General features: G+C 69.4%; 43 protein-coding genes and 1 tRNA gene (2 of these 44 only partly in view). 16 read left to right on the top strand and 28 right to left on the bottom strand.

From position 1 onward, the window contains the following. The 3 genes from tadA to KEG38_RS26300 form a co-directional block, all read right to left on the bottom strand. On the bottom strand, positions 1-32 hold the 5' portion of the coding sequence (gene tadA / locus KEG38_RS26310; protein ID WP_272422661.1) for a tRNA adenosine(34) deaminase TadA. The gene continues 505 nt to the left of window position 1, outside the view; 32 of the gene's 537 nt are visible here — the first part of the coding sequence; its start codon is at positions 30-32; its stop codon lies off the left edge, out of view. Positions 33-97: 65 nt separating this feature from the next. Then, positions 98-174: transfer RNA gene (locus KEG38_RS26305), tRNA-Arg, on the bottom strand. Positions 175-822: 648 nt separating this feature from the next. Then, complete coding sequence (locus tag KEG38_RS26300; protein WP_272422660.1) at positions 823-1,356, bottom strand: hypothetical protein; 534 nt, start codon at positions 1,354-1,356, stop codon at positions 823-825. 82 nt (positions 1,357-1,438) lie between these two features. Here KEG38_RS26300 and KEG38_RS26295 point away from each other — a divergent pair, with 82 nt between their 5' ends. The 4 genes from KEG38_RS26295 to KEG38_RS26280 are packed head-to-tail and all read left to right on the top strand — an operon-like array spanning position 1,439 to position 7,754. Then, positions 1,439-2,260: a redoxin domain-containing protein gene (locus KEG38_RS26295; protein ID WP_272422659.1), complete on the top strand. Its 822-nt coding sequence runs from the start codon at positions 1,439-1,441 to the stop codon at positions 2,258-2,260. A gap of 10 nt (positions 2,261-2,270) precedes the next feature. Then, on the top strand, positions 2,271-3,671 hold the full coding sequence (locus KEG38_RS26290; protein WP_272422658.1) for a VWA domain-containing protein: 1,401 nt from the start codon (positions 2,271-2,273) through the stop codon (positions 3,669-3,671). Between the two features lie 18 nt (positions 3,672-3,689). Continuing rightward, the gene (locus KEG38_RS26285; protein ID WP_272422657.1) at positions 3,690-5,225 is read left to right on the top strand and encodes an acyl-CoA carboxylase subunit beta; all 1,536 of its coding nucleotides are present in this window, start codon (positions 3,690-3,692) and stop codon (positions 5,223-5,225) included. 21 nt (positions 5,226-5,246) lie between these two features. Beyond that, entirely contained in the window at positions 5,247-7,754 is a 2,508-nt protein-coding gene (locus KEG38_RS26280; RefSeq protein WP_272422656.1) for a S8 family serine peptidase, read from the top strand. On the opposite strand, the gene KEG38_RS26275 is transcribed toward KEG38_RS26280, so the two are convergent. Then, complete coding sequence (locus tag KEG38_RS26275) at positions 7,719-8,723, bottom strand: CAP domain-containing protein (RefSeq protein ID WP_272422655.1); 1,005 nt, start codon at positions 8,721-8,723, stop codon at positions 7,719-7,721. The genes KEG38_RS26280 and KEG38_RS26275 overlap by 36 nt on opposite strands. An 87-nt stretch (positions 8,724-8,810) precedes the next feature. Between KEG38_RS26275 and nagZ the strand changes: the two genes are divergently transcribed. Both nagZ and hutI read left to right on the top strand, forming a co-directional pair. Further along, entirely contained in the window at positions 8,811-9,920 is a 1,110-nt protein-coding gene (gene nagZ / locus KEG38_RS26270; protein WP_272422654.1) for a beta-N-acetylhexosaminidase, read from the top strand. Further along, positions 9,917-11,176, top strand: coding sequence for an imidazolonepropionase (hutI, locus tag KEG38_RS26265; protein WP_272422653.1), 1,260 nt, complete (start codon positions 9,917-9,919; stop codon positions 11,174-11,176). The genes nagZ and hutI overlap by 4 nt, the downstream gene beginning before the upstream one ends. 1 nt (position 11,177) lies before the next feature. Here hutI and KEG38_RS26260 read toward each other — a convergent pair whose 3' ends face one another. The 4 genes from KEG38_RS26260 to KEG38_RS26245 all read right to left on the bottom strand — a co-directional run bounded on the left by KEG38_RS26260 (position 11,178) and on the right by KEG38_RS26245 (position 16,804). Next, positions 11,178-12,533, bottom strand: coding sequence for an FHA and sigma-54 interaction domain-containing protein (locus KEG38_RS26260; RefSeq protein ID WP_272422652.1), 1,356 nt, complete (start codon positions 12,531-12,533; stop codon positions 11,178-11,180). 133 nt (positions 12,534-12,666) lie between these two features. Next, positions 12,667-14,526 (bottom strand): acyl-CoA dehydrogenase, encoded by a 1,860-nt coding sequence (locus KEG38_RS26255; protein ID WP_272422651.1) that lies wholly within the window; start codon positions 14,524-14,526, stop codon positions 12,667-12,669. A gap of 206 nt (positions 14,527-14,732) precedes the next feature. Continuing rightward, the gene (locus KEG38_RS26250) at positions 14,733-16,139 is read right to left on the bottom strand and encodes a sensor histidine kinase (protein ID WP_272422650.1); all 1,407 of its coding nucleotides are present in this window, start codon (positions 16,137-16,139) and stop codon (positions 14,733-14,735) included. Beyond that, the gene (locus tag KEG38_RS26245; protein WP_272422649.1) at positions 16,136-16,804 is read right to left on the bottom strand and encodes a response regulator transcription factor; all 669 of its coding nucleotides are present in this window, start codon (positions 16,802-16,804) and stop codon (positions 16,136-16,138) included. The genes KEG38_RS26250 and KEG38_RS26245 overlap by 4 nt, the downstream gene beginning before the upstream one ends. 220 nt (positions 16,805-17,024) lie before the next feature. Between KEG38_RS26245 and KEG38_RS26240 the strand changes: the two genes are divergently transcribed. From KEG38_RS26240 to KEG38_RS26230, 3 genes are read left to right on the top strand one after another with little or no spacing between them, the layout of a single operon-like run. Continuing rightward, positions 17,025-18,344 (top strand): TolC family protein, encoded by a 1,320-nt coding sequence (locus KEG38_RS26240; protein ID WP_272422648.1) that lies wholly within the window; start codon positions 17,025-17,027, stop codon positions 18,342-18,344. After that, positions 18,341-19,486 (top strand): efflux RND transporter periplasmic adaptor subunit, encoded by a 1,146-nt coding sequence (locus KEG38_RS26235; protein WP_272422647.1) that lies wholly within the window; start codon positions 18,341-18,343, stop codon positions 19,484-19,486. The genes KEG38_RS26240 and KEG38_RS26235 overlap by 4 nt, the downstream gene beginning before the upstream one ends. Positions 19,487-19,489: 3 nt before the next feature. Continuing rightward, on the top strand, positions 19,490-22,618 hold the full coding sequence (locus KEG38_RS26230; protein WP_272422646.1) for an efflux RND transporter permease subunit: 3,129 nt from the start codon (positions 19,490-19,492) through the stop codon (positions 22,616-22,618). 20 nt (positions 22,619-22,638) lie between these two features. Here KEG38_RS26230 and KEG38_RS26225 read toward each other — a convergent pair whose 3' ends face one another. Beyond that, positions 22,639-24,363, bottom strand: a complete 1,725-nt coding sequence (locus tag KEG38_RS26225) for a RecQ family ATP-dependent DNA helicase (RefSeq protein WP_272422645.1) — start codon at positions 24,361-24,363, stop codon at positions 22,639-22,641. 21 nt (positions 24,364-24,384) lie between these two features. Between KEG38_RS26225 and KEG38_RS26220 the strand changes: the two genes are divergently transcribed. From KEG38_RS26220 to KEG38_RS26200, 5 genes are all read left to right on the top strand, one after another. After that, positions 24,385-25,851, top strand: coding sequence for an amidase (locus tag KEG38_RS26220; RefSeq protein ID WP_272422643.1), 1,467 nt, complete (start codon positions 24,385-24,387; stop codon positions 25,849-25,851). Beyond that, on the top strand, positions 25,848-26,522 hold the full coding sequence (locus KEG38_RS26215) for a YqiA/YcfP family alpha/beta fold hydrolase (protein ID WP_272422642.1): 675 nt from the start codon (positions 25,848-25,850) through the stop codon (positions 26,520-26,522). Before KEG38_RS26220 ends, KEG38_RS26215 begins: the two co-directional genes overlap by 4 nt. Positions 26,523-26,696: 174 nt before the next feature. After that, positions 26,697-28,289 (top strand): PAS domain-containing protein, encoded by a 1,593-nt coding sequence (locus KEG38_RS26210; RefSeq protein ID WP_272422641.1) that lies wholly within the window; start codon positions 26,697-26,699, stop codon positions 28,287-28,289. Positions 28,290-28,352: 63 nt separating this feature from the next. Beyond that, positions 28,353-29,939 carry an Ig-like domain-containing protein gene (locus KEG38_RS26205; protein ID WP_272422640.1) on the top strand — a complete coding sequence of 529 codons (1,587 nt, stop codon included), beginning with the start codon at positions 28,353-28,355 and terminating at the stop codon, positions 29,937-29,939. Beyond that, positions 29,936-32,185 carry a c-type cytochrome gene (locus tag KEG38_RS26200; RefSeq protein ID WP_272422639.1) on the top strand — a complete coding sequence of 750 codons (2,250 nt, stop codon included), beginning with the start codon at positions 29,936-29,938 and terminating at the stop codon, positions 32,183-32,185. The genes KEG38_RS26205 and KEG38_RS26200 overlap by 4 nt, the downstream gene beginning before the upstream one ends. Before the next feature lie 82 nt (positions 32,186-32,267). Here KEG38_RS26200 and KEG38_RS26195 read toward each other — a convergent pair whose 3' ends face one another. The 16 genes from KEG38_RS26195 to rpmH form a co-directional block, all read right to left on the bottom strand. Next, the gene (locus KEG38_RS26195) at positions 32,268-32,483 is read right to left on the bottom strand and encodes a KGG domain-containing protein (protein WP_272422638.1); all 216 of its coding nucleotides are present in this window, start codon (positions 32,481-32,483) and stop codon (positions 32,268-32,270) included. A gap of 213 nt (positions 32,484-32,696) precedes the next feature. Then, the gene (locus tag KEG38_RS26190; protein ID WP_272422637.1) at positions 32,697-33,404 is read right to left on the bottom strand and encodes an STAS domain-containing protein; all 708 of its coding nucleotides are present in this window, start codon (positions 33,402-33,404) and stop codon (positions 32,697-32,699) included. Positions 33,405-33,414: 10 nt separating this feature from the next. Beyond that, positions 33,415-33,984, bottom strand: a complete 570-nt coding sequence (locus tag KEG38_RS26185) for a hypothetical protein (protein ID WP_272422636.1) — start codon at positions 33,982-33,984, stop codon at positions 33,415-33,417. Positions 33,985-34,044: 60 nt separating this feature from the next. Further along, the gene (locus KEG38_RS26180) at positions 34,045-34,275 is read right to left on the bottom strand and encodes a hypothetical protein (protein ID WP_272422635.1); all 231 of its coding nucleotides are present in this window, start codon (positions 34,273-34,275) and stop codon (positions 34,045-34,047) included. A 2-nt stretch (positions 34,276-34,277) separates the two neighbouring features. Then, positions 34,278-35,351, bottom strand: coding sequence for a hypothetical protein (locus KEG38_RS26175; RefSeq protein WP_272422634.1), 1,074 nt, complete (start codon positions 35,349-35,351; stop codon positions 34,278-34,280). A gap of 25 nt (positions 35,352-35,376) precedes the next feature. Next, positions 35,377-38,079, bottom strand: a complete 2,703-nt coding sequence (locus KEG38_RS26170) for a TonB-dependent receptor domain-containing protein (protein ID WP_272422633.1) — start codon at positions 38,077-38,079, stop codon at positions 35,377-35,379. A gap of 4 nt (positions 38,080-38,083) precedes the next feature. Further along, positions 38,084-41,149: an FHA domain-containing protein gene (locus KEG38_RS26165; RefSeq protein WP_272422632.1), complete on the bottom strand. Its 3,066-nt coding sequence runs from the start codon at positions 41,147-41,149 to the stop codon at positions 38,084-38,086. 220 nt (positions 41,150-41,369) lie between these two features. Then, complete coding sequence (locus KEG38_RS26160; RefSeq protein WP_272422631.1) at positions 41,370-42,743, bottom strand: PP2C family protein-serine/threonine phosphatase; 1,374 nt, start codon at positions 42,741-42,743, stop codon at positions 41,370-41,372. 51 nt (positions 42,744-42,794) lie between these two features. Beyond that, entirely contained in the window at positions 42,795-44,987 is a 2,193-nt protein-coding gene (locus KEG38_RS26155) for an FHA domain-containing protein (protein WP_272422629.1), read from the bottom strand. Between the two features lie 256 nt (positions 44,988-45,243). Continuing rightward, entirely contained in the window at positions 45,244-46,524 is a 1,281-nt protein-coding gene (locus KEG38_RS26150) for an FHA domain-containing protein (protein ID WP_272422628.1), read from the bottom strand. 360 nt (positions 46,525-46,884) lie between these two features. After that, positions 46,885-47,241, bottom strand: coding sequence for a 50S ribosomal protein L19 (gene rplS, locus KEG38_RS26145; RefSeq protein ID WP_272422627.1), 357 nt, complete (start codon positions 47,239-47,241; stop codon positions 46,885-46,887). Positions 47,242-47,424: 183 nt separating this feature from the next. Continuing rightward, positions 47,425-48,003: a Jag family protein gene (locus KEG38_RS26140; protein ID WP_272422626.1), complete on the bottom strand. Its 579-nt coding sequence runs from the start codon at positions 48,001-48,003 to the stop codon at positions 47,425-47,427. Further along, complete coding sequence (yidC, locus tag KEG38_RS26135) at positions 47,990-49,753, bottom strand: membrane protein insertase YidC (RefSeq protein WP_272422625.1); 1,764 nt, start codon at positions 49,751-49,753, stop codon at positions 47,990-47,992. The genes KEG38_RS26140 and yidC overlap by 14 nt, the downstream gene beginning before the upstream one ends. A 112-nt stretch (positions 49,754-49,865) precedes the next feature. Continuing rightward, entirely contained in the window at positions 49,866-50,225 is a 360-nt protein-coding gene (gene yidD / locus KEG38_RS56060) for a membrane protein insertion efficiency factor YidD (RefSeq protein ID WP_276073558.1), read from the bottom strand. A gap of 121 nt (positions 50,226-50,346) precedes the next feature. Next, on the bottom strand, positions 50,347-50,772 hold the full coding sequence (rnpA, locus tag KEG38_RS26125) for a ribonuclease P protein component (protein WP_272422624.1): 426 nt from the start codon (positions 50,770-50,772) through the stop codon (positions 50,347-50,349). Next, positions 50,773-50,922, bottom strand: coding sequence for a 50S ribosomal protein L34 (gene rpmH, locus KEG38_RS26120; protein ID WP_272422623.1), 150 nt, complete (start codon positions 50,920-50,922; stop codon positions 50,773-50,775). It lies immediately after the preceding gene. Between the two features lie 305 nt (positions 50,923-51,227). Here rpmH and KEG38_RS26115 point away from each other — a divergent pair, with 305 nt between their 5' ends. Both KEG38_RS26115 and KEG38_RS26110 read left to right on the top strand, forming a co-directional pair. Then, positions 51,228-53,048, top strand: coding sequence for an OmpA family protein (locus KEG38_RS26115; RefSeq protein ID WP_272422622.1), 1,821 nt, complete (start codon positions 51,228-51,230; stop codon positions 53,046-53,048). Between the two features lie 248 nt (positions 53,049-53,296). Next, positions 53,297-54,046 carry a PEGA domain-containing protein gene (locus KEG38_RS26110; protein ID WP_272422621.1) on the top strand — a complete coding sequence of 250 codons (750 nt, stop codon included), beginning with the start codon at positions 53,297-53,299 and terminating at the stop codon, positions 54,044-54,046. Positions 54,047-54,049: 3 nt separating this feature from the next. On the opposite strand, the gene KEG38_RS26105 is transcribed toward KEG38_RS26110, so the two are convergent. The 3 genes in view from KEG38_RS26105 to KEG38_RS26095 are tightly spaced (at most 53 nt apart) and all read right to left on the bottom strand, a layout consistent with a single transcriptional unit that may run on beyond the window. Continuing rightward, complete coding sequence (locus KEG38_RS26105; RefSeq protein ID WP_272422620.1) at positions 54,050-56,134, bottom strand: thioredoxin domain-containing protein; 2,085 nt, start codon at positions 56,132-56,134, stop codon at positions 54,050-54,052. A gap of 53 nt (positions 56,135-56,187) precedes the next feature. Then, a complete protein-coding gene (gene fabF / locus KEG38_RS26100; protein ID WP_272422619.1) occupies positions 56,188-57,429 on the bottom strand; it encodes a beta-ketoacyl-ACP synthase II in 1,242 nt (413 codons plus the stop codon). A gap of 10 nt (positions 57,430-57,439) precedes the next feature. Beyond that, positions 57,440-57,671: the 3' portion of an acyl carrier protein gene (locus tag KEG38_RS26095; RefSeq protein WP_272422618.1), read on the bottom strand. 20 nt of this gene lie beyond the right edge of the window; only the last 232 of its 252 coding nucleotides appear in the window; its start codon lies off the right edge, out of view — the gene reads right to left on this strand; its stop codon occupies positions 57,440-57,442.

The raw sequence follows: 57,671 nt of genomic DNA, 5'->3' as shown, positions 1-57,671 counted from the left end.
GCGAGCGCTGTGGGATTCTCGGAGCTCGTCATCGAACGTCCCATCCGTCAGGCGAGCCGCTCACAAGCGGCGCGAAAGGATGGGGATGGGAGAGGTTTGGCGCGCCCAGGAAGATTCGAACTTCCGACCCCCGGCTTCGTAGGCCGATGCTCTATCCAGCTGAGCTATGGGCGCAATCGTTGAACTGTACCGCGGGATACACGAGTTCCCCCGCGGGTGCGTCGCGTATTGCTGCGCGACAACGAGGTGGGGCGTTTAAAGGGCTCGCGCGGTTCTGTCAAGAAGAAATCGTCCGGCCCTTCGGTAACCCCTGTTTTTCGCGGCGTTTCGCGTGGAGATTTTTGGGCCATCGCTCGGACGTCGGGGCACAAAAAGCAACGCGCGGCGGTCCAGGGGAGCCGCCGCGCGCTTTGTACGCTCGTTCAAGGCCGTTCAAGCGATGTCGAGAGGGAGGCAAAGCCAAGAAGACAGACGATCAAGCCAAGCGTCAGCAAGCCAAGTTTGGTAAGCCAAGCGATCCGCCGGGCGTAGCCCAACACCCGGGGGATAAGCGAAAGCAGCGGCCGAAGCCGGGGCTCTCGAGGACAAGCAGTCGTACGGAGGAAGGTAAGCGGTCATCGCCGGAGCCCGACGATGCAGCGACCTCGACTAGAGCAGCAGCCGTGCCATCGGATCCGGTTTCCCCCGTCCCGCACGCGCTCTCCAAGGAATGCGGGCGTTTCTTCGCGGGTTTCGTGCTGGAACGGGTGACGACGTTCCCGCCGGTCCGGGCATCCGTGTCGTGGTCCCTCGTCAGGGCCGCAAAGTTTGCATACCCGGGTCTCAGCGCGCCCGACCGAAGACGTGGTCCTCGGGCGCCTCGACGTGGCAACGCTCACACAAGGCGAGCCGTCCCCGTTGCTCGACCTGGCCGTCGGCACGTACGACGAGGTACTCCCATTCCCCACCCTGGGCCGGCGCCTGTTTGGCCATGGCGAAGTAGAGGGCGACGTCCGAGCTGCCCGCCGTGTAGAGCGCCTCGACGAGGACCGCGCCGGCGCCGAGCGGGCGCTGCGGGCCGAGCGCCGGATAGGCGGCGGCCTCGTCGTTGGTGAGGACCTCGGCGTCGTGCTCGCCTGACAGGTGCTGCGAGCGCGCGCGCGGCGTGGCCTTGCGGAGCGAGCTCAGCCGGTCGGCGAGCTCCCAGCGCTGTGGCGTCTTGGGGACGCTCGGGGCGGAGGAGGGCAGGCGCGGGGCGGGGCCTTCGGTCGACCAGGCGGACGGGTCGGCGGCAGACGAGCTGCTCGTGTCGGCGGAAGGCGTGCAAGCGGCCGTGAGCGTGGCGAAGAGGGCGAGCGCTCGGCAGGAGCAGCGCATGGCCGCATGCTACACTCGAACGATGCAAAGCGCTGATTCCCGGGCGAAATCCCGCGCTGGACGGTCTCGCGCGCAGGCAGCCGTGCTCCGCGGGTTCCTCGGGATCGGGGTCGTCCTGGCGATGACGATGGCGCCGGCGGAGCAGGCTTCGGCGGAGCATCGAGCCGCGCGGCGCGCCTGGATCGGGGTCGAGCTCGCGCCGGGGCCAGCAGGCAAAGGGGTGCTCGCGAAGCACGTCGTGACGAGCTCGCCCGCGCGCTCGGGCGGCCTCGTCGATGGGGACGTGATCCTCGCGGCGGACGGGGTCGCGCTCGAAAAACCCGAGCAGCTCATCGCGCGTGTGGCGATTGCGGGGCCGGGCGCGACGCTGAAGTTGCAGATCCGACGGGGGACGGCCGAGCGCGAGCATGTGGTGGTGCCGGTCGAGCATCCCGGCGCGGAGGAGGTCCTGCGGCTCGACAAGGTCGGGACGTTCGCGCCGACATGGAAGGCGCTCGAGCAGGTGACGGGCAGCGTACCGGACAACATCGGCAAGCTGCGCGGCCGCGTGGTCGTGCTCGATTTCTGGGCCTCGTGGTGCCAGCCCTGTCGCGCGATCTCCAAGGATCTGACGCGGCTCCACGCGGCGTATGGGGACAAGGGGCTCTCCATCGTGGGGCTCACGGGCGAGTCGAAGTCGATCGCGGAGAAGGCGGCGACGGAGCTCGGGATGCGTTACTCGGTGGCCTCGGATCCCGGCGATGGGACGGCCGTTCTGTACGGGATCCGCTCGCTGCCCACGATGTTCGTGGTCGACAAGAAGGGGATCATCCGCGAGGTCTTCGTGGGATACGGGCCCGGCCAGGGCGCGACGCTGGAGAAGGTCGTCGCGAGCTTGCTCGCCGAGCCCTCACCATCGGGCTGAGCGAACGAGCGTGTTACGCGTCCTCGACGAGCTTCTGTGGGTGCTGCGCCGCGAGGGCCTGCCGGTCTCGACGGCGCAGGCCATCGACGCGGCGCGCGTGGCCGCGCTCGTGGGGTTTTCCGATCGGCAGACGCTGCGCGACGGGCTCGCCGCGGTGATCGCGACGAAGAAGGACGAGCTCGCGCTGTTCCGGGCGTGCTTCGACAGATTTTTCGCGGAGGAACGCGCGCATCTCGGGGATCTGTGGAGCCGGCTCCGGGTGCGAGGGTTTTCCGAGGCCGAGCTCGCCGCGCTGCGGGAGCTTCTTTCGGCCGCGGCGCAGCGGTCGTCGGGGGACGCGGCGGGGATGCTGGCGTTCACCGGGGAGGCGCTCGAGCTCGATCAGCTGCTTGCATCGGCGGGGATCGCGCGCGCGCTCGCGCCGATGACGAGCGCGCTGCAGACCGGGTTTTTCACGCAGGAAGTGAACAAGCGGCTAGGGATCCCGGCGCTCGGGAGTGCGCTCGCGCGGATGCGGGACGCGCTGCGCGAGGCGCTCGGGGAAGAGCGGGGCGCGGAGCTCGCGGCGGCGCTGCGCGAGGAGCTCGACGCGATGAAGCGGCGCGTGCGGACGCACGTGGAAGCATCGCTCGCGCGCAAGCTCGGCGAGGCGGACGAGCAAGCGGCGCGGGCCGTGGATCGGCCGTTTTCGTCGCTGTCGCCCGAGGAGATGGCCGAGGTGCGGAGCGCGCTGCGGAGGCTCGCCGAGCGTCTGCGAGGCGCCGAGCGGGTGCGGATGAAGCGCAGCCGGCGAGGTCGGATCGATCCGCATCGCACGCTCCGCCGCAGCCTGCGCACGGGCGGGATCCCGTTCCGGCCGGCGCGGCGCGTGCGTCGCCGGGACAAGCCGCGGCTCGTGCTGCTTTGCGACGTGTCGGACTCGGTGCGGCTCGCGTCGCGCTTCATGCTGGAGCTCGTCGCGGCGTCGCAGGAGCTCTTCGCGGAGACGCGCTCGTTCGTGTTCGTGAGCGACGTCGGCGAGACGACGGACCTCTTCCGGCGCAAGTCACCCGAAGCGGCGCTCGCGGCGATCGAGAGCGGGCGCGTGGTCGATCGGACGCGTAACTCCAACTACGGCCGGGCGCTCGTCTCCTTCGAGGAGCGGCTTGGGCGTGGCGTGGACCGGCGCACGACCATCGTGGTCTTGGGGGACGGGCGTACGAATTTCCTGCCGGAGGAGGTTTCCGTCGTGGAGCGGCTCGTCCGGTGCGCGGGCTCCGTGATCTGGATCTGCCCCGAGCCGCCTGCGACCTGGGGCACCGGGGACAGCGCGATGCCGCGATATGCGGCCGCCGTGAGCCGTGTCCTCGTGGCCCGGACCGCGCGTGAGCTCGAGGGCGCGGCGAGGGAGCTTTTGGCGCGGCGAAAGTAGCGCTATGCCGCGCGGGACATGTCGCTCGACGATCAAAAGCTCCGTGACCTCGCCGCGCGTGTGGAGCGCGGAGGGGCACCCAAGTACCACGAGAAAAACCTCGAGCAGGGCAAGCTCTTCGCGCGGAAGCGTATCGAGCTCCTGTTCGACGACAGCAGCTTCGTGGAGGACGCCGCGCTGGCGAACGCCGTCGATCCCGAGCTGCCCGCCGACGGCGTGATCACCGGGACGGGGACGATCGGCGGTCGCCTGGTCGCGGTGATGGCGAACGACTCGACGGTGAAGGCCGGGTCGTGGGGTCGCCGCACGGTGGAGAAGATCCTGCGCATCCAGGAGACGGCCGCGCGCCAGCGTTGCCCGCTGTTTTACCTCGTCGACTCGGCGGGCGCGCGCATCACCGACCAGATCGAGATGTTCCCGGGTCGCCGCGGCGCGGGGCGCATCTTCTACAACGAGGTGCAGATGAGCGGGCAGATCCCGCAGATCTGCTTGCTCTTCGGGCCCTCGGCGGCCGGCGGCGCGTACATCCCCGCGTTCTGCGACGTCGTGGTGATGGTCGACAAGAACGCGAGCATGTATCTCGGCTCGCCGCGCATGGCCGAGATGGTCATCGGCGAGAAGGTGACGCTCGAAGAGCTCGGCGGCGCGCGCATGCACTGCTCGGAGTCGGGCTGCGGCGATGTGCTCGTGAAGACCGAGGAGGAGGCGATCGCATGGGCGAAGCGCTACCTCGCGATGATGCCGCAGAACTGCACGGAGACGCCGGCGCTCGTCGCGGCGAAGCCGCCGAAGCCGGGGCAGAAGCCGCTCGAAGAGGTGATCCCCGTCGACGAAAACAAGCCGTTCGACATGATGGCGGTGATCGACGCCGTCATCGACGAGGGCAGCTTCGTCGAGATCAAGAAGCTCTGGGCCAAGGAGATCTTGACGGGCTTCGCGCGCATCGACGGGCGTGTGGTGGGCATCGTCGCGAACCAGCCGAAACACAAGGGCGGCGTGCTCTTCGTCGACTCGGCCGACAAGGCGGCGCGGTTCATCTGGCTCTGCGACGCGTTCAACGTGCCGCTGCTTTACCTCGCCGACGTGCCGGGCTTCATGATCGGCACCGTGGTCGAGAAGCAGGGCATCATCCGCGCGGGCGCGAAGATGATCGCCGCCGTGAGCGAAGCGACGGTGCCGAAGCTCTCGGTCATCGTGCGCAAGGCCTACGGCGCGGGGCTCTACGCGATGTGCGGGCCCGCGTTCGAGCCCGACGCGTGTATCGCGTTGCCGCGCGCGTCGATCGCCGTCATGGGCCCGAGCGCGGCGGTGAACGCTGTTTACTACAACAAGATCCAGGCGGTTCCCGAAGGGCCCGAGCGCGACGCGATGGTGAAGCGGCTGCGCGACGAGTACCGCGAGGACGTGGATCTCGTGAAGCTCGCGAGCGAGATGGTGATCGACGGGATCGTGCCCACGACGGCGCTACGCGACGAGATCGCGCGGCGGTTCTCCCGCTATGCCGGGAAAGTCGAGGAGCGGCCGCGCAAAAAGCACATCGTGCCGCCCGTCTGAGCCATGCGGTAGGATGGGCACGTGCGTGCCCGTCCGCTCCTCGCATTCGCCGCGGCCCTGCCGCTGGTCCTCCTCTCCGCCACGTTCGCCCGCGCCGAGGGCGCGCCTGCACGATCTCTCGTGCGGCTCCTGCACAAGCCCACGAAGGTCCATCCCCTCGCGGATGACTCCGGTCGCGTGGCCGTGAGCGTGGCGCTGCCGCAGGGCAAGGACGCGCGCTCGCTCGGACTTCTGGAAGTCGCGCCGGGCGTGGGCGCGATCCGGCTCGCGCCCGACGAGCTCGACACGTTCGCCGCGGCGAACCCGGATCTCGCGCTCACGGTCTCGCCGCCGCTCATGCCCCTGCTCGACGTGTCGGGGAAGTGGACACGCGTCGACGTGTTCCGCACGGCGACGGGCCTGGGCAAGGGCAACGGCGTGGTCGTCGGGATCATCGACACGGGGCTCGACGTCGCGCATCCGGACTTCCGGACGGCGACCGGCAAGAGCCGCGTCGCGTGGATCCTACAGTCGGGGAGGATGCCGGCAGGCTTGCACCCGGAGATCGAGGAGCGGTTCGGCTGCACCGACCCGAAGCAAACGAAGTGCGCCGTGTTCTCGGGAGCGGATCTCGACGCGATGATGAGCGGGCAATCCAAGCTCGGCCTGCCGCGTGATCCGGAGGGCCACGGGACGCACGTGACGAGCATCGCGGCGGGCAACGGCGGGCTCATGAACGGGAGCACGCCGAAGTACGTGGGGATCGCGCCCGAGGCGACGCTCGTCATCGCGAGCCCTCCGTCGACCAGTGGTTTCGACGAGACGGACCTCCTCAACGCCGCGCGGTTCATCTTCGAGGTGGGCGACGAGCTTGGTCTTCCAACGGTCGTGAACCTCAGCGTCGGCGGGGATTTCGGGCCGCACGACGGCACGAGCCCGATCGAGAAGGGCCTCGCCGAGCTCGTCGGCGACGACAAGCCTGGCCGAGCGATCGTGGTCGCCGCAGGCAACAGCGGAGCCCTGTACGGGCGCGGGGATCGCGGGCCGTTTGGCATCCACACGGAGGTGCGCGTGACACCGGGCGCCGAGGTGCGCGTGCCCATCGCGACGCCCGCGTCGAAGAAAGGAGACGGCTTCGTGTGGATCACGTTCCGGCCCGGCGACGAGGTGAGCGTCGGGCTCGAAGGGCCGGGCGGATCGAGCTGGATTAGGCTCGTCGATCCGGGCGACGAGCTCGGCTATTCGGGCGACGACGAGACGACGGCGGCCGTGATCAACCGCCTCGCGAACAGCAAGAGCCCGATCACGGCGGAGACGAACAGCGCGGTCGTGGCGTTCCACGGCGCGTGGGACGAGGGCGCGTTCACGATCCGGCTCTCGGGCCACGGCGACGCGCAGCTCTGGGTGACGGGGAAAGGCGACGTGTCGTCGGCGGGCGGGGCGGGGCTCGCGTTCGAAAAGGCCGTGCGACAAGGGACGATCGCGATCCCCGCGAGCCACCCGAACCTGCTCGCCGTGGGCTGCACGTTGAACCGGATCGGCTGGGATCCGCTCACCATCGAGCCGATCGAGCTCGTGGCGGCGAACGGGATCGACTGGCAGCCCGACGATGTCTGTTATTTCAGCGCGGCCGGGCCGACGCCGTTCGGCGTGGCGAAGCCCGAGATCAGCGCACCGGGCGGGTTCATCGCGGCCGCGATGAGCCGAGACGCGGACCCGCGTGTCGAAGCGGGGGGCCTCTTCGATGGGGCCGGTTGTCCGAAGGGGGAGCCTTGTTACATCGTCGACCAGACACACGCGATCACCGCGGGCACGTCGATGTCCGCGCCGCACGTGACGGGCGCGGTGGCGCTCCTGTTCGAGCTCGATCGACATCGCAACGGAGGCGTTTCCACGCTGACGCAGGCGCGCGTGACGGAGCTGCTCCAGGTCGGCGCGCGGTGGCCGACGGGGACCGTGCGGCACGAGACGCAGCTCGGCGTGGGCGCGCTCGATCTCGAGGGCGCGCGTCGCGCGTTCGAGGAAGAGCCGGCGTCGTCGGGCCCGCCGAGCATCGAGAAGAGCTGGTGGGTGCTGTCGAGCGCGTACGCGCGGCCAGATGAGACGTGGCCCGTGTGGGGGACGATCGAGCTCCGGCGCGAGGACGGCGAGATCGCGAGCGGGATCGCGGGCACCGAGCTCGAGCTCTCGGTGACGGGTGGGGTCATCGTGCAGCCGATCATGAAGGTGCGGCACGGGCTCTTCCGCTTCGCCGTGGCGGGCGAGCGCGGCAGGGCCGGCTCGAAGATGGTCGTCGACGTGCGTTACGCGGGCCGCTCGATCGAGTCGCCGCGGGAGCTCGCGATCGGGGAGGATGTTTGGAGGTCCAACGGAACGCTCGACGCGACCTCGGGCGGCTGCGCCTGGGCGGAGGAGGCGCGGACGTCGAGCCGGAGCCCGCTCGGGCCTTCGATCGGCGTGGCGCTGGCGGGGATCGGGCTGTGGCGCAGGCGCTCGCGGAAGAGCGAGGGCGCGTCAGCGCGCGCGCAGAGCGACCTCGATCGTACGTAGCGAGACGAGCCGCTCCTCGTTCACGCCGGGAAACGTCGCCCAGATGCTGATCTCGTAGAGCCCGGGTTTTCCCTCGTCGTCGAGGTAGGTCCCGAGGGAGAACGTGCTGCCGAGGAGCGAGAGCACGCCCCGGGGCCGCGGGAACGGCGTCTTGAGGCGGCGCGGCAAGTAGGCCTCGTAGGCCTCGGGAACGAGGTAATCGTTCGTCTGGTTGAGGTTTTCCGCCGCGCGCGGCGCCGGTGTATCGATCCGCGCGATGCCGACGACGGCGAGCTCGGCGGGCTCTCGAAGCTCGCCGCGGATGTCGATGAAGTCGCCCACCGAGACCTTCCGGGGCAGATCTTCGTATGTACCCCAATCATCCACGAACTCCTGCGCCACGCAGGGGATGCGGCTGCCTTCGACCTGCGCCACGCCCACGCCCACCGCCGTGTGCCACCGCGAGAGGATGTTCCGGCGATGGCCGTCGTGCGGGGGCACTTCGTCCATGAACGCGCGCTGGAAGCGAACGAGCCCTTCCGCCATGTAAGGCGCGTCGACCGCGAGCGGCGAGGCGTTCGCATCCACGAAACATCCGACGTTCTCGAAGGCGACATCCTCGCCGCCCGCCTCGGTGTACCGCTGCTCCGGTACCGAGCCGTCCGAGCCCCAGTGCGCCGTGAACCCGCGCGCTGCCATGTCCTCGGCCTGCCGTCGCGCTGCGCGTGCCGCCGTCTCGTCCCAGGGCAGCGCAGCGAGCCCGTGCGCGGCGCGATCCCGGTTGATGAGCTCGAGCATGTAGTGCTCGGCGTCCGCGCGGCTCATCGGTCTGCCGGCGATGGCGCTGCGGATCCCGATCGAGCGCTCGCCCGCCGCACCGTTCGGGTCGTTCGCGGGAGGGCTCCCGCATCCAGCGACGAGGGCCACGAGCGCGAATGCCGATCGGCGGCCGTTCGCCCCTCTGCCCGTTCGTTCGCCTCGGATCGCCACGCGCCTCGTGCCTCAGCATAAGCAATCGCGCGCCGCGTGGTAGCGGCGGGCGCCTCGCTCAGCTAACCCTCGCGCCGAGAGCCCCCGATGCGACCCTCCGACCTTTCCCTCCCGAAGCTCTGCGGCCAGCTCATCGTCGGCGGATTTTCCGGCACGAGCTTGCCCGACGCCTACGCGGTGGCCCTCCGCGCAGGCTTGCGTGGCGGCGCGATCCTGTTCCGGCGCAACGTCCCGGATCTCGCCACGACACACGCGCTCTGCTGCGCGATCCGCGACGCCGCCGGGCCGGACCTTCCGCCGTTCATCGGCGTCGATCAAGAAGGTGGGCGCGTCGCGCGCATGCCGAGCCCGTTCCCGAAGCTGCCGCCGATGCGCTTGCTCGGCGCCGTGGGGGATGCGTCGCTCGCGCGGCGCGCGGGACGGCTGATCGGCGAGGAGCTGCGGGCGACGGGGTTCAACCTCGACTTCGCGCCGGTGCTCGACGTCGATTCGAATCCGGACAATCCGATCATCGGGGATCGCTCGTTCGGGCGCGCCCCGGCCGAGGTCGCGGAGCTCGCGGTGGCCTTCGGGCTCGGCCTGGAGGACGCCTCCGTGCTCTCGTGCGGCAAGCATTTCCCCGGGCACGGCGATACGTCCGTGGACAGCCACGTCGGCTTGCCCATCGTTCATCACGGCAGAGCGCGCCTCGACGCGATCGAGCTCGCGCCGTTCCGCGCCGCTGCCGCCGCGGGGCTCGGCACGTTGATGACGGCGCACGTCGTGGTGACGTCGATCGACGCGAAGGTGCCGGCGACGCTCTCGCGCGCCGTGTGCACGGATCTGCTCCGCGGCGATGTGGGCTTCCGCGGCGTGCTTTTCTCGGACGATCTGGAGATGGCCGCGGTCGCCGCGCAGTACCAGGTCGAGGCGTCGGCCGTCGCGGCCGTGCGGGCGGGCTGCGACGTGCTGCTCATCTGCTCGAACATGGAGTGGCAAGAGCGCGCGCTCGCGGCGCTCGTCGCCGAGGCGGAGCGTGATCACGCGTTCCGCGAGCGTTGCCTGGAGGCCGCGGAGCGCGGGATCGCGGCGCGTTTGAAGATGCCGCCGACGCCCGCGCTCGACGCGGAGGCGCTCGCCTCGCTCGTGGGTCGGCCCGAGTCGGTCGTGCTGTACGACGAGATCACGCGGCGCGCGGCCGAGGCGGGCGTCGCGTGAGCACGCGATCGTTCGTCCTCTTCGCGCGCCGGATCGTGACGTGTGATCCCGCGCGTGCCACCGAGACAGATCCACTCGGCGTGATCGAAGATGGTGGCATCGCCGTCGAGGGCGGCGTGATCGTCGACGTCGGCCCGCGCGAGGACGTGCGCGCGCGCCGCGGCACGCTCCCGGTCGTGTCGGGCGAACCTGCGTCGCTCGTCACGCCGGGCCTCGTCGATGCGCATACGCATGCCCCGTGGGTCGGCTCGCGCGACGCGGAATACGCGCTCCGTCTCGCGGGCGCGGGGTACGAGGCGATCGCCGCGGCGGGCGGCGGGATCGTGGCGAGCATGCGCGCCGTGCGAGCAGCGAGCCCGGATGAGATCGACAGGACGCTCTCCGCGCGGCTTCGGCGCATGGCCTCGCTCGGCGTCACGACCGTCGAGGCGAAGAGCGGTTACGGCCTCGACGAGGCGGGCGAGACGAAGCAGCTCGAAGCCCTCGAACGCGCTGCCGGGCGGCTCGATCTCCCGCGTGTCGTGCCCACCTTCCTCGCGCTCCACGCGATCCCGCCCGAGGCGCGCGCCGATCGCGCGGCGTACATCGAGGCCGTCCGCGAACGCACCTTGCCGGCCATCGCGGCGCGGCGCCTCGCGCGGTTCGTCGACGTGTACGTCGATCGCTCCGCGTTCTCCGTCGACGAAGCCCGCCCTGTTCTTTCGCGCGCGAAGATGCTCGGACTCGGCGTGCGCGTGCACGCGGGGCAGTTCGCCGATGTCGGCGGCGCGGAGCTCGCGGCCGAGCTTGGCGCCGCGTCCGCCGATCACCTCGAGCAGGTGAGCCCCGAGGGCGCGCGGGCCCTCGCCGCGGCCGGCGTGCGCGCCGTGCTCCTGCCCGTTGCGAGCTTCACGCTCCGGCAAGATCCGCCGCCCATCGCGGTCCTCCGGGCCGCGGGCGTCCGGCTCGTCGTGGCGAGCGACGCGAACCCCGGCACGGCGCCCACCGAGAGCCTCCCGCTCGCGCTCGCCCTCGCGGCGCGGATGTATGGCCTCACGGTGCCCGAGGTCATCCTCGGCGCGACCCGCGAAGCCGCGGCCTCGCTCGGGCTCGCCGATGTCGTGGGCGTGGTACGTCCGGACGCACGCGCTGATCTCGTCGCCTGGGATCTCCCGCACGAGAACGCGCTCGTGCAGCCCTGGGGCGTCTCTCGCGCCCTCTTCGTCCTTCGCGACGGCGCGCCGATCGCCGGCGAAACGCCCTTCTCGCCCGGCTGATTCACTCCGTATCGATCGCCACGTGCCCGTCGGCGTCGTCTGTCGCGACCGCCTGCGGATAACCACCTCGGCGCGCGAGCCACCGCCGGAGCTGCGTCCGGTGCATCCCGAGCACGCGCGCCGAGGCCGAGACATTTCCGTTCTCGCGGCGCAGGACCTCCGCGATCCGCTCGTCGGTCGGCTTCGACGAGTTCTGCGGCCCTGTCTCGCCCTCCTCGGCCAGCGCGAGCCCGGCCGAGGCATCGAGATCCCCGGCCTCGACGACCGTCCTGCCCGCCGCGAGCGCGTTCTCCGCGGCCTGCCGCAGCTCGTGCGAGAGCTCGCGGACGTTGCCGGGCCAGACCCGCAGGGCGCAGGCCTCGACGAGCATTGGATGCGGCTCCAGCGCCGCGCCCGCTTTCTGGAGCGTCGCGCGGATCAGCCACGGCATCTCTTCGAGCCGCTCGCGCAGCGGCGGCAGGCGCACCTCGGGGTTGCCGATGCGGTAGTAGAGGTCTTCGCGGAAGCGGCCCTTCGCGGCCTCGGCGCGCAGGTTCTTCAGCGTCGCACCCACCACGTGGATGTCGACCTTCACGGGCCGACTCGCGCCGAGCGGCAGAATCTCGCCCACTTCGAGCAGGCGCAAGAGCTTCGGCTGCACGCCGGGCTCGAGCTCCGCGATCTCGTCGAGGAAGAGCGTGCCTCCGTGCGCGGCCTGCGCGTAGCCCTCGGCGTCGGCCGTCGCGCCCGAGTACGCGCCTTTGCGCGCGCCGAAGAGCAAGCGCTCGGCGACGCCCGCGGGGATGGTCGCGCAGTTGACGGCGACGAACGGGCTGCTCGTGCGGGGCGAGGCCGCGTGGAAATGGCGCGCCGCGAGCTCCTTGCCCGACCCGCTCTCGCCCGTGACGAGCAGCGTGCTGCCCAGCGTGGCCGATCGGGCCACCCGCGCGAGCGCGTCGGCGAGGCGCGGGCCCACGATCATCTCCCCGCGCGTCGTGACCGTGCCTTGCTGGTACGGCCGCACATCGGCCACGAACGTGAAGAGCGTCCGGCCGATGCGGAGCAGGCGGGGCGTGTCGAACGTCGCCGTCTCCTGCACGCGTGTGCCGTCCACGTAGGTGCCGTTGCGGCTCTTGAGGTCTGTCACGACGAACCGCCCGTTCTCGTGCGCGACGCGCACGTGGCGCCGCGAGAGGCGGTCGTCGTCGAGCAGGGCGTCATGCGTGGGCCGGCCGAGCTCGATCCCGCGCGTCAGGGCGAGCGGCACGAACTGCGGGGCCTTGCACGAGAAGATCCCGACGAGGCCGGGGATAGGCTCGCCCGTGGGCACGAGCGGCTCCCCCTGCTCCTCGATGGTCTCGTGAACCAACTGCCTCATGACAGCCGGAAGCATACGGCTGCGAAGGGGGCTTTTATAGGGCGGAGAAGGGGTTTACCCCCGAGCGTCGACGGGGGTTTGGGGGCGTAGCTCGGCTTGTCCGAGCGAGAGCCCCCAAGCATCGGAATGCCGATCAGAGCGAGGCGAACGCGTCGGTGGGGATGTCGAGCGGCGAGCGATCCTCGCGGCCGAGGATCTCGGCGTGGGAGCGCACCTCGGGCAGGACGTGGCGCGCGTAGTAGGCGGCCGCGTGGCGCTTGCCCTCGTAGAAGGCGCGGGCCTGCGCGGACGACTCGTCGTTCGGCAGCGACGCGGCCTTCTCCGCGGCGAGCACCGCGCCTTCGAGCAAGAGCCAACCCACGGCGACGGCGCTCATCATCTCGAGGAAGCGGTTCGCGGCGAGCGGCACCATTGCCATGCGGCCCGTCTGGAACCACGTGAGCATCCGCATCGCCGTTCCCGCGAGCGCTTCCTGCGCGGCGCCGAGCTCCGCGAGGTAGGGCCCGACCGTCGGATGGCCCTGGTTCTTTTGGACGAACGCGGCCACGTCGCCGAGGAACTCCTGCAGGTTTTGCCCGCCGCGCTGGGCGAGTTTGCGGCCCACGAGATCCATCGCCTGGATGTGGTTCGTCCCCTCGTAAATCGAGAAGATCTTCGCGTCGCGGCAGTACTGCTCGACCGGGTAGTCCTTGATGTACCCGGCGCCGCCGTACGTCTGGATCGCCATCTCGCAGACGCGGAAGGCCTGGTCCGAGCCGTACGCCTTCACGAGCGGCACGAGCAGATCGACCTGGCCCTGGTGGTACTGGGCTTTCTGATCGTCCGAGCCCTGGTGCACGTGCACCTGGTCCTGGTGCAGCGCGAGCTTCACGATGAGCGCGCGGATGCCCTCCACCTTCGCCTTCATCTCGAGCAGCATCCGCCGCACGTCCGCGTGCTCGACGATCGCCACGCGCGGCGCCGTCGGATCCTTCCAGTGGTCGATCGACGGGCCCTGCTTGCGATCACGCGCGTAGTCGAGCGCGTTCAGGAAGGCGCTCGACGCGACGGCCACGCCCTGCACGCCGACGGCGATGCGCGCGCCGTTCATCATCTTGAACATCTGCGCCATGCCGTGGTTCTCGACCTCGCCCACGAGCTCGCCGATACACCCGTCGTTCTCGCCGAAGTTGAGCACGCACGTCGCCGAGCCGTTGATGCCCATCTTGTGCTCGATGCTGCCGACGGCGACGTCGTTCGAGCCCTCGATCGTGCCGTCGTCCTTCACGCGGAGGCGCGGCACGATGAAGAGCGACAGGCCCTTCGTGCCGGGCGGCGCGCCTTCCACGCGCGCGAGCACGAGGTGCACGATGTTGTCGGCCATGTCGTGATCGCCGCCGGAGATGAAGATCTTCGTGCCGCGGATCTGGTAGCGGCCATCGGCGAGCTTCTTCGCGGTCGTACGTGACGAACCCACGTCCGAGCCCGCGTGCGGCTCCGTGAGGCACATCGTCCCGCCCCACTGGCCTCCGTAGAGGCGCGGCAAAAACAGCGACTTCTGCTGCGCCGTCCCGAAGAGCTGGATCACCTCGGCCGCGCCGTGCGCGAGGCCGGGGTACATGTTGAACGCCGTGTTCGCGCCCGAGAGCAGCTCCTCGACGAGCGCGAAGAGCGCGTGCGGCGCGCCCTGGCCGCCCCAGTCGGGGTTCACCGAGACGTTCTTCCAGCCCGCCTCGTAGAGCTTCGTCCACGCCTCCTTGAAGCCCTCCGGCGTATAGACACGCCCGCCTTCGAGGCGACACCCGGACTTGTCACCCACCGCGTTCAGCGGCCCGAGCACCTCGCACGCGAACTTGTACGTCTCGTCCAGCACCATCGAGGCCTCGTCGACCCCCCAGTTCTCGAACGGTGCCTGTCCGAGGATGTCCCCCAGACGGAATTGCTCGAAGAGCAAAAACTTCATTTCGCGGAGGTCGGCTCGATAGCGATTCTGGCTTGCTTGAGGGTTCGACACGGGGGCCTCCTCGGGGGCGCGTTTTCTTCGCCGATGAACTCGGCAGTCGCGCGCAGCGAACGGTCGATCGGCTCGTGTCCGCGTAGCATGTCAATGCGTTGCGTCAATCTTCTTCGTGCACGAAACATCATGCTGCGAAAAGATTTCCGGAAAGGCACGCTTTGCGATCGTCCCGACATACCATTGCAGCGGTCGAGCTCGTTCGGTCAAGCACCGGCGTCGGCCTGCGCGGGGAGCGAAAGGACGAAGCGCGCGCCGCCCTGGTGGCTCCGATCGAGCCATACGTCGCCGCCGAGGTTTCGCGCGATGCCACGCGCGATGGCGAGGCCAAGCCCGGCGCCGGGGCGGTCGTCGCTGCGGTCCCTCGTGCCGCGGTAAAACGGCTCGAAGATGTGGGGCTCGTCCTCCTTTGCGACGCCGGGGCCGCGGTCGATCACGGCGATTTCCACGGAGGCGTCGCGGCGCATGATCGTGGTGAGGACAGGCGCCTCCGCGGGGCCATGAGCGACCGCATTGTCGACGAGGTTCCGGAGCGCGCGGATGATCTCGCTTCGATCCCCGCGGACGAGCAGCGGCGCGGTGGTCGGGTTCTCCGGGGCCTGTTCGAGCGATACGCGCCGCGCTTCCGCCGGTCCGCGCGCGAGGCGGAGCGCTTCGGAGACGACCTCGGCGACGGTCACGACCTCGGAAGCGAGCGAGCGCGGAGCCTGTACGCGCGCGAGCGTGAGGAGATCCTCGGAGAGGCGCGAGAGGGCTTCGACGTCGACGAGGGCTTCCTCGATGGTGTGCTGGTAGCCGGCGGCGTCGCGGGGCCTGCGCAGCGCGAGCTGGAGCTCGCCGCGCAGCGTGGAGAGCGGGGAGCGTAGCTCGTGCGCGGCGTGCGAGACGAAGAGGCGCTGCGCGGCGACGAGCGCGCCGAGGTACTCGATCATGTGGTCGAGATCGGCCGCGAGCGCGCGCGTCTCGGCGCTGCCGTGGGCGCCGTCGGCGACGCGCGCTTCGAGGTTGCCGCGCTCGACCTCGCGCGCCACGCGGGCGATCGCGTGCACGTCACCCGCGAGGCGGCCGCCGAGCCAGCGGGAGAAGAGCGCGGTCGCGACGGTCGCCGAGAGGAACAGCACGCCGAGGGTGCGGTGCAGAAAGCTCGCGTCCTCGTCGACGGTCCGGCGCGAGGCGGCGTAGAGCAGCGCGGCGCCCCCGTTTCCGACGGGCACGGTGACGCCGCGGAGGGCCTTGCCGTTCACGCCGAGATCGACCGGCACGCCTTCCGTGGGCAACGCCGCCGAAGCCCCGAGGCTTTCGAAGCTCGGCACCTCGCTACCGAAGTTCATCGTCGCCGAGAGGAGCGCGCCGCGCTCGTCGTAGACCGCGATGTAGCGCTGGGTCGGGCGCAGGCTCTCGGGCACCTCGGCGACGCCGTCGAGCACCGTGGGCCTCCCCGGGTTTTTCGCGTCCGTGATCTGCGCGAGCGCGTGCGCCTGCGCGACGAGGGCGAGGTCGAGATCGCGCGTCTCGTCGCGGCGCACGAGGACGTAGACCGTGAGGAACGAGGTGAGCAGCGTCGCGGCGCTGACGACCGTGACGGCGAGGCTCAAGCGGTTCTTGAGCTTCATGAACCGCTCAGCGCGAGGCGGTAGCCGATCCCGCGCACCGTCTCGATGAGGGAGGCGTTCGGGCCGAGCTTCTCGCGGATGTTCTTCACGTGCACCTCGACCACGTTCGAGCCGGGATCGAAGCTCGTCTCCCACACCTTCGCGAGCAGCTCCGTTCGCGGCACGACGCGGCCCGCCTCGCGCGCGAGGTAGGCGACGAGCGCGAACTCGCGCGGCGTGAGATCGATCCTGCGCCCGTCCACCGTGGCGCGGCGATCGGCGCGATCGACGACGAGCGGGCCCACGCGGAGGACCGCGTCGACGAGGGAGGCGCGGCGCCCACGCGCGCGGACGCGAGCGAGCAATTCGCCGAGATCGAAGGGTTTGGCCAGGTAATCGTCAGCGCCAGCGTCGAGGCCGGCGATTCGCTCGGGGACCTCGGCGCGCGCCGTGAGCATGAGGATCGGGACCTGGCAGCCCCTCTGCCGCACGGTGCGACAAACCGAGAGCCCGTCCATCTCGGGCAGCATCCAGTCGAGGATCACGAGATCGTACGAGAGCGCCTGGATCTGCTGGATCGCCGTGGCGCCGTCGGCGACCACGTCGACGGCGTAGCCCTCTTCGCTGAGCGCCCGCGACAGGAAGCTCGCGAGCTTCTTGTTGTCCTCCACGACGAGGATTTTCATCGAAGTACGAGCTTAGCCTGGAGCCACGCGAGCGCCGTTCGTGGGCGCGCCGGGTTTCGCCTCGATCCCGCGGTTTTCCAGCGGCGACGCGTGCAGGCGCATGAAGACTTCTTCATCTGCGCTTCATCTTCCGCCTCGAGCGCGCGATCCGGCTGAAGGAATCTTCATCGGCCGTTCATGCTCGGCCGAGCCGAGGGCCTTAGACGGTACGCCGATGAGCATGGCCCATCGGAAACCCTGGCTCTGCGCGGCGCTTGCGCTCGCCGCGTGTTTGCCTTTCGCCTCCGCCGCGGAGGCTGCGAGCGCGCCGGAGAAGGGCGCGCTTCGTCCCAGCGCCGAGCTCGATCTCGGATCGCTGGAGGCGCTCGTGCGCGCTCGTGCGCGAGGCGTGGAGAGCGCGGCGCTCGAGGTGGATCTCGCCGCGGCCGAGGTGAAGAAGGCGCAGACCTTGCCGAACCCCACGCTCGAGGCGAGCTGGGGGACGATCCCGATTGGCCCGACGAACCCCGCGGGGCTTTCGTCGCCGATGACGCAGGTGCCGAATTACGGCGTCTCCCTCGCGTACACATTTCCGATCGGAAAGCGCGGGCCGCTGCAGGATCGGGCGCAGGCGCTCGAACGTGCGGCGCGGGCCGGGCTCTCCGCGGACGTGCGCGCGCGGGCACTCTCGCTCGCGCGGACGCTCGGCTTCCTCGCGGCCACGACGATGCGGCTCGAAGGCTTGCGGCGCATGGCCGACGAGGGGCGCAAGCAGGCCGAGCTCGGCGCGGCGCGCCTCGCGGCGGATTTCGCGTCGGGGCTCGAGGTCGAGCGGCTGAAGGTGGAAGCGAGTCGCCTGGAGCAGGACGTTCGATCGGCCGAGGCCGAGGTGAGCGCGGCGGTTGCCGACTGCACGGCGACGCTCGGCGCGCCCTGCGAGCCTTTTGCAGATGCGGACGAGGCGCGCCGCTTCCTCGCGCGCTGGATCGAGCGTGCGGGGTCTGTCGGTCGTGTCGAGGACCGGCCCGACGTGCGGGCGCTCGCGGCGTATGGCGAGGCCGCGTCCGCGGAGGCGCGGTGGGCACGGGCGCAGGCGATCCCCGATCCCACGGTGCGTGTCGGCTACCTGCGTGATCAGTTCGTGATCTCGGGCAACCAGGTGAACAGCCTGAACCTGAGCGTGAGCATCCCGCTGCCGATCTTCGATCGCGGGCAGGCCGAGCTCGCGGCCGCGGAGGCGAAGCGCGCGCGTATGTCGGCCGAGCGGCAGAAGACCCTGGACACGAGCTGCTCGCGCCTGCCCGTGCTCGAGCAGCGGCTCTCCGCGCAGAAGAAGCGCCAGCGCTCGCTGTCGGAGGAAATTCTGCCGCGCGCGGAGGGGACGCTGAAGGAACTCGCGCGCGCCGCGGAAGGACGGCTCTTGCCGCTCACGGACGTGATCCAGGCCCGGCGCACGGTGAGCGAGCTCGTCGTCGCCGAGGCCCAGAGCTTTGCGGAAGCCTTCGATGCGGCGCTCGAGATCGCCGCCGAGCTTGGAAGGACAAACGAGGACCCACGATGAACCGATCCGCACGAAGCCCCCGACGAACCCTCTCTGCCTTCGCGCTCGTGCTGCTTTGGGCGGCGGGCGTCTCATGCCACGGGAGTCCGCAGGAGAAGGCACGACCGCCGTTCTCGGCCGCCGAGGACGTCGTGAAGCTCGATCCGGCCGCGCCGGGGCCGATGAAGTTCGCGACCACGGAGGCCGCCGCGGGTGAGCCGTTGCCGCTGCCGCCGGTGACGGCGCGCGTCTCCACGGTGGAGAGCCTGACGGCGCCGAGTTTCGCGCCGCTCGCCGGGCGCGTGGTGACGGTCAACGTGCGGCTCGGCGATCGCGTGGCGGAGGGCGATCGGCTGATCGAGGTGCGGACCGCGGATCTGCCGACGCTCCAGCACGAGCGGCGCGCCGCGGAGCTCGCGATCAAGACGCGCAAGGCCGTCGTCGAGCGGATCGAGAAGCTCGTCGAGGTGCGCGCCGCGTCGCAGAACGAGCTGACGGTCGCGCAGAGCGAGCTCGACGAGGCGAAGCTCGCGGCGCAGGCGGCAGCCGAGAAGATCCGCAGCCTGTCGATCAAGACGGCCGGCGCCACGTCGTACTGGGTGCTCGCGAATCGGGCCGGGACCGTGGTGCAGCTCGACGCGACGCCGGGCAAGCAGGTCGGGCCGGACGGGGACAAACCCATCGCCACGGTTGCCGATCTCGGCGACGTGCTGGTGCTCGCTGACGTCGCGCAGCGGGACGCGTCCGCGCTCACGCCGGGGCGCACGGCCGAGATCCGCTTCCCGGACGGCGCGGAGACCGGGATCTCCGGGACCATCGAGTCCGTGTCGGACGTGGTCGATCCAGAACGACAAACCGTGCCCGTGCGCGTGCGCGTGAAGAACGATCGAAAGCTGCTGCGGCCGAACGCCTTCGTGAGCGTGCTCTTCAAGCCGCCCGGCGAGGCGCAGGTCGTGGGGGTCCCGGCCTCGGCGATCGTGAGCGACGGGGCGCGGTCGATCGTGTTCGTGGAGACCACGCCGGGCACGTTTCAGCGGCGCGCGGTGGAGGTCGGGCGCCAATCGAAGGAGCGCGCGGAGGTCCTCTCCGGCGTTCGTCCCGGCGAGCGCGTGGTGAGCAGCGGCGCGCTCCTCTTGCTCAACGCGCTCGATGTCGAGGGATAAGCCATGTTCGAGAACATCGTGGCCGCGGCGCTCCGTCATCGCGGCGCCGTCCTGCTCGTCACCTTGATCGTGGCCGCGTTCGGGAGCTGGGCGTTCTCGGGGGTCACCATCGAGGCGTTCCCCGATCCGACCGACACCCAGGTCAACGTCATCACGCTCTACGCCGGGCAACCCGCGGAGGAGATGGAGCGCCAAGTCTCCGTTCCGATCGAGCGCGCCGTCAACGGCACGCCGGGGCTCGTGCGGGTCCGCGCGATCAACCTCTTCGGTTTGTCCTTCGTGACCCTCACGTTCGGCGACGGCATCGATCCGATCTTCGCCCGCGCGCAGACGACGGAGCGGCTCCGCAACGCCGAGCTGCCCGAGGGCGTGCGGCCTGAGCTCGGCTCGCTCTCCACGCCGATCGGCGAGATCTATCGGTACACGCTGTCGTCGGACAAACGCGACCCGCTCGAACTGCGCACACTGCAGGACTGGGTGGTGCGCCCGCGCCTGCTCCGCGTGCAGGGCGTGGCCGACGTCGTGAGTTACGGCGGCCTCGTGCGCGAGATCCAGGTCCACCCGGATCCCGGGGCGATGGCGGCCAAGGGCATCGGGATGAGCGAGCTCGTGGGTGCGCTCGAGGCCTCGTCGGAGAACGCGTCCGGCGGCATCGTGGAGCGGGGCGCCGAGGCGCTGGTCATCCGTAGCGAGGGCCTGTTCTCCGGCGCCGCGGACATCGGCCGGATCGCGGTGGCGACCCGTGGCGGCACGCCGATCTACCTCTCGGATCTCGCCAGCGTGCAGGAGGGATGGACGCCGCGGCAGGGCATCGTGGGGCGCGCGGACGATCCGGACGTGGTCGAGGGCATCATCCTCATGCGGCGCGGGGAGAACCCGAGCGAGGTGCTCTCCGCGGTACGAGCGAAGATCGACGAGCTGAACGGCAAGGTCCTGCCGCGCGGCGTGAAGATCTGGACCTTCTACGACCGCACGGAGCTCGTGTCGAAGACCCTCGAGACCGTGGCGAGAAACCTCGCCGAGGGCGCCGTGCTCGTCGTGCTCGTGCTCTTCGTGGTGCTGCTCGACCTGCGCGCGGCGCTGATCGTGGCGAGCGTGATCCCGATGTCCCTGCTCTCGGCCTTCATCTACCTGAAGGCGCGGGGCATGAGCGCGAACCTCATCTCCATGGGCGCGGTGGACTTCGGGATCATCGTCGACGGCGCGGTGGTGATCGTCGAGTCGATCGTGCACCGCATGTCGCACCACGCGCCCTCCGAGCCGCCCTCGGGCGCGCGCGAGCGCATCGAGCGGGCCGTCGGCGACGTGGTTCGTCCGACCGTGTTCTCGCTCCTGATCATCATCGCGGCGTACCTGCCGATCTTCCTCCTGCAACGTGTCGAGGGCCGGATCTTCGCGCCGCTCGCGCACACGGTGGTCGCGGCGCTCGTGGGCAGCTTGATCTTCTCGATCACGCTCGTGCCCGTGCTGGCGACGTTTGCGTACCGCAAACCGAGGCCACACCGCGAGTCGCCCGTGCTGCGCTGGGCGGCGCGGGTGTACGTGCCCACGCTGCGCGCGTCCTTGCGGCGACCGCTCGCGGTCCTGCTCCTCGCGACGGCCTCGCTCGGCGCGAGCGGGGTCCTGCTCGCCCGGCGTGGGAGCGAGTTCTTGCCCGAGCTCAACGAGGGCGCGCTTTACCTGACGTTCACTTTGCCCTCCAACGTTTCGCTCAGCGAGGGTCGCAGGCTCGCGCCGATCATCGCCCGGATCGTCGACGCGTTCCCGGAGGTCGAGGCGCGCGTGAGCCAGCTCGGCCGGCCCGAGGACGGCACCGATCCGACGATGTCGAACAACCTCGAGATGTTCGTGAAGCTCAAGCCCGCGGTGGAGTGGGGGCCGGACGCGCCCACGCTCGGCGCCCTCATCGCCAAGATGCAGGCCTCGCTCTCGGTCGTCCCCGGGCTCGAGGTGAACTTCTCGCAGCCCATCCGCGACAACGTGAACGAGAACATCTCGGGGCAGTTCGGGCAGGTGGCGCTGAAGATCTACGGCGACGATATGCCCAGGCTCCAGGAGGCCGCGGAAAACGCGAAACGCGCGCTCGCCGACGTGCCGGGCATCGCCGATCTCGGCATCGTCAAGAGCGGCGAGGTCCCGCAGGTCCGCATCCGGCCGAGCCGTGAGGCGCTCGGGCGATACGGTTTGTCGATGGAGGACGTGCAGGGCTTCGTGTCGACGGCGCTCGGGGGGCGCGCGGTCGGCAAGCTCTGGGAGGGCGATCGATCCTTCGACGTCGTGATCCGCTTCCCCGAGGCCTCGCGGGATTCGCTCGAGCAGATCGAGAACCTGCGCGTGCCGACGTCCTCGGGCGCGCTCGTGCCCCTCTCCTCGCTCGGCGAGATCGGCGTGGATTACGGGCGCGCCTCGATCAACCGCGAGAACGGGCAGCGCTACATCGGCGTGCGCATGAACGTGCGCGGGCGGGATCTCGGGTCGTTCGTGGACGACGCGCGCAAGGTAGTGGAGACGAAGGTGCCGCTCGAGAGCGGGATGAGCGTCGAGTGGGGAGGGGAGTTCGAATCGAAGGAGCGCGCGATGCGCAGGCTCGCGCTCGTCCTGCCCGTGGCGCTCCTGATCACGCTGGGGCTCCTGTTCAACGCCTTCCGATCGATGCCACTCGCGGTCCTCGTGCTGCTCAACGTGCCGTTCGCGCTCGTGGGCGGGGCCGTCGCGCTCTGGGCCTGCGACATGCCGCTCTCGATCGCGGCGGCCGTCGGGTTCATCGCGCTCGTGGGGCAGGCCTCGCTGAACGGCGTGCTCGTGCTCTCGGCGATCGTCGAGCGCAGGGCGCAGGGCCTCGGCCTCGACGAGGCGGTGATGGAGGGGGCGAAGGATCGCCTGCGGGCGGTGCTGATGACGGCGGCGCTCGCGGCGCTCGGGCTCTTGCCGGCGGCCGTGTCGAAGGCGATGGGCGCGGAGACGCAACGGCCGATCGCGGTCGTCATCGTGGGCGGCACCGTGTCGGCCGCGCTGCTCTCGCTCGTGGTCCTGCCCGTGATGTACAGGCTCGCCGTCGAGCTCTCCGACCGGGCGCGTCGCGCGTTTGCCTTGCGCCCGGCGCCCGTGGAGGCCTCCGGCGACGCCGAGTAGCCGAAGCCCGACGCGCGAGCTCACGCCTCGACGGCCTCCCCGCCGATCACCCGCAAAAACCCCTGTCCATGCGCCGCGACCCGGCCCTTTCCCATGCCCCGGATGCCGAGCAGCTCGTCGGCCGAGGCCGGCCGCAGCATCGCCATCTCCACGAGGGCGCGGTTCGGCGCGACCACGTACGCGGGGACGCCGAGCGCGAGCGCGCGTGCCCGCCGGTAGCGGCGCAGGGCCTCGAAGAGCTCCGGAGGCACGCCCGTGGGCGCCGCGGGGGGCGGCGGCTTCGTGGGCGTGTCGGGGTTTGTCGGCGGAGGCTCGGGTTCGTCCTCGAAGCGCGGCGGATCCCGCACCGTGTCGGGAGGCTCGGCCTCGACGCAGACGTCGCAGCGCCCGCAACCACCGTCGATCACGCGTGGATCGTCGCCGAAATGCCGGAGCAGGATCCGGTGGCGACAACTCTTGCCGTCGATGTACCGCACGAGCTCCGCGAGGCGCCCGAGCGCGCGAGATGCTTCCGCGCGCGGCGCGGGCGCGCCGTCGGGGCCGAGGCGGCAGAGTCTTCGCCGGAGCGCGAGATCTTTCGGCGTGACGATCAGCACCCCGCGCGCATCGTGCCCGTCGCGCCCCGCGCGCCCGACTTCCTGGTAATACGCCTCCAGCGATCCAGGCGTCTCCGCGTGCACGACGATCCGTACGTCGGGACGATCCACACCCATGCCAAACGCGTTCGTCGCGACGAGCACGCGTGTCTCGTGGGCCGCGAACGCCGCGGAAATCCGTGCACGCTCCGGCGCGGCCGTCCCTCCATGGTAGACGGGTGCGTCCCATCCATCCGCGCGCAGCGCCGCCGCGAGCGCCTCGGCCGACTTGCGCGTCGCCGTGTACACGATGCCCGCGCCCGGCCCGGAGAGCGCCTCGGCGAGCGCGCGCCGCACCTCCGCGAGGACCTCGCGCGGCGTCCGCACCCGCACCACGCGGAGCGCGAGGTTCGGTCGGAAAAACCCCCGCAGCACGGTGACGACCTTGCGCGGATCCCAGCCGAGCCGCCGCATGATCTCCCCGCGCGCGGCCCGCGTCGCCGTCGCCGTGCACGCGATCATGCGGGCCTTCCCGCGCTGGGCGAGCGCCTCGCCGATGCGCAGGTAATCGGGCCGGAAGTCGTGGCCCCACTGCACGATGCAATGCGCCTCGTCGATGGCCACGAGCGACGTCCCCGCTGCGGCGAGCGCCGCCGCGAGCCCCGCGTGCCCGAGCCGCTCAGGCGCGGCGTACACGAGCTTGAAGGCCCCTCTGCGGAGCGCGGCGAGGCGACGACCGTTCTCCTCGGCCGCGAGGGTCGACGCGAAAAACGTCGCTGGGATCCCGCGCGCTTCGAGGCCGCGGACCTGATCCTCCATGAGCGCTACGAGCGGCGAGACCACGAGCGCGGTGCCGCGGAGCGCGAGCGCGGGGAGCTGATAACAGAGCGATTTGCCGCCTCCGGTCGGCGCGACGAGCAGCACGCGGCCGCCCGCGTTTTCGGCGAGGAGCGCGTCGATCGCCTCGCGCTGGAAGGGCCGGAGCTCCGCGAAGCCGAAGTGGGCCGCGAGCAGGGCATCGAGATCGGGCAGGGGTGCTTTGGCGTTCACGAGCGCCGTCCCGAAGCGAGCGCCGTGCCGCGCGAAATCACCCTGGATCCGTCGGGGTTCGTCCCGAAGATCGCGCGCCGAAGAGGCGACGCCGCCATGGCGGACCCTGGCGGCCACCATGTGCTCTAGAATCTCGCCTCCATGTCGTTCGCCGGTTCCGACGAGCTGCTCTCCGCCTCCGCCCAGAAGCTCGCGTCCCTCATTCGCGAAGGGAAGCTTTCACCGGTCGATCTCGTCGACCTCTACATCACGCGCATCGAAGCGGAGAATCCCGCCCTCAACGCCGTCGTCGCCGATCGGTTCGAGCACGCGCGGCGGGAGGCGAGGGGAGCCGCGGACAAACTCGCGCGAAACCGCGCGGGCGAGCCATTGCCGCCGCTCTTCGGCGTGCCTTGCACCGTGAAGGAAGGCATCGCCGTCCTTGGCATGCCGCACACCGCAGGCGTTTTCGCCCGCAAGCACCTGCGCGCCGAGCAGGATGCGCGCGTCGTGCGCCGCGTGCGCGAGGCCGGCGCCGTCGTCCTCGGCGTGACGAACATGCCCGAAGGCGGACTCTGGCTCGAGACCGACAACCGCGTCTACGGCCGCACGAACAACCCCTGGGATCTCGCGCGCATCCCCGGCGGATCGAGCGGCGGCGAGGCCGCGATCCTCGCGGCCGGCGCGTCTCCGTTCGGCATCGGCTCCGACATCGCCGGCTCGATCCGCATCCCCGCCGCGATGTGCGGCGTGTTCGGCCACAAGCCCACGGGTGGCCTCGTCTCGAACCAGGGCTACTGGCCTGACGTGCCCGGCGCGCTCGACACGTTCCTCTGCACGGGCCCCATGACCCGCCGTGCCGAGGACCTCTGGCCGCTGCTCGGGCTCATGGCCGAGCGAACCCTCGAAGAGCAACCCGACACGATCGATCTCCGCGACGTCACCGTGTACCCGCTCGAAACGACGGGCGCGGCGCGCATCCGCCCGAGCAAGCGGCAGGCCGTGCGGCGCGCGGCCGCGGCGCTCGAAGCCCGCGGCGCGCGTATCGCAGAGCTCCGCACGCGCGGGCTCGAAAAAGCGCTCTTCATCTGGACCGCGATGATGGAGGAAGAGGCCGGCGCGCTGACGTACGGCGAGGTCCTCGGCAACGGTCGTCCGATCCGCATCGCGCGCGAGCTCCTCCGCGCGCCGTTCCCCTCCGCGCCGCACACGGTGCAGGCCCTCCTCGTCGCGGGCATCGAGGCGCTCCTGAAAAGCGTGCCCGCGCCGATCGCGACGTGGTCCACCGCGGGCAAACGCCTGCGCGAGGAGCTCGAAGCCGAGCTCGGCCCGCGCGGCGTGATCCTGCACCCGACGTACACACGCTCGGCACCGCGCCACTGGGAGCCGTTGCTCACGCCGCTCGACTTCGTCTGCACGGCCGTCTTCAACGTGCTCGCGTTCCCGGTCACGCAGGTGCCCGCGGGCTTCGACGAGATCGGCTTGCCCCTCGGCGTGCAGGTCGCAGGGAGGCGCAATGCGGATGCGCTCACCATCGCCGTCGCGCGTGCGCTCGAAGAAGACCTCGGCGGCTGGACGAAGGCGCGTCGAAAGACGCGAGGCCAGAGCCGCGCTACGATCGCACCGTGACGAGTCCACGTTTTCTCTATCTCCACGGCTTCGCCTCCGGTCCCCGCTCCAAGAAGGGCGTCGCCGTCGCCGAACACTACGGCCGCCGCGGCGTCGAGATCGACTGCCTCGATCTGCGTTTGCCCTCGTTCGAGCACTTGCGCGTCTCCGCGATGGTCGCCGAGGTTCGTCGCCGCATCGGCGGCGAACGGGATCGCGCCGTCCTCTTCGGTTCGAGCCTCGGCGGCCTCGTCGCGAGTCGCGTGGCCGAGATGGACGCGCGTGTCGCGGCCCTCGTGCTCCTCGCGCCCGCCTTCGACCTCTCGCGACGCTGGCGTGCGCGCCTCGGCGAAGAGGGCATGGCGCGCTGGGCCGAGACGGGATTCCTTTCGGTCGACGATCTCACGACGGGCGGCAAAGCCCGCGTCGACTACGGGTTTTTCCAGGACCTCGAAGCGGTGGACGGCAACGACGGCGTGCTCCCCGACGTGCGCGTCCCGACGCTGGTTCTTCACGGCACACGCGACGACGTCGTCTCGATCGATCGCTCGCGCGATTTCGCTGAAGGACGCCGTCACGTCACGCTGCACGAGCTCGACGATGGGCACGAGCTCATTGCATCGCTCCCTCACATCCTCTCCGCGTCGGAATCCTTCCTCGCGCCGTTCTTGGGCTCGGTTGCTCGCTCCTGAGTTGCCGCGTCTTCAATCCTCCATCATGCTTGACCTTCCTTGCCCGCGAGGGCGATCATCAACGCGCGCGGCGCACGCTGTGTCGCGGGGACCCCTTCCTCCAACCATCGCGTGCGGCCAGCGGGGGACACGCAGCGAGCTCGTCGACGTCATGCACGTTCGCGCCATGGAGCCATGAACGACGGTCGCCTCTCCGATGCCGCGCTCGGCGTCTTCCCCGAGCCGATCGCCATCGTCGACCGAGCCCTCTTGGTCCAGAAGGCCAACGCGGCCTGGACCACGACGTTCCCCGATTCCCCGCTCACCGAGCCCTCCCTCGCCGCCGCCCTCGCGAAGGTTCTCTCGGGTGAAACCCCGCGCGCCGAGGTCACGCTCGAAACTCGCCCCACGCCGCACGTCGTGACGATCGTGCCCGTGCCCGACGGCGATTCCCGCGCCGCGCTCGTGCACGCGCGCGCCGTCGTCCTACCCGCACGCGAATCCGCGCCGCGTTCGCGCGACGACCGGATCCCCGCGACGCTCCTGCGCCGCATCCTCGATCGCCTGCCCGTGACGGTCTCGCTCGTCGACGCCGAGGGCCGGAGCATCTTCTCCAACGAGACACGCGCTCGCTTGCTCGGCGCCGCCGCCAAGGAGGAACGCGAGAGCGGCACGCGCGCGCTTTTGATCGACCCGGCCGACGCTGACTTCGTGCGCGAGGTCGAAGCGCGGGTCCTCGCCACCGGCACCGAGGAGATCATCACGAGCGACGTGCCCACCGCGCTCGGCACGCGCTCGATGTTCTTCCACCTCATCCCCGTCGAGGGCGAGGGGCCCGAGGAGCGCCTGGTCCTCTGCGTGGGCCAGGACGTCACCGAGCAGCTCCGCGCCGAGCGGGATCTGCGCGAGCAGCAGGACTTCATCCGTCAGGTCATCGACAGCGATCCGAACCTGATCTTCGTGAAGGACGACTGCGGCACCTTCCTGCTCGCGAACAAGGCCTTCGCCGACATCTTCGGCAAGACGGTCGACGAGGTCGTCGGCCAGCACGAGCGCGACCTCAACGAGCGCAGGCGGGCGGATACCTTCCTGGGCATCGACCATCAGGTCCTCGGCACGCTCGAAGAGCGCATGGTCGAGGAGCTCGTACACTGGCACACGGGCGAAGAGCGCTGGTACCAGACGACGAGGCGCCCGCTCGTCCGGCCGAACGGCGAGGTGAACGTGCTCGGCTGCAGCGTCGACATCACCACGCGCCTCGAGACCCAGCGCAAGCTCGAAGAGGCCGCGACGGAGGTCGAGCGGCGCGCCGTCGAGGCCTTCCGCCAGGCCGAGGCCAAGGCCGCGCTCGTCGACGAGCTCGACCAGAAGCTCGCCATCATCGAGGCCCAGCACCAGGAGATCCTCACGCTCTCCGCGCCGCTGCTTGAGGTGGCCGCGGGCGTGCTCGCCGTCCCCATCGTCGGCGGGATGACGCAGACCCGCGCCGAGGAGATCATGCACCGCCTGCTCGCGGCCATCGTCGAGCGGCAGGTCGCGAGCGTCGTTCTCGACCTCACGGGCCTCGAGACGATCGAGACCCACACCGCCGATCACCTGATGAGCATCGTGCGCGCCATTCGGTTGCTCGGCGCCGACGCGGTCATCAGCGGCATCCGGCCCGCCGTCGCCCAGACCATCGTCGAGCTCGGCATCGACCTCTCCGGCTTCGTCACGAAACGCACCCTGCGCGCGGCGATCTTCTCGCGCGAAGTGGCGCGGAGTGCGGCCCCGCCACGTAGGCGCTGATCCCTCATTGACGCCTCCTGCCCATTCCGATGTTCTCCGCGGGGGAGCTTCGGAGGCAGAGGCATGCAAAAATACGATGTCATCGAATGGTCCCGCCGCGTCCTGCCCGTGCTCGGCGTGATCGCGCTCGCCGGATGTGGCGGGTCCGAGCCGGTCGAGCCCGACGGGCTCGTCTGCGCGGCGCCTGCCACGACCCCGCTCCCCGCGAGCCCGGCGAGCCCGCTTTCCTGGAAAGGGCCGGGCGGCCCGGCGCAGACGTATTCGACGGACGTCCTCGGGGTGAATTGCGCATTCCTCGACGGCGGCCCCGAGGACGATACGGATCACCACAACACCGTCACCATGCTCGACGGTCACCTCGTCATGCCGTGGGCGCCCGAGTGGGGCGGCGGCGGCCTGTCCACGTATCGCTTCGACGACCCCTGCACGCCCACGCAAGTCGGCACGAGTTTCTCGCCGCTCATGCGCGAAACCCACGCGGCCGGGTTTGCCCGGATGAACGGCTGGAAGGCCGTCGTCAATGGCGTGAACGGCATTCAATTCTGGGATCTCGCGAATCCCGAGGCGCCCACGGTCACGAGTGATCTCACGTTCCGCGGCGTCTTCTGGCCCGACGCGTACGCGCGCGTCGTCCTCTCGGTCTTCTGGCAAGCCCCATACGTCTACGTCGCCGCGGCCGACAATGGCATCTTCGTCGTCGACGCGACCGACCCGGCCAAACCGATTCCCATTACAAAATTGAAGTTCGACCCGCCGCTGCGTGCCGGCGCCATCTTCGCCGTGGGCAACCTGCTCGCGGTCATGGCTGCCGAAGGATCACGCACCGCGCTGCTCGACATCGGCGATCCCGCGCGGCCCACGCCCATCCCCGGCGGCACGTTCGAGATAGAGGACGGCGCGGGCATCCGGCAGGAGGCCTATCACGCCCATTTGAACGGCGACAAGACCTGGTACGCCCGCAAATCCGGCGGCGGCGGCGTCATCATCTACGACATCGGAAACCCCGAGGCGCCGAAATACCTCGGCGATTACCACGCGCCCGACGGAAACGGCGGGTACGTCTTCCTCAAGGAAAACGTGGCGTTCGTCGGCGAGAGCCATTTCGCCGAGGCGGTCGACGTCTCCGATCCGACGAAGCCCACGCTGCTCCGCCGCTTCAACCTCACGGGTGACCTCGACACGATCATCCCCATCGGCAACGTCGTCGTCTTGAGCGTCGACGACAAGGCCGAGGAGGACCACGGCAGCGCCGTCGCGCCGTTCCTCGAAACCCCCGATTCGCGCGGGCCCGAGGTGACCATGGTGAACCCGCGCGACGGCGCCACGGCGCAGCCGCTCACGACGCGCATCGGCCTCACGTTTGGTGAGTTCGTCGATCTCGGCTCGCTCTGGGAGGGCTCGTTCATCGTCCGCAAGGTCGGCACGAACGAGCCCATCAAGGGCCAGTATTCGGGGCAGGAGGGCATCGTGAATTTCTGGCCCGCCTCGCCGCTCGAACCCGACACCGAATACGAGGTCGTCGTGCCCGCCGGCGGCGTCGTCGATTTCAACGGCAATCCCACGGCGACCGAGTTCCGCTCGACGTTCAAGACCGGCCCCTGCTTCCTCCCGCCGCCGCCCCCGCCCTACTCGGAGGAGGAGGAAGAATGAGAACGACACGCGCGCGCGCCGCCGTTCCCCTCGGGATCGCGCTCGTCGGGGCCGCCCTCGCGTCCTGCGGTGACGAGGGCTCGCAAAAACCGCCGTCGCCCGAGCCGTTCGCGCTGAGCCCGATCGAGGGTCCTGCGGTCGCCTACGTCGGCGACAACACCTGTTTTTCGCTCACGGTCACGGGCGGCCCGACGGCCGAGGTCGCTTGGAACCTCGGCGACGGGACGGCCATTCCCCCGGCCACCCTGTTTACCAAGGTTTGTCACGTCTATACGCAGCCCGGCCGTCGCCTCCTCGGCGCGACCGCGATCTACGCGGGGCAGAAGCTCGTCGTCACCCGTGGCGTGGCCGTGGTGCCGAAGCCCATGGCGATCCGGCCGAACACGTCGAGCACGATCGTCCACGACACCAAGCACAGCCACCTCTGGGTCGCGAATACAGATCACGATCACGTGGCGCGGCTCGACAAGGAGCTGCCGGCCTCCGCCCCTCAGCCGCTCGTGCATTGCGACGCGCCACGCACGCTCGCGATCTCGGGCGCGACCCTCGCGGCGGCTTGCCAGGGCGACGGCACGGTCGTGTTTTTCGACCTCGACAAGCAAGAAACGAGCGGAAAGGTCGAATTCGGTCCGGGCAGCGCGCCGTTCGGCGTCGTCGCCGATCCGCGCAGCGAGGGCACGTTTTTCGTGACGCTCTCGGGCACGGGCGAGCTCGCCGCCGTCCGCGCCGAGGGGAACCAGATCCTGTCGAGGGTTTCCGTTTTTCCGGACGTACGCGGCGTCGCGGCCATCGCGGACGGGACGGTGCTCGTCACGCGCTGGCGCGCGACAGCCGACGGCGCGAACGTGGCCGTGATCGACGCGACGAACCCGGCGGCGCTCGCGGTGGGCGAGCCGCTCCTTCTCCCGCCCGACGTCGGGCTCGACAGCGACACGAACAACAGCGGCGTACCGAGCTTCTTGAACCAGGTCGTCCCCTCGCCCGACGGTGGCCGCGCCATCGTCCCCTCGCTCCGCGCGAACACCGTGACGGGATTGTACCGGACGGGCAAACCGCTGAGCTTCGAGACGACCGCGCGCGCGATCCTCACCGAGATCGAGCTCGGCGGGCCCACGGAAAAACCGTTCGAGCGCAAAGCCGGGCGGTATGCGTTCGACGATCTCGATTTCGCCTCGGCGGCCGTCTTTTCCCCCGAGGGCGACGTGATCTACGTGGCGATCCAGGGCGCCGAGCGCGTCGAGGTGCGCGACGCCGTGAGCTTCGACGTCGCCGGCTCGATCGACGACGTGGGCCACGCGCCCGACGGTCTCGCCCTGAGCGAAGACGGAAAGACGCTCTGGGTGCACGCGTCACTCTCGCGCGAGGTGCGCGTCTACGACGTCAGCGATCTGTCGAGCCCGCCCGTTCCGCTCGGCCAGGTCGCCACCGCGACCGTCGAGCCGCTGTCCGACGAGGTTTTACGGGGCAAACGTATTTTCTACAGCAGTCGCGATCCCCGCATGAGCCGCACGAGCTACATGTCCTGCGCCTCGTGCCACCTCGACGGGGAAGGGGACCATCTCGTCTGGGATTTCACGCAGCGAGGCGAGGGCCTGCGCAATACGATTCCGCTCGCAGGGCGGGCGGGCACGGCGCACGGGCCGCTGCACTGGAGCGCCAATTTCGACGAGGTGCAGGACTTCGAGCACGACATCCGCGGCCCCATGGGCGGAGCGGGATTCTTGCCGGACGACGTCTTCCATTCGGGGATGATCGATCAGACGCTCGGCGCACCGAAAGAAGGTTTGTCCTCGGAGCTCGACGCGCTCGCCACCTACGTCGCCTCACTTGGCTCGTTCGGCAAGAGCCCGTACCGCTCGAACGATCCCGCCGCTCTGGCCTCGCGCCAGAAGGGCAAGGACATCTTCTTCTCGGCCGAGGCAGGCTGCTCGACGTGCCACGCGCCGCCCCATTTCACGGACAGCGCGCTCAAGGCCGACAAGAACTACGTGCTCCACGACGTCGGGACGCTCGGGCCAGGCTCCGGATCGAGGCTCGGGAGCCCGCTCCCCGGGCTCGATACACCGACGCTGCGCGGGCTCTGGAAGAGCGCGCCTTATCTGCACGACGGCTCTGCCCCCACGCTCCGCGCCGTGCTCCGGGATCGCAATGCCACGGATCAGCACGGCAAAACGAGCCACCTCGACGACGCGGGTCTCGACGACCTCGAGCGATATTTGCTCACCATCGACGACGACGAACCCTGAACACGAAAAAGGCCGCGGCCGGACACGGTTTCATGTCCTCGCCGCGGCCCTGCTTCAACGGCCCGTGTCAGCTCGGCCGAACTCAGCTTTTGTTCGAGCTGCCGCTGCTGCCGCTGCTGCCGCCGCCGCCCGACTCCTCGGCCTGCTTGCCTTCCTCGATGAGCTCGCGCACGCGCTGGCCACCCTTGTGACCGATCTCGGAGTAGAACTCGGAGCCACGCTCGTCACGGACAGTCTCGCCGCCCTTGCGTCCCGCCTCCTCGACCGTCATTTGGCCCTTCTTCTGCTCCTGTGCCATGACGCACTCCCTTTCGAGTCGAAGGTCGTTTGTCACGGTGATCCACGACGGGCGGCCCATCCGCACCGTCGCGTCCCCCGCGTCACCTTCCACACGCGGTTCTCTGGGGTGCGGTCCCTCGAACGTCGAGCGGTCGCCTTACCAATTCGTAAGGCCCTCGAAGGGTCGTCCCGGTCCGGTCGGTTTGTCCGCGGACACCCGGGCCCGCTTGCCCTAGGTTCTGCGCGTCCGACGGAGCTCGGCGCCAATCGCCGCTTCGAGCGCGCTGCCGAGATCGGCGCGCACGATCGCCGGCGCAAAATCGAGGCCCTGCTGCACAGCCGTACGTGCCGCAGCCGCCGACACGCCGCATAGCACGACCCGTGCCCCGAGGAGCGACAGGGCCCTCGCAATGCGAACGAGGCCCTCCGCCACGACGGGATCGATCGCCAAGGCCCCCGTGATGTCGAGGATCACCGTGCGCGCGCCCGCCGCGGCCACCCGCGCGAGCACGCGCTCCTCGGCCTGCGCGAGCATCGTGGCGTCGAGCGCGCCCGCAATCGGGACGAGCAGGACGCCACGATACACCTCGAGGACGGGCGCGGAGAGCTCCTGCACCGCCGCGAGCAGCCGCTCCTGCTCCGCGCGCGCCTCCTCCAGCTCCTTCACGCGCGCCTCGAGCTCGCGCCCGCGCAGCACGAGCTCCTCTCGCCGCGCCTCGTCCCGCTCGCGGCTCCGGCGCAGCTCCCGCGCCACGCGCGCCACCATGTTCGCCACGATGCCGAGCTCGTCCGTGCGATCGATGAAAGGCAGCTCGTCGTACTGACCGCGCAGAACGCGGCTCATCCGCGAGCCGATCCAGCGGAGGAGGTCCATCTCCTCGTCGACGAGCCGCGCGGCGAGCGGCGGCTTCTGGTGTACGTCCCCTGCCTCGTGGCTCATCGGACGGCGCTCATTCCTGCCAGCGCGTGTCGAACGTGCAGAAAGGATCCCCTCGCCTCACGCACGTCGAATGCGCGATCTCCACGTCGTACGCGTCGAGCGCCTCGATGAACCCGCGCAGCCCGCCGATCTCGAAATGGCAATTGAAGGGTTGATGCGACTCGACGATCGCATGCCGCTCGCCCTTCATGGCGGCGCGCCACGTGCCGCTGTCGCCCCGCGTCGCGAATTTCCACATGGTCGGGAGCTGGACCATGAAATCGGCCGGCGTCTTGATCCCGAGGCCGTGGAGCTGGGTGCGGAACATGAAATAGATGTTCCGGCCGATGAGCTCGGGGAGCGCGGGATCCCGGTCTTCGAGCTTGTTGAGAATCGTTTCGAGGTCCTGGCCGAGATACCAGGCCTCCGGATCGATGTTTCGACACGCCGCGACATATTCCGGCGGGACGTCGTCCCCGCCGACGGTCACGAGCATGGTAAAGAGGCTTCCCAGCGTCAGCGTCGGCCCAGAGCGATCGTCCATTCCGGGATCGGCGTGGGGGCGTAGCTCCAGGGGCGCATAACGCGAAAAGCGATCCATGCGTGCAATCCTTTGACGCGTGGGATCGGGCGTCAAGGAAAATGCGCGATCGACCGGGAATCAGTAATGTTGGTCGAGGATGGCAGGATCCGTCGTCACGGAGAATACTTCATTGCAGCGACGGCAGCGGTATTTCACCTTGGTAGGCCGCGCCGAGATGCCAAAGAAGAGGCGGAGATACCCGGACATCGTGTAGACGCCCTCGGGGCTTACGAGATGGTGCTCGCGGCCGTGGCCGCACGAGCAGGTCCGGGCCTTCGACGTGGTGTCGATCGTGGGTTCCTGGGTCATGGTCACTCCACTCGGATATAGCGCTGCACGAAGGTCGAGCCACCGCGCGTATCACGCACGACGCCCCAGATCTGGTAAAGGCCGGGCTCGGCAGGCGGCATCCATTTCGTGCTGTGCTCGTCTTTGTAACCCTCGGTGACGCCGCTGATGAGCGAGATCCCGCCACCCGTGAGGTCGCCCGCTTCGACCAGCCAGTCGACCCAGACCGCCTCGTAAATCTGCTTGCCGTCGACCATTTCGCCCGGATCGATCTCGGCGATGCTGGGCTCGACGATGAGGTCGATCTCGTATTCGGTGCAATTTTCGTAAGGGTCGCCCGCGAAGCAGCCGACGTCCCGGCGCTCGTCGACCGTGGAGGGGCACGCCTTGACCGTCGGGGCCTGGCTGAGATCCTCGGGAATGGGCTCGCCGTTGAGCGTCATTCCGCTGACGGGCGGGTTCTGGTTCGTGCGGCCGTCCTCGAACGTGTAGATCTGAGCAAACCCGGGGACGAAGCTGTCGGCGGCGAGGCGATTGCCCTCGGGATCGAAGCAGCCGAACGGGAAGAAGCCCGCTTTGCCCGAGGGGTCGAGCTCGATCGGCTTGATTTCGCCAGCGCACGCGAAGAAAAACACGAATTGCAGGCCGTATTTCGAGCCGCCGTCCGGCGCCGGGCGCTGGGAGAGGATGTCCTCGGGAATCGTGGTCGTGAACGTCGGGCCGAAGCCGATGAGTCCGGGCGGGGGCATGCCGCCGCTCTGGCCGAGGCTCTGGAACGTCTGCAAGAGCTGCGGGAAGCAGCCGTAATAGAGGTCGCCCGGCGGGTTGTAACAGCCGCCGATCCAGAGGATCTGGACGGGGCGCGGGCCGTCGCCCTCGGGGTCGGGGTAGCCGTCGTAGAAGCTCATGTCGAAGCGGACTTCCTCGCCCGGCTGCGCGTAGGGTTTGTCCGCAGTGACGGCAAAGATGCGCAGGCCATTGACGAGGTTCGACGACACCCAGCCAGGCGAGCAGCCCGCGGATACGATCGGAGCGGCGAGCGTCGCGGCGGCGAGCGCCCCGAGCACGTGACGTCGGAAACCGCGTGTCTGCTTCATCCCATTCCCTCCTCGTGAGGCTGGCCTAGAAGTCACCACGAAGGCCGAAGCTCGGCAGGATCGGCACGCCCGTCACGTATTGCCGCGCGGTGTAGTTGAAGTTGTAATCGATGCCCTCGACGTTCTGGCTGTTGTAGACGTTCTGTACGTCGAGGTAGATCGAGAGCTGCCAGCTCTTGAAGCGGAACCGCCGATCGACGCGGATGTCGAGCTGGTGGAACATGGGGAATCGCTCGCTGAAGGGGCCGCTGTACGGGATCGGCACGTAGGTGCCGACGGACGCGTTGTAAATGGCATTCGCGCGATTTGGGATGCAGCCCTCTTCCTCGAAGTTGCAGACGTTCGGCGTCGTGAGGTTGCCCGAGACGAGGCGGAAGCGCGCGCCGATCTCCCAGCCGCCGCCGAGGCGGTAGCTGCCGAGGGCGGTGAGGATGTGCGTCTGGTCGAACGAGACGGGTTGCTCCTCGGCGCCGGGGAGCGGCGTGCGGAGGCTGCGCGAGAGGGTGTAGGCGACCCAGCCGAAGAAGTTCGCGTCGGCCTTGTATTTGAGCAGGAACTCTGCGCCGAAAATGCGCCCCTTGCCGAGGTTCGCGCGGTCGGTGCCGCCGCCAACGGCCGAGGCCTGCTGCGAGACGAGGCGATCGAGCTGCTTGTAAAAACCCTCGACGCTGAGCTCGATGTTGCGCGTGAACTCCTGCTCGGCGCCGATCGCATAATGAATGGCGCGGTTCGAGCGGAGCCCGGACGAGCCGAACGGAGGGATCGTCTCCTGCGGCTGCGGCGGTTGGGTGTACGCGCCCACGCCGCCCTTGAGCGTCGAGCGCGGGAACTTGGAGGTGAGGTCGATGCGCCCATTGACGCGTGGAGAAATGTCGATGCCGTCCACGCGGTTGTAGCCGTCGACGCGAACGCCCGGGACGAGCTTGGCCCGGCCCGTCGGCGCGATCTCGAGCTCGACGTAGCCGGCCGGGCTGACGATCCAGCCGCTGAACTCGGACTCGATGAGCGGGCGCGTGGAGAAGGGGCCGCCCGAGGGCTCGCCCGCGCGCGGCGGCGCAGGGCCGCGGTACTTCGCATCGGCGTAGTTCGTGAACACGTCGAGGCCGCTGTTCAGCGTGATGCCCTTGCTGATGCGGCGCGTGTACTCGGCGCGCCCGCTGATGCTGTAGTTCGTGAGGTTGAAGAAGAAGGGGCCGACGCCGAAATCGAGCTTGTCGATGCCGACCGCCGCGACCGCAGAGAAGCGGTTCTTGTCGTCGATGTCGTTGTCGTAGCGGAGCTGGATGCGGTGAAAGCCCGTGTGAAACCCGGCGTTGCCGCTGATCGCGGGCTCGCCGGGCGGGGGCTGATCCGCGACGAGCGCGATCGAGTCGTCCGCGCCGAAGAAGGTGAGGCGCACGCTCGAGCTCGGCGTGGGGTTCGCCTCGAGGCCGAGCTGATAATCCCAGTAGACGGGGAGCTGCGTGATGCCCGCGCCCGCGGCGTCGAGGGCGAGGCCAAGCGTGGCGTCGAGGTAGCTGCGTCGCGCGCCCGCGATGAAGCGGACCTTGTTCTTCGTGCCAGGCACGGGGCCCTCGGCGATGAAGCGCGCGTCGACGAGGTCGGCCTGCGCCATGCCGTGGTACTTGCCGTCGTTCTTGGGCGCGCGGACCGCGACGTCGACGATGCCGCCCATGACGCGGCCATACTGCGCGCTGAAGTTGCCCGGGAAGAAGTCGATGCGCTCGATCATCTCGGTCGGGACGACCGAGGACAAACCACCGAAGTGGTAGATGAGCGGGATCTGCGTGCCGTCGAGGAACGTCTGCGTGTCCCCCGGGGCCGAGCCGCGTACGAGCAAGATGCCCGCGATGGCAGGCGGTCGCGCAACGCCGGGCAGGTTCTGGAGCGCGCGGAGGGCGTCGCCGTTCGTGCCAGGGATGCGGAGCATCTCGCGTTGTTCGAGCGTCCGCTTCGTGACCTCGCGCGGCGAGCGCGCGCCACGCACGACGACCTCGAGGCCGTCGCTCGCGGCGACGAGGCGGTACTTGACCTCGATGGCCTCGCCCGCGGCGATCTCCTCGGTGACGTCGAGCGTGTCGTAGCCGGGCGCCGTGATGATGACGCGGTACTTGCCCGGCCCGAGCGCGTCGAAGCGGAAGTTGCCGTCGATGTCGACCGTGGCCTCGTTCTGGCCGGAAGGGCCGCTCAGGAGGACGGTGGCGCCGGCGAGCGGGACGTCGCCGCCGCTCGCGAGGACGACGCCGCGGAGCGACTCGCTCGCCTGCGCGGCACCCGGTTTGTCCCCGGAGGTCGCGTCGGGCGGAGGCTCGGCCTTCTTCAGCGCGAACGAGTAGCGGTAGAGGATACGCGCGGGGACGGGGGTGCCGTCGGCCTTGCGCGCAGGGTCGAACTCGAGCTTCTTCGCCGCCTCGATGGCCGACTCGTCGAAGCCGTGTCCCGCCGGCTCGATGACGGCGACGTTCTTGACCTTGCCGGTCCTGTCGATGTCGAGCTGGAGGGTGACGGTGGCTTCGAGGCCGGCCTTCTCGGCCTCGGGAGGATACACCGGCGGCTGGTAGTTCAGCGGCCGGGGCATCGTGCCGGTGGGCGCAGCAGCGGTTGCGTTGGGTGCGGGGGCGTCGCCGGGCGGGGCGGTCTGCGCGAGGGCAGGCGTGGAGGAGGTCCCGGCGACGAGCCCCGCGAGGACGAGGGCGAGGGCGCTCTTCTGGCGAGGAAGCACGTTCACGTGGTCATACCGGATCGCGGCGCTTCAAGATGACGCAAAGGACGACGACGAGGGAAATCGTGAAGCCCCCGAGCACCGCGAACGGCAGCCACGTGCTCTCGTAGTTCGTGAAGCCCCAGCCACCCGCGAGGTTGTCCGAGGCCATCTGCGCGATCGAGCACTTGAATTTGCCAGCCTCGATGAAGTCGGCAGGTGCGCTCTCGGTGCGGCCGAGGTCGATGACCCACGAGGGATCCTCCTTGAGCGAGAGGCGCTCGTGGACGATGGAGCCCTCGAAGCCCCAGCGGGCGGGCATGATCATCATGAGGGGCTTCAAGTGCGGCACCGTCGTCATGGGGACCATGAGCCCTCCGAGGACGACCTGAGGGATGAGCGCGATGGGCGTCAAGGCCATGGCCGCCTCGGACGAGGTGACGACGGTCGAGAGGAGGAGCCCGAGCGCAACGGCCGCGAGCGAGGTGGCCGTGAGCGAGGCGAGCTGCATCAAGAACGCCGCGGGGCCGCCGTGGAAGCCGAGCGTGAAGAACACGATCGCGAGGAGGATCGTGCACTGGATGATGCAGAAGAACGCGAGCAGGATGTACTTCGAGAGGACGTAGTTGAGCAGGCCCAGCGTGACCATGCGCTCGCGCATGTAGATGGCCCGCTCGCTGACGATCTCGCGCGCCGCGTTGGAGGTGCCGAACCAGACGGAGGCGACGACGAGGAAGAAGATGGCGCCGGTGTTGTCGGCGGTGGCCGTCATGCTCTTCAAGACGTCGCCGGTGTTCGTGTTGCCGCCGAACTTCTTGCCGAGCTCCTGAAGCGCGCCGAGGCACCACGCCGGGACGGCCTTCTCCTGCCAGCCGAACACGATCGCGAGCAAGACGCCGATGATCGGCGCCTGCGCGAGCATGATGACGGTGCCGGCGGTGTCTCGCATCTTCGTTTTGAAGTAACGCGAGAGCAAAAGACCGAGCTGCCCCTTCGTGGTGGCGCGTCGTTCGGGGATCGCGCGCTGTCCCTGGCCGGCGCCTATCTCGCGCCGGCCCGTGTACATCTTGCGGTACGTCGGGTTCTGATCGCTGAAGTACTCGCGGCGCCACTCGAGCGCGGCGGTCTTGCGCGCATGACCACGCGGCACGTTCGGATCCCGCGCGCGCATCTGTTCGTAGATGGCCTTCTCGCGCGAGGCGATCATCTCGAACATGTCGCGGGGGTTGTCGATGTCGTTGCGCTGGCCCTGCCGCTCCTTCCACGAGCCGAAGAACCGGTACGACTCGCCCTGCGTCGAGCCGAAGAACATCGGCACGCCGCCGTAGCCCATGATCAGCGCGTGCGAGAACTTCTCGTACTCGTCCTTCGCCGGCTGATGGATCGTCATGATGATCGTCTTGCCCGTGGCCTTCGTGAGGTCGTGCAAGAGCGTGATCAGCGCGGTCGTGTCGTCGGCGGCGAGGCCGGAGGTGGGCTCGTCGAGGAAGAGGATGACGGGGTCGGTGACGAGCTCGAGCGCGATGTTGACGCGCTTCCGCTGACCACCCGAGAGGATCTTCTTCTCGGGCTTGCCGATCTGGAGGTTCTTCACGCCCTCGAGGCCGAGGTCCTTGATCGTCTGCTCGACACGCGCGTCGATCTCCTCCTCGGAGTAGTCGGGCGGGAGGCGGAACTTCGCGCTGTACTTCACGGCCTCGAAGACCGTGAGCTCGGGATGCACGAGGTCGTCCTGCGGGACGTAGCCGATCGAGCCGCGAAGGTTGTCGTAGATGTTGTAGAGGTCCTCGCCGTTGATGCGGACGACGCCGCTCGTGGGCGGGAGGTAGCCGTTCAACGTGAGCAAGAGCGTCGTCTTGCCCGCGCCCGAAGGGCCCATGAGCGCGATCATGTCGCCCGGCAGCGCCTTGAACGAGACGTCGTCGAGCAGGCGCTTCATCTCACTCGGGTTGTCACGATCGGGGACCTCGAGGACGAGGCTCCACGCTTCGATCTCGTAGAGCGGTTTGCCCGCCCAGCGATCGGCCGAGTACTCCTCCTGGACGACCTGGACCGCGCCCGAGGAGCCGAGCTCGATTTGGAGCGGCATCGGGCCGATGAAGAACTTCTCGCCGCTCTGGATGCCGATCTTCTGGCCCGGCGGGATGCGCTGGCCGCGGACGTAGGTGCCGTTCGCGCTGCCGCGATCCTCGACGAAGAGCTGCCCGTTCATCTGGTGCACGAGCGCATGGCGGCTCGAGACCTGCGGGTGCTGAATGACGATGTCGTTGTCGGGCGTGCGGCCGATGCTCTTCTGTCCGCCGCCACTCGGGCCCGCGAAGTCGAGCTGGCCGAGGACGGTCTTGTTCTTCTTGCCCGGCGCACCCGCCGCCGGCGCCGCGCCCGAGACGGGCGGATACCCCTGCGGCTGCTGCTGCATGGAGGGATACCCCTGCTGCTGCGCGGGCGGGTAGCCCTGCTGCGGCATCGAGACATTCGTCTGCGGCATGGGCGCCGCGGGCTGCTGCGCATACGCGCCGCTCACGACGGGCGCGCCGCCACGCGCGGCTTGCGCGAGGCGCGCGAGGAGCTCGATCGGGACGGGCACAGGGCCAAACGCGACGACGCCGTTCGGATCGATCGGCGCGGGCTGTGAAGCCTGGATCTTCGTGGTGCCGACGTACGTGCCGCTCGTCGAGCCGTTGTCGACGACGAGCATGCGATCGAGCATCACGGTGGCGTGCTGGCTCGAGACGCTCGGGTGTTGAATGACGAGCGATGCGCGCGCCGGATCGCGGCCGATCACGAGCTGCCCCGCAGGCGCAGGTGCGCTGCCCGTGGCCATGATCGAGAGGATGATGGCGGGGTGGCTGAGCGGGACGGGCGCGCGGCCCACGACGAACTGGGTGCGGAAGTCGAAGGGGACTTCTTCACCCGGGGCGAGCTGACGGTTGTTCGCGAACGAGGGCGCCGCGCCGCCGCCGATGAACACGAGCCTGCCGCCGCCCTGATGGACGAGGCGCGCGTGTTCGGGCGCGACGCTGGGATCCGCGATGACGACGTCGCACGTGGGAGCGCTGCCGATCGTGAGGGTCTGCTTGCCGAAGCCGGGGACCATGCGGGCTACCTTTCACCACGAACGTCCGCGGAGAGCAACGGGGACGGCCGCGCCTCGCGTGACGCGAGCAGGATAGGCGCGCCGGGGTGGCGTTCGCCAGCGGAGTTGGTCCCGAGGGGGACGCCTCGCGTCCCCCTCTTGGCCAGGCAGAGCCCGGCCAATTCACCCCCCGAGAGAGATCGCAAAGCGATCTCTCCAGAGCACCGAACAGGTCGGTGCTCTAGCGCAGGAAAAGAGCCCAGATGAGCAGGAGCAAGAGCACGGCGATCACGGCCGACATGCCGATGATCACGTACACGATGCCCGCCTGGGAAGGACGCGCCCCAGCCGGCGCGGACAAGGGCGCGGAGGGGACGGCTTTCGGGACGTCCGGAGGATGCGTGGGAGAAGGACCCTGGCCCGTGACCTGGGTGGCCTGCGCAGGCGCATAACGCGCCGAGGGCGGCGGCAAGGGGAGCTGGGCCGCATACGGCGCGAGGCGCGGCTGCTCGGGCATCGTGGGCGAGGGCGCAACGGGGCGATCGATGGCCGTCGGCTGCACCGGCGCGAAGCCCGGCGACGAAGGCGAAGGCGGCGGCAAGGGCAAGCCGCCCTGCTCGGGCGCCGTCGGGGCCGCGGAGGACGTGTTCGGCGAGAGCAACGTGGGGACCGGCACGGGCGGGGGCAGGGCGAGCTTCGTCCCCGCGGCGGCGGCCGCCGTGTCGACCGCCGTCATCGGTCGCGTCTCCTGTGGAGGCGCAGGCCGCGGGCCCGCGGGATCCGACGCGATCGCGGGCGCGGGCGCTTGCGGGATCGTGTGCGACGCGCGCGGCGCGAGCTCCACGATGCGCACCATCTGCACGGTGATGTTGTCGTGGCCGCCGCGATCGTTCGCGAGGTTGACGAGCTGGTTGCAAGCGTGCGGGAGCGCGCCCGATGCGAGGGCCTGGCGCACGGAGCCGAGGATGTCGACGCCGAGCACGAGGTCGGTGAGGCCATCACTCGACTGGAGGAAGATGTCGCCCGGGAACATCTCCATCGGCTCGGGCCGAACCTCGACCTCGACCTCGGGGCGCATGCCGAGCGCGCGCGTGATCTTGTTCGCGTCGGGATGCCCGATGGCCTCGGCCTCGGTGAGCATGCCGGCGTCGATCATGCCCTGCACCATCGAGTGGTCGCGCGTGAGCGGGTAGATCTGGCCCGCGCGGATGCAGTAGGCGCGGCTGTCGCCGACGTGCGCGACGTCGAGCCCGCGATCACCGATCAGCATGGCCACGACCGTCGAGCCGGGCCGCCCGCGGTTTTCGGGCGGCCCGCCGAGCTGGTAGACGCGACGCCCGGCCTCCTCGATCGCGGCCTTGAGCGCCGTCGCGGCGGTTGCGCCGGCCGGGGCCTGGTCGATGACCTCGAAGATCGTGGCGATCGCGGTGCGGCTCGCCTCCCGGCCCCCGTAGTGCCCGCCCATGCCGTCGCAGAGGACGACGAGATGGCCGAAGCGCGTCTCGGCGTATCCGCACGAGTCCTCGTTGACCTGCTTGTTCGGATCGCGGCCAGGATCGCTGGCCTGGGCGAACTCGATCCGGACGCGGGTGCCGAGGGCCTGAGGTTGGCTCATCGCGGAAGGGCCGGGGGGTGAGGGCCGGGATGACGATCGTTCGAGCGTAGACTACTCGAAACGGACGTTGAACTCGATGGGGCCGAAGCGAAGCATCGAGCCGGGCGGGACAGGCGTCCACACGAGCGGCGGGATGCGGTTGCCGTTGATGCTCGTGCCGTTGTTCGAGTTCTCGTCACGCACGAAGAGCTGGCCGTTCTCGAACTTGATGACGGCGTGGCTGCCGGAGACGCGCGGCTCGTTCACCACGATCTGACACGTCGCGGCGTCGCGGCCGACGCGCATCTCCGTGCCCTGGTTGAACGTGAAGATGCCGAGCGAGCCGGAGAGCACCGCGCGGTTCGCGGATCCACCGACGGGGCTGCCGCCCATCGGAGGAGGACCGTAACCGCCGCCGAAGTCGGGGCCGCCCATGCCGGGCACGCCGCCGCCCATGGGCACAGCGGGCGCGTAACCGCCGCCCATCGGGCCGGGCGGGCCACCCGCGGGGCGCGGGGCCGTCGCGGGCGCGGCGCCGGTGCGTCGCTTGTTGCCGCCGCTGCGGAAGATCGAGACGACGAGCAGGACGAGGACCACGCCGCCGAAGGTGATGCCGCCGATGAGCAGGTAGGGCAGCGGCGCTTCTTTCGCCTTCACCGTGATGATCTTGTCGGCGGTGATGGCGCTCGTGCGCTTGGCCTGGTTGTCGTAGACGATGAGGCGCGCGGTCATCTGCTCGCCCTTGCCCGCGAGGAACTTGTCGGTGTTCGGCAGTTCGAACTCGACCATGCTCTCGCCGGCCGTCGTGGCCTTGCCGCGCATGCCTTGCTCGATGAGCGTGCGCTGAGCCTTCTTCGCGTCCTCGATGCTGCCGCCCTGGAGCGAGGCGGGCGCGGGCTGGTTCTTGGGAACCATGTAGAGCTCGGCCCGCTGCGTGTTGCCGCCCCAGCAGAAGTTGCCGAAGACCTTCACGGTCCCGCCCGGATACACGGGATCCTTCGCCGCGGCGCGCTCGGTGGCCTCACGATCGATGTCGAGCGGCCACTGCGAGGGATCGATGCCGACGGGCACGTTCTGGAACGTCGCGTCGCCGGCGATCAGCGGATCGGTGTTGAGGAACGCGAGGCGGATGGTCTGCGTCAAGCTCAGCGCGACACACGAGACGCGCCACTTGACGATGTGCATCTTGTTGAAGCGCGAGCGGACGGCGTTGACGATGTTCACCGCGCGCGCTTCCTGCTTGTCGCGCACGATGCTGTAGAAGCCGCCGATCTCGGTGTTCGCGAGACCTTCCATGAACTCGCGCGAGTTCGCGGTGAACTCCTCGACGAGCTTGCTCGGGAACCAGATCGAGATGACCGGCACGGGCGTCTTCGGGAGGACCTCGTTGTTCTCCGGGAAGCGGCCCTTCGTGAGGTAGTCCTTGAGCAGGTTCGAGGCCGCCGCCGTCGAGCTCGGATCGGCGCCGGCCGCGCCGTTCGAGAGCACCACCATCGCCTGGTGCATGGGCACGACGACGTTCGTGCCGACGTTGCCGAGCTCCCGGAAGCCGTCGGTGGCCGCGGTCTTGATGATGTTGAAGAGCGGGCGCGTGCGGCCCTGCGTGGGGAACGTGTTCTTGACGCTCGCGATCGTCTGGAGCGCCGTCTGCTTGTTGTTCACCCACTTCGAGTCTTCGACGACGCTCTTGTCGTTGAAGAACATCACGTCGACGATGTCGTTCGGGCCCATCGCGTTGACGAACGCGGTCGCGACGGACTTCGCCTCGTCGAAGCGCGTGCCCATCGAGGACGCGGCGTCGATGAGGATGAGCCACGCGGTGCCCACGCCGGGCTGGCTCGTGCTCTCGCCCCAGCGCGCCTTCGACTCGAACCGCGCCGCGGTGTCGGAGCCGTCGACGACGACGCTGAGCACTGCGTTCTTCTCGGGGAAGTCGAACGACGAGTAGAGCGCGTTCGGCTGCTCGATCGCGTTCGACACGCAGTCGTTGAACGCGTCGCCGTTCAGCGCCGCGCAGGGCCGCGTCGCGTCCGACAAACGCTTGTTCTGGACGAGGTCGATCACGGTCGTGAGCACGGGCGAGCCGTCGACCGTGCTCGTGCGCGGATCGATGCGGAGGATCCTCGCCTCCGGAGCGGCGTAGGAGGGCGCGGCGGCGAAGAGGATCGCTGCGAGCGCCGCGAGCGCGGGGAGCGCGAACAGGGGAGCCTTGTTTCGCGCAGATCGAGCGACTGCGCGGGCGGCTCCGTGGGGCAACGGGTTCATGCTTGAGCCTCCAACATTGGGGGTCCTCGGCGAGCCGGCGCAGGCGCGGGGTGACAGACACCTCCGCGCACGCGTACGGTCCGCGAGCGTGGCCGCCGCGTACTCTCGTGCGTCGAGGCAGCGAAGCGCGTCCACCCTGCGCGGAGAGCGCGGGGGACGGCTGCCTCGGGCGACGCGAGCACGCGGGGGCGTCATCTCGTCGAGGAGCTGGGTAGGGTGAAAAGGGCGTTCCGCACGGGGCTTCTCCGCGCGACCCCTAGGTCCGAGCGGTCACGATGATGGTGATGACGCTGAAGCCGCCGAAGCGGATCTTGTCGCCGTCACGCAGTTCGCGCCTGCCCTTGAAGCCGATGGCTTCCTCGTTGTGGAAGGTGCCGTTCGTCGAGCCGAGATCACTCAGGATGAACCTCCCACCTTCGCAGTCGATCGTCGCGTGATGCGTGGACGTCGTGCCGTGCGCGATCTCCACGTCAACCTTCTGACCCGTGTCCGCGCGGCCGACCGAGTTCTTGCCTTGCCAGAGCGGCCAGAACTTGCCGAGCGGATCCTCCTGGTAGCTCACCAGGAAGCCTGCGAGCGCGCGGCGCACCTCCAGGCTCGGCGCGCTTACTTGCCGACCGGGCATCGGCGGAGGATTTTGCGGGACCCCCGTCGCGGAGTTCCCGCGCCCCGGCGGTCGGGGAAGCTCCTCGGGTTTGTCCGCCATCGGCGGCGGGGCGAACGCCCGAGGTCCCGGAGGCGGCGGATAACCACCGGGCGCGGGGTCCGGCGGCGGCCCGTAGCCGGGCGGCGCGGGCGGCGGACCAAAGCTGGCCGGTGCAGGCGGCGGCCCATATCCAGGCGGCGCGGGCGGCGGACCGAAGCCGACCGGGGCCGGGGGCGGGCCAAAACCCGGGAGCGCCGGCGGCGGCTCGGGAGGCGGACCAAAGCCCGGGGGCGCCGGCGGGGGACCGAATCCAGGCGGCGCGGGCGGCGGGCCAAACCCGGCCGGCGACTCGGGCAGCGGGCCGAATCCAGGCGGCGCGGGCGGCGGGCCAAACCCGGCCGGCGACTCGGGCGGCGGGCCGAATCCAGGCGGCGCGGGCGGCGGGCCAAACCCGGCCGGCGACTCAGGCGGCGGTCCGAATCCAGGCGGCGCGGGCGGCGGACCAAAGCCGGAAGGACCCGCCGGCGGAGGCCCGAACGCGGGGGGCGGCGGAGGCGGACCGAAGCCACCGGGCGCAGCAGGCGGCGCGCCGAACGCGGGGGGCGGCGGAGGCCCGAACGCGCTAGGGCTCGCCGTGGGCGCGGGGGGCGGGCCGAAGCCGCCGAAGCCGGGGGGAGCCGGCGGGGGCGGTCCGAAGCCCGGCTGCTCGGGAGGCGGCCCGAAGCCCGGCGGCGGGGCCGGCGGAGGCCCGAAGCCCGGCGCTTGCCCGAATGCAGGAGGGGGCGGAGGAGGACCAAAGGCGCCGGGCGCCGAGGGCCCGAGCGGAGAGGCACAGATCGCGCAGAACTTGTCGGCGGGTGTGGCAGACGCGCCGCAACGCGGGCAGTTCATAGTGTCCTTCTCGTGTTGACGGACCAAAGACCTCGTCCGCCTCGGCGGCAGCATACCGTGGGGGCCGGACCGAGGATCAAGAAGAAGTACTCTTTCCCTCGGCGGGGGGTGGACGAGGCACGTCGAAGCACGACGCAGCGCAGCACATCCCAGGGGCCGCGTGAAGGATCCCCGGCGCGACGAAGGCCGCCGTCGATGCGCAAAAGGAAGCGGCGCCCGGCGCGGCGAGACGCGCAGCCGGGGCTGTGAGCGGTTGAAATACGAAAGGGTGTCCTGGGCCGGATTGGCCCTGGGACACCCTTCGTGATGAGAGAGCGGGAGAGAGCGGAGACGGGAGGCCCCGAGGTGGGGCCTTCCGGCTCAGCCGTCCTTGGCGTCGCGCACGCGGGCGGCCTTGCCGGCCAGCGAGCGGAGGTAGAACAGGCGCGAGCGACGAACGACGCCGCGCGAGACCACCTCGATCTTGTCGATGCGGGGGCTGTGCGTCGGGAAAATACGCTCCACGCCCACGTTGAAGCTCACCTTGCGGACCGTGAAGGTGCTGCGCGCACCGGCCCGACGCTGCTTCAGAACGACGCCCTGGAAGACCTGGATACGCTCCTTCTCGCCCTCGACGATGCGGTAGTGGACCCGGACGGTGTCGCCGACCCGGAACTCCGGGAGCCCCTCGCGGAGCTGCGGGGTTTCGATCTTCGCAAGTACGTTCGAGGTGAGCATGTCGCGGTCCTTCGACTGGGGATGGTCCCGGCTGTTGGGGCAAACGGCTCCACGCCTGCCGGAGACGACGAGGGAGCGGCATTATGCATACCGTCCCCACGCTGTCAACCGATCATGGAGCGTGTGGATGCGGTGGATCGCGGGGCGACGAACTCACCACCCCGCGCGATCCGTTCGTGGCACCTAGCGACGAACGGGGATGATCTGCACGCGACGCGCGTCGCCTTCGCCGTCGCTCTTCGTGACGACACCGGGGAACTTCGCGAGCGCGAGGTGCACGACGCGGCGATCCTGCGGGTTCATCGGTTCGAACGTGATGATCTTTCCCTCCTCGACGGCCTGCTTGCCGAGGCGTCGGGCCATCGAGGTGAGCGTCTCCTCGCGACGCGCGCGGTAGCCCTCGGCGTCGATGATCACGTGGCGGCGCTGCTTGCCGGGCCGGTTGATCACGCGGTTGGCGAGGAACTGCAGCGCGGCGAGCGTCTGGCCCTTCTTGCCGATGATGCGGCCGGCGTCCCTGCCCTCGATCTCCAGCCGGATCTCCTCGGGCGGATCTTCCGGCTCGTTCTCGAGCAGGTCCACGGTGCAGTCCATGCCCATCGCGGCGAGCGTATCGATGACGAAGTCGAGCGCTTGATCGGCGCGACCATCCTCCTCGAACGGGACTGCTGCCTCGGCGGCGCGCTCGTCGCGCTCGTCGTCGTGCCGGGTGCCTTCGGCGTTCACGCTGGTCTTCCCGGGAGCTCCATTATCCACGGACACGTGCCTTTCCCTTTCCAAGAGCAGGCGCCGACTTGGTTTCGTCGCCCGAAGATTTCTTCTCGCGCACCTCGATGCCGGCGGAACCCTGCGTCTTGCGGCTCAGGTAGCGCTCGACCGCGACCTGCTGGGCGATGCCGAGCCACGTGTTGGTCAGCATGTACACGCCGAGGCCTGCGGGCAGGTAGAGCATCATCACCACGAAGATGCCCGGCAGCATGTACTGCATCATCTTCTGCTGCATCGGGTCGCCCTGCGGCGGCATGAGCTTCTGCTGGAAGAAGCTCGACGCGCCGAGGATCGCGGGGATGACGAAGTATTCGCCCTTGTCCGAGAGATCCGGGATGATCCGGGCCGACAGGAAGGGCACGTGGTAGAGCTCGACCGCCGTCTGCAGGGCCTGGTAGAGCGCGAACCACACGGGCATCTGCAAGAGCACCGGGATGCAGCCGAGCACCGGGTTCGTCACGCCGTGCTTGCGCCAGAGCTCCTGGAGCGCGAGGCCACGCTGTGCCGGATCTTCCTTGTAGCGCGCGTTGATGTCGTCCATCTCCGGCTTGAGCCGGCGCATGGCCGCGCTGCTCTTGATCTGCGAGATGCTGAGCGGGAAGAGCAGCATGCGCACGGTGATCGTGAGCAGCGCGATCGCGAAGCCCCAGCTCCCCACGGCCTTGTGGAGGATCTTCAGGTAGCCGACGAGGACCTTCGCGATCGGCGAGAACGTGCCGAGATCGATCACCTCGGTGATGCCGGGACCGACCGCGGCGAGCACCTCGCGCTCCTTCGGGCCCGTGAAGCTCAGGACCTTGTACGTCTGCGTCGCCTGCGGCGCGAGCTCGACGTCGGGATACGCGAGGCGCGCGCGGTAGACGTGCCCGTGCGTGTCCTTGTCCTTCTCGCGGCTCGCCGCGTCGAACTTCTCGCGGTTCCAGTCCTCTTCGATCTGCGTCTCGGCGAGCGGCGCGGGGCCTTCGAGCGGGATCGCGGCCTTCGTGAAGTAGACGCTGCTCACGGCGACCCACTTCGCGGCGCCGGGGCTACGGCGCCAGTACTCGTTCGTGAACTCCGCGTCCTTGAAGTCCTTCGGCTCGAACGCGTCGGCGTGCAGGCGATCGACCTTCTCCGGCGTCGCCGCGACGACGTCCGTCATGTGCTCCGAGATGCGGCCGAGGCTGCCCTTCGTCTCCTCGGTCGTGCGCCACGAGGTCTGCTCCACCGTGAGCCTGTGCTTGAGCGGCTCGGCGGAGAGGTTCTTCACCTCGAGCGTCATTTCGAGCTCGAAGGGTTTGCCCGTCTCGCGCACGACCTTCGTGAGCTTCGAGGTCGCGTCTTCGTAGACGAACGTGCACGACTTGCCGTCCTGCGCCGCGAGCTTCCAGTCGAGGTTGTCGAACGGCGTCTGTTGCTTCTCGACCCCAGGCAAACGCAGGTCCGTTCGCAGAGGCTGACGCCACTCCTGCGAGGTCGTCACGAGATCGATCGGCTTGCCGTTCTTCGAGTACTTGCCTTGATCGGTGAGCCGAAGGTGGCGCAGCGATCCGCCACGCGAAGACAGCTCGGCCTCGAAGCGGGCGCCGTTGATCGTGCAAATCTGCTCGGGCTGCCTCTGGGCGTCCGGCAGCCGGTTGGCGTCGTAGAACGTGTTCGGCTGGACCTCTTCGTTTCCTTTGCCGAACAGGTTGCCGCCGAACTGCCAGAACAGGATGGCAGCGATGCCGATGAGCACCCACTGAGCGATTTTGCCGCGTTCCATGAAATCCTTCGGCAATCTCCTTGCCGTGAAACCCTACTGGTCCTTGCCCCGCCCCGTGCTCGCGTGATCCCCCCGGACGGGCTCGCTCGCTTGGCGAGCATGCGAGAGGAAACTAGCCAGCCTCATGGACCGCGCCACTGCTCCACGGCGAAAGTCGAGCGTCGTGGGAAGAAAGGTTCGTACCTTCCACCCTCTGATCCGGGCCGTGCCGCGCGGGCTCTTCCGTACGCGAGCGGCCGATCCGTGGAGGCGGCGGAGGATCGTAGCCGCCGGGATGGAACGGGTGGCACTTACACAGGCGCTTCACTGAAAGCAAGCTCCCGCGCAGCGCGCCATGACCCGCGATACACGCGGCGGCATACCGCGAGCACGACGGTTCGAACCGACAGACAGGTCCGAAGAGCGCGAGCAGCACTTTCGAGAGCGTCAGCTGGTAGACGCGGATCAAGAGGAGGAGGAGCTTGGCCAGCATGATGCAGGGCGCGGCGGGCGACGCCGGAGGGCGCGAGGTGTGGCGAGACAGCGCGCGTCGGCCGCGGCTCCCATCGCGAGATCGCGACGAAGCTTGGGGGCCCGCGTCCCCGCTTGCAAGGTCAAGGGCCGCCTTTGCGCCCGTCGCCGGAGCGGTTTCTCGGGTCCGCCTGCGTGCTCGAGTTCGGCTTGCCGCTCGCTCGCTTGCGCACGAGTGGCAGCACCGCCTGAACCTCCGCTTCGAGCTCCGCACAAGCGAGCTCGTCCACGCCCGGACGCACGATCACCACGACGTCCACGCCCCGCGGAAACGACGCCACGTTCCGGCGAAAGACTTCACGGAGCAGGCGCTTGGCCCGGTTGCGCTGCACGGCGCACCCCACCTTCCGCGACGCCACCACGCCGAGGCGTGTGGTCGTATCGTCGGGACGGGGTGCGATCAGGATCAGGAGGTGGCGCGTCGTGACCCGGGCGCCGCCCTCCTGAACGCGCAGGAAGTCAGGGCGACGCCGTAAGCGCTGCGCTCGCGTGAATGTTTGGCGAGGCAACTACTTCTTGTAAATCGTCGGGGCGAGGCGCGCGCGGCCCTTACGCCGGCGGTTGTTGATCACCTTGCGGCCGCCGCTCGTGGCCATGCGCGCCCGGAAGCCGTGGGTACGGACGCGGCGGGTGTTGTGGGGCTGGAACGTGCGCTTCATCGTAGGACCCTTCGGAACCCTTCGTTTTTCGGGGCGCGCAAAGAAAGCACAGGTCCGCCTGCTGGTCAAGACCGCGAAACGGCCTGGATCGCGCGTCGTCTGTCTGACCTGATCTCACCCGTCCGGCAAGGGAGGAGACGGGCTCGTGCTCAAGGCTCCTCCCTACATCGCAAGACATTCCATGCGCCCGCACGCCTGGTGTAGCCTCCGCTTGCACGGGGGGGCCCGGTGATCCACCGCGCGGCAAGCGCACCCGGGCCTCTCGCTTCCGCGCGCAGTGCGCGCGCCGAGGAGACGCCGAAGACATGGCCCAAGTCGACCATCCCCGAGCCCGCCCGCCCGTCGGTGACACCGCGGCGGGAGGCACCTCCTCCGACGAGCGCGCGGCCACGCCCCGTCGCCCGTCCCTTCTGCGCCGCCTTGCCTCGGCTTGCTCGGCCGCCATCGCAGCCGCGGCGTGCCTCCTCGCGCCCGCCGAGGCCGAGGCGCAGCAGTCGACGATGTATCTCGATCGCCTCTTCATGGGCGGAGCGCCCGAAGACGCGATCGGGCTCTGGCGCCCGCAGTTCAACCCGCAGACGCGGTTCTTCGGCCAGCTCGGCATGGGCTTCGCGCTGAACCCGTTCCGCATCGAGAACCATCAGGATGATCCGCGGAACGCCGGCATCTTCAGCCAGCGCAGCAGCGCGCCCGTCGGACCGCAGCTCATCAGCTATCTCGATGTCGGCATCGAGGCCCTTGAGCGTTTCTCGTTCCAGGCAAACCTCCCGGTCATCCTCTTCCAGGACGGCGGCACGACATACCTCGCGCAGGTCTCGGGATCGCAGCCGGTCAGCATGCGGACGGTCGCGCCGATGGATCTGCGTCTCGACGCGCGCGTGCTCCTCTGGCGCAACACCGCGCGCACCTTCAAGCTCGGCCTCGAAGGCGCGGTCTGGGTGCCGACGGGTGACAACGACTCGTTCGGCGGTGATCAGAGCGCGAGCGGCGGCTTCCAGGTCGCCGTCGAGTACGACCTCAAGAGCTTCTTTCTCGTGGCCAACACGGGCCTCCAGTTCCGGCCCGCAGGCGGCGTGAACGACTTCAAATCAGGCTCCGAATGGCGCTGGGGCATCGGCGGCTTCTTGCCGCTGCGTGGCGGCGCGCTTCGTCTCGGCGCGCAGATCTTCGGCTCGACGGGCATCACCGACGAGACCTTCTTCGACGTCGACAACACGCCGATCGAGTGGATGCTCGAGGGACGTTACGCCTTCGATCAGAAGAAGCGCGCGTGGGTCGGCGTGGGCGGCGGCACGCGCATCACGCCTGGATACGCCCCGGATTTCCGCCTCGTCGCGACCGTCGGGTACGCGTTCCCGATCAAGGACACGAACCCGCCGTCGCCTGGAAAGCGCTTCAAGACGGGCCGCTGGGCCGAGCACGGCGCGGACACCGACAAGGACGGGTTGCCGGACGACGTCGATCTTTGCCCGACGGATCCCGAGGATCACAAGCCGCCGAACACGGACGACGGTTGCCCGCAGCCGCCCGATCGTGACGGCGACGGCATCCCGGACAACGTCGACAAGTGCCCCGACACGCCCGAGGATTTCGACAAGGTCGACGATCAGGACGGCTGCCCCGAGGACGATCCCGACAAGGACGGCATCGGCGACGCGAAGGACGCTTGCCCGAAGGAGCCCGGCGACGCGAACCCCGACGCGGAGAAGAACGGCTGCCCGACCTTCATCCGCAGGGTCACCGGCTCGAACGAGATCCAGATCCTGAAGAAGGTCGAGTTCTTGACGGGCAAGTCGACCATCTTGCAGCAGAGCTACCCGATCCTCGACGAGGTCGTGCGCCTCCTCAAAGTGAACCCCGAGATCCAGCACCTCGCGATCGAGGGCCACACGGACAACCGCGGCTCGGATGATCTCAACGAGAAGCTCTCGTCCGATCGCGCGAACGCCGTGATGGAGTACCTCATCAAGAAGGGTGGCATCGCCGCGGATCGCCTGAGCGCCGCCGGCTTCGGCCCGCGCAGGCCCATCGCCGACAACAACACGGCGGCCGGACGACAGACCAACCGGCGCGTCGAGTTCCACATCCGCGACAAGGCGGCGGATGCCACGCCCCCCAGTCAGTAGCGGTCTCGCCGCGCTCCTCCTCGCGCTCGCTGCCGTCCTCGGCGCAGGGTGCGAGAAGGAGCGCGGCTCGCCGTACGCGTGCACCTGTACGTTCCTCACGGACTTCGACGACAACTCCGGGAGCGAGGTGACCGTGTGCTCTCCGTCCGCCGAGCGCGCCCCCGATTTCGCCCGGGGCTGCGCGCAGTCCGGGGCGCCGGCGCCCGTGGAAAAGTGTGTCTGCACGCCTGAAAAAGGGTCCGGGACGTGTGAAGTCGGGCTCTGTCGGAATCGGCCTCGCGGCGAGTGAAATCCGCATGCATCACGGCTCCACGCGGGCCGTCGAACAAGGCACAATGGTCATGATGAAGCACGCCTTCGCTCTGGTGCTCGCCCTCGTCGTCCCCGGCGTCGCGCTCGCCGCCGAGGCGACCCGCCCCGAGAAGGCCCCGCAGCCTGACGCTGCGCGATCGAGTGGCTTCGTCACCGTCGCTTGCAACCCGGGCTGCGAGGGCGTCCTCGTCGACGGCAAATCGATCGGCCCTTCTCCGATCGTGCGCGCAGAACTCCCTGCGGGGACGCACAAGCTCACGCTGCGCCGCAAGGGTTACGAGGAGAAGAAGCTCGAGGTCGTGGTGAAGCCGGGCGAGACGGCGCTCTTGAACGTACAGCTCTCGCAACAAGCGGCGCCTCCGGCCGAGCCTCCGCCGGACATCGCGGCGCGCGTCGCGGCGAAGATGATCAAGGCCGACGGGTTTCTCTCGGTCGTCTGCGATCCGGCCTGTGATCAAGTGATCGTCGACGGCAAGCGCAAGCTCGGCCCCGCGCCGCACACGAACGTGTCGCTTCCCCCGGGCAAACACGACATCACGATCCAGCGCAAGGGCGCGCCCGACAAGGTGATCACCGTGAACCTGATCCCCGGACAAACCACGGCGTTCAAGGTCGCGATGCAGACCGAGGCCGAGCGCACCGTCATCCCCGCGAAGGCGCCCGTCGAGCCGCGGCCGAAGCGCTGATCTTCACCGCCCGTCGAGGAGCGCTTCGAGCGTCGACAAGTCTGACACCGGCGCCGAGCAGGTTCGATTCCGACAAACATACGCCACGGTGTCGTCGCCCCGCGCGGTCTTGCCCTCGGCGAGCACCGCTGCCGCTTCGGCCGTCTCCGGCCGGCGCGGATCCACCCACACCACGTTCCTGTGCGGCAAGTAGCGGCGGAACACGGCCTTCGCGAGTGCCTGTGTCCGCTCGCTCGACGGATCTCCCACGAGCACCACGTCCACCGTCCCACGCACGAGCCGATCGAGCACGGCGACGGCCTTGCCGAGGCCGAGCGGGTTGTCGATCGCGGTGGGGCCGATCGGCTCGATCTGCCGTCGTCCGTGTTCGGCGTACGTCTCGTCCGCGAGCTCGCCGAGCCGCAGGCAAAGCTCCGCGGCCATGGATGCGCCGGACGGCACGGCCTGATCGAAGACGTCCTTCGTGCGGGCGATGAGCGAATCGCCGTCGTCGGGCGCGAAGAAAAAGCCGCCCTCGTGTTTGTCCTCGTGATGCTCGATCATCGCGTCGGCGATCGCGCGGGCGACGGCCACGTACCGCGGGTTGCCCGTGGTTTCGTAGAGATCGAGCGCGGCGCTGCCGACGTACGCTTGATCATCGAGGAACCCGCGCCGCGCCTCCGGCGCCTCGTTCTCGCCCGGCATGTAGTACCGGCGCACGCGACCCTCTCGCACGAGCCGCTCCTCGAGCGCTGCGAACGCGACCTCTGCCGCGCCGATCCACGAAGGTTCGTCGAGCGCGCGGCCGGCTTCGGCGAGCGCGCCGATGAGCAGCGCGTTCCAGCTCGCGAGGATCTTGTCGTCTCGCATCGGACGCGGCCGCTGCTCCCGCGCCGCGAGCATCTTCGCCCGCGCTCGTTCGAGCGCGCGCTTCGCCACGTCCGGCGCGAGATCCACGATCGCCGCAGTCCGTTCGATCGACCGCACCTCCGAGAGCACCGTCGCGCCGGTCTCCTCGAAGTTGCCCTCCTCCGTGATGCCGAATTGGACCCGCGCGACCTCGTACGCCTCGTGATCGTCGCCCAGGGCTGCGCGTAGATCGCCGAGCTTCCACACGAAAAACTTTCCTTCTTGGCCCTCGGAATCCGCGTCCTGCGTCGCGTAAAACGCGCCCGATGTGTCGCGCATCTCGGCGAACAGGTACGTGACGATCGCGCGCGCCGTCTCTGCGAAGCGAGGGTTCCCGAGCGCGCGATAGCCATCGGCGTAGAGCCGCAGCAAGAGCGCGTTGTCGTAGAGCATCTTCTCGAAGTGCGGCACGAGCCAGCGCGCGTCCGTCGAGTAGCGGTGGAAGCCGCCGCGCAGGTGATCCCAGATTCCGCCCTTCTGCATCTTGTCGAGCGCGAGATCCACGCTCTCCTTCGAGACCGCGTCACCCTCGAGCGCGCCGCGTAGCAAGAGCACGTCGAGCGACATCGTGTTCGGGAACTTGGGACGCGCGCCGAAGCCGCCGTTGTGGCTGTCGAAGCGCGCGAGCAGACGCCGGCATGCTCTGCGCAAGAGGTCCTGCCCGATCGCACCCTCGCCCGCTGGCAGCGCGCCCACGCGCGAGATCTCCTGCGTGATCTCACCGGCCTGCGCGAGTACTTCGCCGCGGCGTCGCTTGTACGCGTCCGCGACCGCTTCGAGGATCGCGGGGAAGCCGGGCACGCCGTACTTGTCCGCCGGCGGGAAGTACGTTCCGGCGAAGAACGGTTTTTGATCCGGCGTCAGGAACACGGTGAGCGGCCAGCCGCCGCTCCGGCCCATGAGCTGCACCACGAGCTGGTAGACCTGATCGAGATCCGGACGCTCCTCGCGATCGACCTTCACGTTCACGAAGAGCTCGTTCATGCGCTTCGCGATGGCGTCGTTCTCGAACGACTCGCGCTCCATCACGTGGCACCAGTGGCAGGCGGCGTAGCCGATCGAGAGCAGGATGGGTTTGTCCTCCCGCCTCGAGCGTTCGAGCGCCTCGGCGCCCCACGGATACCAGTCGACCGGGTTTCGCGCGTGCTGCAGGAGGTACGGCGACTTCTCCTTCGCGAGCCTGTTCTCGTGGGCGCTCATGGGAGAGCACCTAGGGCATCGCGCACCCGGCGGGAAGGCGGATTTCCCTGCTTTCAGGCCTTGCCGAGCACGAGCGCGCAGTTGTGCCCGCCGAAGCCCGCCGAGCATTTCGCCGCCCAGCCGACGGGCGCGGGCCTTCGATCTCGCACGACATCGAGCGGGCCGAGCTCCGGATCGAGCTCGTCGACATTGATCGACGGATGCAGCACCTGATCACGCAGCGAACACACGACCGCGATCGTCTCGGCCGCGCCCGCGCCGCCGAGCAAGTGCCCGATCATCGATTTCGTCGCCGAGATCGGGATCTGCGCGAGCCGCTCGCCGAAGACGCGACGGAAGGCCAGGATCTCGGCCATGTCGCCCTGCGGCGTCGAGGTCGCGTGCGGGTTGATGTAATCGATCGCCTCGGGGCCGATGCCGGCTCGCTGGAGCGCGCGTTCGAGGGCGAGCGCGAGGCCGAGGCCCTCGGGGTGCGGGCGCGTGAGGTGCTCGGCGTCCGTCGTCATGCCGAAGCCGCCGACGACCGCGAGCGGCTTCGCCCCGCGCCGCTTTGCATGCTCTTCCTCTTCGAGCACGAGCACGCCCGCGCCTTCGCCCATGACGAACCCCTGGCGCCGCTTGTCGAACGGGCGGCTCGCACGGGTCGGATCACCCTCGAATGCCTTCGAGAGCGCGCGCGCATTGCCGAAGCCCGCGACGGTGTTCATCCGCGTCGCCGCCTCCGCGCCGCCGGCGATCATCACGTCGGCTTCGCCCGCCTCGATGAGGAGCGCGCTCGTCGCGATCGAATGCGTGCCTGTCGCGCAGGCGCTCGCCAGGCTGTAGGACGGGCCCATGAAGCCATAACGCATCGAAATGAGCGCGGCCGCGCCGTTTGGCATGACGCCCGGTACGAAATACGGCGACACCGCGCGCGGGCCGCGCTCGTTGCTTCGCGCGATCTGCTCTTCGAAGATGTCGACCGAGCCCATGCCGGTCGACATCAAGCAGCCGACGCGCGACCGTGCCGCGGCGGACTCCTTGTCGAGCCCGGCCATGGTCACGGCCTCGACGGCCGCGCCGAGGCTGAAATGCGTCACGCGGCCGTAGACCTCGGCCTCTTTGGGGGACATGTACCGCGAAACGTCGAAATCGCTCACGCTCGCGGCGATGTCGCTGCGGAGTTTGTCGGTCGGGAACTCGCGGATGTACGAGACGCCCGAGCGCCCGGCGAGCAGGCTCTCCCAGAAGGTTGAGACGTCGACCCCGACGGGGCTCACGACGCCCATTCCGGTCACGACGACGCGGCGGGGCATGGGGGTGGGATCAGCCGCCGGCGGCGAGCCGGGCCTCCACCTTCTTGCAGAGATCGCCGACCGTGACGAGCTCGACGAGGTCCTCGTCCGGGATCACGATCCCGAGCTCGGTCTCGAGCTCCCCGACGATCTGCATCACGGAGAGCGAGTCGATGCCGAGCTCGCTGATCTTGGACGCAGGCGTCACGTTCGGGAAGGGGCGCTTGTCGACGCGCGCGGCCACGGTCTTGAACATCTCGAGC

Source organism: Polyangium jinanense (assembly GCF_028435265.1).
GTDB classification, from domain to species: Bacteria; Myxococcota_A; Polyangia; order Polyangiales; family Polyangiaceae; genus Polyangium; species Polyangium jinanense.
The sequence above is the reverse complement of the archived record's forward strand: the minus strand, read 5'-3'. Positions and strand labels throughout refer to the sequence as shown.

What these genes read in the sequence shown, in the direction of transcription:
- KEG38_RS26180 (WP_272422635.1), bottom strand. Translation starts at nt 34,275, where the DNA reads ATGACCCAGGAACCCACGATCGACACCACGTCGAAGGCCCGGACCTGC.
- KEG38_RS26285 (WP_272422657.1), top strand. Translation starts at nt 3,690, where the DNA reads ATGTCGCTCGACGATCAAAAGCTCCGTGACCTCGCCGCGCGTGTGGAG.
- KEG38_RS26225 (WP_272422645.1), bottom strand. Translation starts at nt 24,363, where the DNA reads ATGGTGGCCGCCAGGGTCCGCCATGGCGGCGTCGCCTCTTCGGCGCGC.
- KEG38_RS26250 (WP_272422650.1), bottom strand. Translation starts at nt 16,139, where the DNA reads ATGAAGCTCAAGAACCGCTTGAGCCTCGCCGTCACGGTCGTCAGCGCC.
- nagZ (WP_272422654.1), top strand. Translation starts at nt 8,811, where the DNA reads ATGCGACCCTCCGACCTTTCCCTCCCGAAGCTCTGCGGCCAGCTCATC.
- yidC (WP_272422625.1), bottom strand. Translation starts at nt 49,753, where the DNA reads ATGGAACGCGGCAAAATCGCTCAGTGGGTGCTCATCGGCATCGCTGCC.
- KEG38_RS26240 (WP_272422648.1), top strand. Translation starts at nt 17,025, where the DNA reads ATGGCCCATCGGAAACCCTGGCTCTGCGCGGCGCTTGCGCTCGCCGCG.
- KEG38_RS26260 (WP_272422652.1), bottom strand. Translation starts at nt 12,533, where the DNA reads ATGAGGCAGTTGGTTCACGAGACCATCGAGGAGCAGGGGGAGCCGCTC.
- KEG38_RS26195 (WP_272422638.1), bottom strand. Translation starts at nt 32,483, where the DNA reads ATGGCACAGGAGCAGAAGAAGGGCCAAATGACGGTCGAGGAGGCGGGA.
- KEG38_RS26190 (WP_272422637.1), bottom strand. Translation starts at nt 33,404, where the DNA reads ATGAGCCACGAGGCAGGGGACGTACACCAGAAGCCGCCGCTCGCCGCG.
- rplS (WP_272422627.1), bottom strand. Translation starts at nt 47,241, where the DNA reads ATGCTCACCTCGAACGTACTTGCGAAGATCGAAACCCCGCAGCTCCGC.
- KEG38_RS26185 (WP_272422636.1), bottom strand. Translation starts at nt 33,984, where the DNA reads ATGGATCGCTTTTCGCGTTATGCGCCCCTGGAGCTACGCCCCCACGCC.
- yidD (WP_276073558.1), bottom strand. Translation starts at nt 50,225, where the DNA reads ATGCTGGCCAAGCTCCTCCTCCTCTTGATCCGCGTCTACCAGCTGACG.
- KEG38_RS26200 (WP_272422639.1), top strand. Translation starts at nt 29,936, where the DNA reads ATGAGAACGACACGCGCGCGCGCCGCCGTTCCCCTCGGGATCGCGCTC.
- KEG38_RS26245 (WP_272422649.1), bottom strand. Translation starts at nt 16,804, where the DNA reads ATGAAAATCCTCGTCGTGGAGGACAACAAGAAGCTCGCGAGCTTCCTG.
- KEG38_RS26105 (WP_272422620.1), bottom strand. Translation starts at nt 56,134, where the DNA reads ATGAGCGCCCACGAGAACAGGCTCGCGAAGGAGAAGTCGCCGTACCTC.
- KEG38_RS26155 (WP_272422629.1), bottom strand. Translation starts at nt 44,987, where the DNA reads ATGAACCCGTTGCCCCACGGAGCCGCCCGCGCAGTCGCTCGATCTGCG.
- KEG38_RS26150 (WP_272422628.1), bottom strand. Translation starts at nt 46,524, where the DNA reads ATGAACTGCCCGCGTTGCGGCGCGTCTGCCACACCCGCCGACAAGTTC.
- KEG38_RS26300 (WP_272422660.1), bottom strand. Translation starts at nt 1,356, where the DNA reads ATGCGCTGCTCCTGCCGAGCGCTCGCCCTCTTCGCCACGCTCACGGCC.
- rpmH (WP_272422623.1), bottom strand. Translation starts at nt 50,922, where the DNA reads ATGAAGCGCACGTTCCAGCCCCACAACACCCGCCGCGTCCGTACCCAC.
- KEG38_RS26220 (WP_272422643.1), top strand. Translation starts at nt 24,385, where the DNA reads ATGTCGTTCGCCGGTTCCGACGAGCTGCTCTCCGCCTCCGCCCAGAAG.
- KEG38_RS26235 (WP_272422647.1), top strand. Translation starts at nt 18,341, where the DNA reads ATGAACCGATCCGCACGAAGCCCCCGACGAACCCTCTCTGCCTTCGCG.
- KEG38_RS26160 (WP_272422631.1), bottom strand. Translation starts at nt 42,743, where the DNA reads ATGAGCCAACCTCAGGCCCTCGGCACCCGCGTCCGGATCGAGTTCGCC.
- KEG38_RS26175 (WP_272422634.1), bottom strand. Translation starts at nt 35,351, where the DNA reads ATGAAGCAGACACGCGGTTTCCGACGTCACGTGCTCGGGGCGCTCGCC.
- KEG38_RS26165 (WP_272422632.1), bottom strand. Translation starts at nt 41,149, where the DNA reads ATGGTCCCCGGCTTCGGCAAGCAGACCCTCACGATCGGCAGCGCTCCC.
- KEG38_RS26230 (WP_272422646.1), top strand. Translation starts at nt 19,490, where the DNA reads ATGTTCGAGAACATCGTGGCCGCGGCGCTCCGTCATCGCGGCGCCGTC.
- KEG38_RS26210 (WP_272422641.1), top strand. Translation starts at nt 26,697, where the DNA reads ATGAACGACGGTCGCCTCTCCGATGCCGCGCTCGGCGTCTTCCCCGAG.
- KEG38_RS26205 (WP_272422640.1), top strand. Translation starts at nt 28,353, where the DNA reads ATGCAAAAATACGATGTCATCGAATGGTCCCGCCGCGTCCTGCCCGTG.
- fabF (WP_272422619.1), bottom strand. Translation starts at nt 57,429, where the DNA reads ATGCCCCGCCGCGTCGTCGTGACCGGAATGGGCGTCGTGAGCCCCGTC.
- KEG38_RS26115 (WP_272422622.1), top strand. Translation starts at nt 51,228, where the DNA reads ATGGCCCAAGTCGACCATCCCCGAGCCCGCCCGCCCGTCGGTGACACC.